Origin of the sequence: Exiguobacterium sp. TDN 0502, from assembly GCF_050846835.1 — a bacterium.
Taxonomy (GTDB): Bacteria; Bacillota; Bacilli; order Exiguobacteriales; family Exiguobacteriaceae; genus Exiguobacterium_A.
The window spans coordinates 1-57,671 of sequence record NZ_JBOZGJ010000009.1; the positions used below are offsets into that span (position 1 = coordinate 1).

54 protein-coding genes and 1 riboswitch (1 of these 55 running past the window's edge) are annotated in these 57,671 nt (G+C 50.8%); of the genes, 13 read left to right on the forward strand and 41 right to left on the reverse strand.

Going from position 1 to position 57,671, the window contains the following annotated elements; translation table 11 throughout:
* From ACRPK8_RS10440 to ACRPK8_RS10450, 3 genes are all read right to left on the reverse strand, one after another.
* Positions 1-1,964 (reverse strand): adhesive domain-containing protein (locus tag ACRPK8_RS10440; protein WP_432238168.1); only part of this gene is annotated, 1,964 nt, incomplete at its 3' end.
* 318 nt (positions 1,965-2,282) lie between these two features.
* Positions 2,283-2,606, reverse strand: a complete 324-nt coding sequence (locus ACRPK8_RS10445; protein WP_432238169.1) for a winged helix-turn-helix transcriptional regulator — start codon at positions 2,604-2,606, stop codon at positions 2,283-2,285.
* Positions 2,607-2,673: 67 nt separating this feature from the next.
* A complete protein-coding gene (locus ACRPK8_RS10450; protein ID WP_432238170.1) occupies positions 2,674-3,831 on the reverse strand; it encodes an AI-2E family transporter in 1,158 nt (385 codons plus the stop codon).
* Positions 3,832-4,080: 249 nt separating this feature from the next.
* Between ACRPK8_RS10450 and ACRPK8_RS10455 the strand changes: the two genes are divergently transcribed.
* Both ACRPK8_RS10455 and ACRPK8_RS10460 read left to right on the forward strand, forming a co-directional pair.
* Positions 4,081-6,621, forward strand: a complete 2,541-nt coding sequence (locus tag ACRPK8_RS10455) for a HAMP domain-containing sensor histidine kinase (RefSeq protein ID WP_432238171.1) — start codon at positions 4,081-4,083, stop codon at positions 6,619-6,621.
* Between the two features lie 105 nt (positions 6,622-6,726).
* A complete protein-coding gene (locus tag ACRPK8_RS10460) occupies positions 6,727-7,584 on the forward strand; it encodes an NAD(P)-dependent oxidoreductase (protein ID WP_432238172.1) in 858 nt (285 codons plus the stop codon).
* Positions 7,585-7,824: 240 nt separating this feature from the next.
* Here ACRPK8_RS10460 and ACRPK8_RS10465 read toward each other — a convergent pair whose 3' ends face one another.
* Both ACRPK8_RS10465 and ACRPK8_RS10470 read right to left on the reverse strand, forming a co-directional pair.
* A complete protein-coding gene (locus tag ACRPK8_RS10465) occupies positions 7,825-8,607 on the reverse strand; it encodes a flagellar hook-basal body protein (RefSeq protein ID WP_432238173.1) in 783 nt (260 codons plus the stop codon).
* A 14-nt stretch (positions 8,608-8,621) separates the two neighbouring features.
* Positions 8,622-9,410 carry a flagellar hook-basal body protein gene (locus ACRPK8_RS10470; protein WP_432238174.1) on the reverse strand — a complete coding sequence of 263 codons (789 nt, stop codon included), beginning with the start codon at positions 9,408-9,410 and terminating at the stop codon, positions 8,622-8,624.
* Positions 9,411-9,683: 273 nt separating this feature from the next.
* On the opposite strand from ACRPK8_RS10470, the gene ACRPK8_RS10475 reads away from it, so the two are divergent.
* On the forward strand, positions 9,684-12,494 hold the full coding sequence (locus tag ACRPK8_RS10475; protein ID WP_432238175.1) for a sensor domain-containing protein: 2,811 nt from the start codon (positions 9,684-9,686) through the stop codon (positions 12,492-12,494).
* A 55-nt stretch (positions 12,495-12,549) separates the two neighbouring features.
* Here the strand turns inward: ACRPK8_RS10475 and ACRPK8_RS10480 are convergent, their stop codons facing one another.
* On the reverse strand, positions 12,550-13,749 hold the full coding sequence (locus ACRPK8_RS10480) for a multidrug efflux MFS transporter (RefSeq protein ID WP_432238176.1): 1,200 nt from the start codon (positions 13,747-13,749) through the stop codon (positions 12,550-12,552).
* Between the two features lie 180 nt (positions 13,750-13,929).
* Here ACRPK8_RS10480 and ACRPK8_RS10485 point away from each other — a divergent pair, with 180 nt between their 5' ends.
* Positions 13,930-14,799 carry a hypothetical protein gene (locus ACRPK8_RS10485; RefSeq protein ID WP_432238177.1) on the forward strand — a complete coding sequence of 290 codons (870 nt, stop codon included), beginning with the start codon at positions 13,930-13,932 and terminating at the stop codon, positions 14,797-14,799.
* 266 nt (positions 14,800-15,065) lie between these two features.
* Here the strand turns inward: ACRPK8_RS10485 and mreB are convergent, their stop codons facing one another.
* The 27 genes from mreB to prfA all read right to left on the reverse strand — a co-directional run bounded on the left by mreB (position 15,066) and on the right by prfA (position 39,243).
* Positions 15,066-16,046, reverse strand: coding sequence for a rod shape-determining protein MreB (gene mreB, locus ACRPK8_RS10490; protein WP_432238178.1), 981 nt, complete (start codon positions 16,044-16,046; stop codon positions 15,066-15,068).
* Between the two features lie 218 nt (positions 16,047-16,264).
* The gene (murA, locus tag ACRPK8_RS10495) at positions 16,265-17,569 is read right to left on the reverse strand and encodes a UDP-N-acetylglucosamine 1-carboxyvinyltransferase (RefSeq protein WP_432238179.1); all 1,305 of its coding nucleotides are present in this window, start codon (positions 17,567-17,569) and stop codon (positions 16,265-16,267) included.
* 250 nt (positions 17,570-17,819) lie between these two features.
* Positions 17,820-18,020, reverse strand: a complete 201-nt coding sequence (locus ACRPK8_RS10500) for a DUF1146 family protein (RefSeq protein ID WP_230088486.1) — start codon at positions 18,018-18,020, stop codon at positions 17,820-17,822.
* A 349-nt stretch (positions 18,021-18,369) separates the two neighbouring features.
* Complete coding sequence (locus ACRPK8_RS10505; RefSeq protein WP_053454400.1) at positions 18,370-18,783, reverse strand: F0F1 ATP synthase subunit epsilon; 414 nt, start codon at positions 18,781-18,783, stop codon at positions 18,370-18,372.
* A 26-nt stretch (positions 18,784-18,809) separates the two neighbouring features.
* On the reverse strand, positions 18,810-20,228 hold the full coding sequence (gene atpD / locus ACRPK8_RS10510; RefSeq protein ID WP_023469494.1) for a F0F1 ATP synthase subunit beta: 1,419 nt from the start codon (positions 20,226-20,228) through the stop codon (positions 18,810-18,812).
* A gap of 36 nt (positions 20,229-20,264) precedes the next feature.
* Entirely contained in the window at positions 20,265-21,116 is an 852-nt protein-coding gene (gene atpG / locus ACRPK8_RS10515; RefSeq protein WP_058704130.1) for an ATP synthase F1 subunit gamma, read from the reverse strand.
* A gap of 42 nt (positions 21,117-21,158) precedes the next feature.
* Positions 21,159-22,667: a F0F1 ATP synthase subunit alpha gene (gene atpA, locus ACRPK8_RS10520; RefSeq protein WP_035395863.1), complete on the reverse strand. Its 1,509-nt coding sequence runs from the start codon at positions 22,665-22,667 to the stop codon at positions 21,159-21,161.
* A 19-nt stretch (positions 22,668-22,686) separates the two neighbouring features.
* The gene (locus tag ACRPK8_RS10525) at positions 22,687-23,220 is read right to left on the reverse strand and encodes a F0F1 ATP synthase subunit delta (protein ID WP_023469497.1); all 534 of its coding nucleotides are present in this window, start codon (positions 23,218-23,220) and stop codon (positions 22,687-22,689) included.
* The gene (gene atpF / locus ACRPK8_RS10530) at positions 23,220-23,756 is read right to left on the reverse strand and encodes a F0F1 ATP synthase subunit B (protein WP_432238180.1); all 537 of its coding nucleotides are present in this window, start codon (positions 23,754-23,756) and stop codon (positions 23,220-23,222) included. The genes ACRPK8_RS10525 and atpF overlap by 1 nt, the downstream gene beginning before the upstream one ends.
* Positions 23,757-23,883: 127 nt before the next feature.
* On the reverse strand, positions 23,884-24,096 hold the full coding sequence (gene atpE, locus ACRPK8_RS10535) for a F0F1 ATP synthase subunit C (RefSeq protein ID WP_023469499.1): 213 nt from the start codon (positions 24,094-24,096) through the stop codon (positions 23,884-23,886).
* Between the two features lie 76 nt (positions 24,097-24,172).
* The gene (gene atpB / locus ACRPK8_RS10540; protein WP_432238181.1) at positions 24,173-24,916 is read right to left on the reverse strand and encodes a F0F1 ATP synthase subunit A; all 744 of its coding nucleotides are present in this window, start codon (positions 24,914-24,916) and stop codon (positions 24,173-24,175) included.
* An 8-nt stretch (positions 24,917-24,924) separates the two neighbouring features.
* A complete protein-coding gene (locus tag ACRPK8_RS10545; protein WP_432238182.1) occupies positions 24,925-25,311 on the reverse strand; it encodes an ATP synthase subunit I in 387 nt (128 codons plus the stop codon).
* A complete protein-coding gene (locus ACRPK8_RS10550; RefSeq protein ID WP_023469502.1) occupies positions 25,308-25,526 on the reverse strand; it encodes an AtpZ/AtpI family protein in 219 nt (72 codons plus the stop codon). Before ACRPK8_RS10550 ends, ACRPK8_RS10545 begins: the two co-directional genes overlap by 4 nt.
* A 765-nt stretch (positions 25,527-26,291) precedes the next feature.
* Positions 26,292-27,425: a non-hydrolyzing UDP-N-acetylglucosamine 2-epimerase gene (wecB, locus tag ACRPK8_RS10555; RefSeq protein WP_432238183.1), complete on the reverse strand. Its 1,134-nt coding sequence runs from the start codon at positions 27,423-27,425 to the stop codon at positions 26,292-26,294.
* 345 nt (positions 27,426-27,770) lie between these two features.
* Positions 27,771-28,400 (reverse strand): uracil phosphoribosyltransferase, encoded by a 630-nt coding sequence (gene upp / locus ACRPK8_RS10560; RefSeq protein WP_023469504.1) that lies wholly within the window; start codon positions 28,398-28,400, stop codon positions 27,771-27,773.
* A 72-nt stretch (positions 28,401-28,472) separates the two neighbouring features.
* Positions 28,473-29,432, reverse strand: a complete 960-nt coding sequence (locus ACRPK8_RS10565; RefSeq protein WP_432238184.1) for a hypothetical protein — start codon at positions 29,430-29,432, stop codon at positions 28,473-28,475.
* A gap of 151 nt (positions 29,433-29,583) precedes the next feature.
* Positions 29,584-30,252, reverse strand: coding sequence for an ABC transporter ATP-binding protein (locus tag ACRPK8_RS10570; RefSeq protein ID WP_432238185.1), 669 nt, complete (start codon positions 30,250-30,252; stop codon positions 29,584-29,586).
* Positions 30,249-31,277, reverse strand: a complete 1,029-nt coding sequence (locus tag ACRPK8_RS10575; protein ID WP_432238186.1) for an ABC transporter permease — start codon at positions 31,275-31,277, stop codon at positions 30,249-30,251. Before ACRPK8_RS10575 ends, ACRPK8_RS10570 begins: the two co-directional genes overlap by 4 nt.
* A gap of 75 nt (positions 31,278-31,352) precedes the next feature.
* Positions 31,353-32,708 carry a sensor histidine kinase gene (locus tag ACRPK8_RS10580; RefSeq protein ID WP_432238187.1) on the reverse strand — a complete coding sequence of 452 codons (1,356 nt, stop codon included), beginning with the start codon at positions 32,706-32,708 and terminating at the stop codon, positions 31,353-31,355.
* Positions 32,705-33,373 (reverse strand): response regulator transcription factor, encoded by a 669-nt coding sequence (locus tag ACRPK8_RS10585; RefSeq protein ID WP_432238188.1) that lies wholly within the window; start codon positions 33,371-33,373, stop codon positions 32,705-32,707. Before ACRPK8_RS10585 ends, ACRPK8_RS10580 begins: the two co-directional genes overlap by 4 nt.
* Positions 33,374-33,452: 79 nt before the next feature.
* On the reverse strand, positions 33,453-34,712 hold the full coding sequence (gene glyA, locus ACRPK8_RS10590) for a serine hydroxymethyltransferase (protein WP_432238189.1): 1,260 nt from the start codon (positions 34,710-34,712) through the stop codon (positions 33,453-33,455).
* A 111-nt stretch (positions 34,713-34,823) separates the two neighbouring features.
* Entirely contained in the window at positions 34,824-35,363 is a 540-nt protein-coding gene (locus ACRPK8_RS10595; protein WP_432238190.1) for a TIGR01440 family protein, read from the reverse strand.
* Positions 35,363-35,803: a ribose 5-phosphate isomerase B gene (gene rpiB / locus ACRPK8_RS10600; RefSeq protein WP_432238191.1), complete on the reverse strand. Its 441-nt coding sequence runs from the start codon at positions 35,801-35,803 to the stop codon at positions 35,363-35,365. Before rpiB ends, ACRPK8_RS10595 begins: the two co-directional genes overlap by 1 nt.
* Positions 35,804-35,808: 5 nt before the next feature.
* Positions 35,809-36,324, reverse strand: coding sequence for a low molecular weight protein arginine phosphatase (locus ACRPK8_RS10605; RefSeq protein ID WP_023469513.1), 516 nt, complete (start codon positions 36,322-36,324; stop codon positions 35,809-35,811).
* Positions 36,325-36,341: 17 nt separating this feature from the next.
* Positions 36,342-37,340: an L-threonylcarbamoyladenylate synthase gene (locus tag ACRPK8_RS10610; RefSeq protein WP_432238192.1), complete on the reverse strand. Its 999-nt coding sequence runs from the start codon at positions 37,338-37,340 to the stop codon at positions 36,342-36,344.
* Positions 37,337-38,185, reverse strand: a complete 849-nt coding sequence (gene prmC / locus ACRPK8_RS10615; RefSeq protein ID WP_432238193.1) for a peptide chain release factor N(5)-glutamine methyltransferase — start codon at positions 38,183-38,185, stop codon at positions 37,337-37,339. The genes ACRPK8_RS10610 and prmC overlap by 4 nt, the downstream gene beginning before the upstream one ends.
* Positions 38,185-39,243: a peptide chain release factor 1 gene (gene prfA / locus ACRPK8_RS10620; protein ID WP_432238194.1), complete on the reverse strand. Its 1,059-nt coding sequence runs from the start codon at positions 39,241-39,243 to the stop codon at positions 38,185-38,187. The genes prmC and prfA overlap by 1 nt, the downstream gene beginning before the upstream one ends.
* 156 nt (positions 39,244-39,399) lie before the next feature.
* On the opposite strand from prfA, the gene ACRPK8_RS10625 reads away from it, so the two are divergent.
* The 8 genes from ACRPK8_RS10625 to treC all read left to right on the forward strand — a co-directional run bounded on the left by ACRPK8_RS10625 (position 39,400) and on the right by treC (position 47,905).
* Positions 39,400-39,768 carry a GntR family transcriptional regulator gene (locus tag ACRPK8_RS10625; protein ID WP_432238195.1) on the forward strand — a complete coding sequence of 123 codons (369 nt, stop codon included), beginning with the start codon at positions 39,400-39,402 and terminating at the stop codon, positions 39,766-39,768.
* Positions 39,762-40,628, forward strand: coding sequence for an ATP-binding cassette domain-containing protein (locus ACRPK8_RS10630; RefSeq protein WP_432238196.1), 867 nt, complete (start codon positions 39,762-39,764; stop codon positions 40,626-40,628). Before ACRPK8_RS10625 ends, ACRPK8_RS10630 begins: the two co-directional genes overlap by 7 nt.
* A complete protein-coding gene (locus ACRPK8_RS10635; RefSeq protein WP_432238197.1) occupies positions 40,621-41,586 on the forward strand; it encodes an ABC transporter permease subunit in 966 nt (321 codons plus the stop codon). The genes ACRPK8_RS10630 and ACRPK8_RS10635 overlap by 8 nt, the downstream gene beginning before the upstream one ends.
* Before the next feature lie 172 nt (positions 41,587-41,758).
* On the forward strand, positions 41,759-43,117 hold the full coding sequence (locus tag ACRPK8_RS10640; RefSeq protein ID WP_432238198.1) for an alkaline phosphatase: 1,359 nt from the start codon (positions 41,759-41,761) through the stop codon (positions 43,115-43,117).
* An 11-nt stretch (positions 43,118-43,128) separates the two neighbouring features.
* On the forward strand, positions 43,129-43,776 hold the full coding sequence (locus ACRPK8_RS10645; protein ID WP_432238199.1) for a DUF4352 domain-containing protein: 648 nt from the start codon (positions 43,129-43,131) through the stop codon (positions 43,774-43,776).
* Positions 43,777-43,918: 142 nt separating this feature from the next.
* Positions 43,919-44,626, forward strand: a complete 708-nt coding sequence (gene treR, locus ACRPK8_RS10650) for a trehalose operon repressor (protein ID WP_432238200.1) — start codon at positions 43,919-43,921, stop codon at positions 44,624-44,626.
* Between the two features lie 177 nt (positions 44,627-44,803).
* On the forward strand, positions 44,804-46,243 hold the full coding sequence (treP, locus tag ACRPK8_RS10655; RefSeq protein ID WP_432238201.1) for a PTS system trehalose-specific EIIBC component: 1,440 nt from the start codon (positions 44,804-44,806) through the stop codon (positions 46,241-46,243).
* 21 nt (positions 46,244-46,264) lie between these two features.
* Positions 46,265-47,905: an alpha,alpha-phosphotrehalase gene (gene treC / locus ACRPK8_RS10660; RefSeq protein ID WP_432238202.1), complete on the forward strand. Its 1,641-nt coding sequence runs from the start codon at positions 46,265-46,267 to the stop codon at positions 47,903-47,905.
* Between the two features lie 124 nt (positions 47,906-48,029).
* On the opposite strand, the gene ACRPK8_RS10665 is transcribed toward treC, so the two are convergent.
* A complete protein-coding gene (locus tag ACRPK8_RS10665; RefSeq protein ID WP_432238203.1) occupies positions 48,030-49,388 on the reverse strand; it encodes an alanine/glycine:cation symporter family protein in 1,359 nt (452 codons plus the stop codon).
* A gap of 189 nt (positions 49,389-49,577) precedes the next feature.
* Between ACRPK8_RS10665 and ACRPK8_RS10670 the strand changes: the two genes are divergently transcribed.
* Positions 49,578-51,281, forward strand: coding sequence for a methyl-accepting chemotaxis protein (locus ACRPK8_RS10670; protein WP_432238204.1), 1,704 nt, complete (start codon positions 49,578-49,580; stop codon positions 51,279-51,281).
* A gap of 47 nt (positions 51,282-51,328) precedes the next feature.
* Here ACRPK8_RS10670 and ACRPK8_RS10675 read toward each other — a convergent pair whose 3' ends face one another.
* The 7 genes from ACRPK8_RS10675 to ACRPK8_RS10705 form a co-directional block, all read right to left on the reverse strand.
* On the reverse strand, positions 51,329-52,156 hold the full coding sequence (locus ACRPK8_RS10675; RefSeq protein ID WP_432238205.1) for a DUF6612 family protein: 828 nt from the start codon (positions 52,154-52,156) through the stop codon (positions 51,329-51,331).
* A 428-nt stretch (positions 52,157-52,584) separates the two neighbouring features.
* Positions 52,585-53,043, reverse strand: coding sequence for a 6,7-dimethyl-8-ribityllumazine synthase (gene ribH / locus ACRPK8_RS10680; protein WP_035395821.1), 459 nt, complete (start codon positions 53,041-53,043; stop codon positions 52,585-52,587).
* Positions 53,040-54,230 carry a 3,4-dihydroxy-2-butanone-4-phosphate synthase gene (gene ribB, locus ACRPK8_RS10685; protein WP_432238206.1) on the reverse strand — a complete coding sequence of 397 codons (1,191 nt, stop codon included), beginning with the start codon at positions 54,228-54,230 and terminating at the stop codon, positions 53,040-53,042. Before ribB ends, ribH begins: the two co-directional genes overlap by 4 nt.
* Positions 54,230-54,856, reverse strand: coding sequence for a riboflavin synthase (gene ribE / locus ACRPK8_RS10690; protein ID WP_432238207.1), 627 nt, complete (start codon positions 54,854-54,856; stop codon positions 54,230-54,232). The genes ribB and ribE overlap by 1 nt, the downstream gene beginning before the upstream one ends.
* The gene (ribD, locus tag ACRPK8_RS10695) at positions 54,841-55,881 is read right to left on the reverse strand and encodes a bifunctional diaminohydroxyphosphoribosylaminopyrimidine deaminase/5-amino-6-(5-phosphoribosylamino)uracil reductase RibD (RefSeq protein WP_432238208.1); all 1,041 of its coding nucleotides are present in this window, start codon (positions 55,879-55,881) and stop codon (positions 54,841-54,843) included. The genes ribE and ribD overlap by 16 nt, the downstream gene beginning before the upstream one ends.
* A gap of 159 nt (positions 55,882-56,040) precedes the next feature.
* Positions 56,041-56,185: riboswitch (FMN riboswitch) on the reverse strand.
* Between the two features lie 183 nt (positions 56,186-56,368).
* Entirely contained in the window at positions 56,369-57,574 is a 1,206-nt protein-coding gene (locus tag ACRPK8_RS10700; RefSeq protein ID WP_432238209.1) for a M20 family metallopeptidase, read from the reverse strand.
* A gap of 22 nt (positions 57,575-57,596) precedes the next feature.
* Positions 57,597-57,671, reverse strand: partial view of a MetQ/NlpA family ABC transporter substrate-binding protein gene (locus ACRPK8_RS10705; RefSeq protein ID WP_432238210.1) — the end only. It continues 744 nt past the right edge of the window; only the last 75 of its 819 coding nucleotides appear in the window; its start codon lies off the right edge, out of view; the stop codon is at positions 57,597-57,599.

Here is a 57,671-nt window from a genome sequence, read left to right on the forward strand (position 1 = left end):
TCAGCGTCAGCGTCAGCGTCAGCGTCAGCGTCAGCGTCAGCGTCAGCGTCAGCGTCAGCGTCAGCGTCAGCGTCAGCATCGGCATCGGCGTCAGCATCCGCGTCGGCATCAGCGTCCGCATCGGCATCAGCATCAGCATCAGCATCCGCGTCGGCGTCCGCATCCGCGTCGGCATCAGCATCGGCATCAGCGTCAGCATCCGCATCGGCATCGGCATCCGCATCAGCATCCGCATCAGCATCGGCGTCCGCATCCGCGTCAGCGTCAGCGTCAGCATCGGCGTCGGCGTCCGCATCGGCATCAGCGTCCGCATCGGCATCGGCGTCAGCATCCGCGTCGGCATCGGCATCCGCATCGGCATCCGCGTCGGCATCCGCGTCGGCATCCGCGTCAGCATCCGCATCCGCATCGGCATCCGCATCGGCATCCGCATCGGCGTCAGCATCCGCATCAGCATCCGCATCCGCATCGGCATCCGCATCGGCATCCGCATCGGCATCCGCATCGGCATCCGCATCGGCGTCGGCATCGGCGTCGGCATCAGCATCGGCGTCAGCGTCGGCATCGGCGTCCGCATCCGCATCGGCATCGGCGTCGGCATCCGCATCCGCATCAGCATCCGCATCGGCATCTGCATCAGCATCCGCATCCGCATCGGCGTCAGCATCGGCGTCAGCATCGGCGTCAGCATCGGCATCCGCATCAGCATCCGCGTCAGCGTCGGCATCGGCGTCAGCATCCGCATCGGCATCTGCATCGGCGTCCGCGTCGGCATCAGCATCCGCATCCGCATCCGCGTCGGCATCCGCATCCGCGTCAGCGTCCGCGTCGGCATCAGCATCCGCATCACCATCCGCCTCTTCATTGAAGATAATCGTATCTTGACCATCTAAATCCGCTAGCAGTTGCGCATCGATTGCGGACGTATTCACTACGGATCCTCTCACGACGACTTCGTCTTGAGCGACTCCGGCAGGCTTATCAACAATGATATTGGCACTGACCGATGTTGGTCCCAGTACCTGAACACCTGCCAGTTCATTCGACAGGTTCACTGTATCGTTGGTCACGGCAGTCAACACACCGTTGACTTCCGGCAATAAGTCCTTCACCGGATCCAGTACAGGATCAATTAAATTTCCAGCTAATCCTGTGAGTTCCAAATTCGTAATCGCATCGACTACATCCTGGAGCGCTTCCTGAACGACCTGTTTCGTTACGGTATCCAAGTGATTGCCAAGACCATCACTGAAATCGATGACGATGGATCCATCCGGATTGATGACGATCGGAATCGACTCCTGGTAATCCAACAGGTTGGATAACGCCGTATCGAGGTTTTGTAAATTATCAAGTGCCGTCGTCAATTCGGTTAACCCATTCACCTGCAGCAATCTACCGACTACCGGAAGATTTTGCAGGTTATCGATTCCCGTCAACAAGTTGTTGACGATGGTCGTCACGTCCGCTGTCAACGGATCAAGTTGTGCTTTTAATGTCGGTAAGTCTTCCAGTGTAATCGGCAGCAGTTCGACGCTGACATTCGCATCTCCGTTTGCCGTCATCTTACCGGCCAAGTCTTCGATATTGAAGACGGCTACCCGGTCCGGGTTCAAAACTTCTGCATCGGCTAATCCGACACCGGTCAAATTAAGGGCTAAATCATAGTTATCCGGCTGTTCCGTCAGATTTGCACTGACCGCGACATCTGTCAGCAACTGCACTTCTGCCAGGCTGATCCGGTTCGGTCCTTGCACAAGCGAATTACGGACCGAGTTCGCAAATTGACTTTGCTGCGTTTGAAATTTCTTTTCAGAATTATCAGCCGCTTCGGTTTTCGTATAGGTGAATGAGATTGGAGAGAGGGCGAGGGAGGACGCTGCCAGCAATTTCACTAGTCGTCGTGTGTGGTTTCTGTGGTGTCGATTCATCTTCTTTCGAAAATCCGGTGTCTTTTTCTTCATTTCAACACTCCTTTTCTACGGAAAAAATAATCGTACACCTATTATTATGCCCAAAATACCTATAAAAATATACAATTTTTTACAAAATTAATAGTTATATAGTTCTTATTAACTAGTATTTCAATTGTTAATTTTAGGGAACAATATATTTTAATGATTTTTTATAAATTTACCATTTAATATATATTAAAATTTTATTTCGTTCTATTTTCATCCATTTTGTGTAAAAATGCGATATTTTAGTTTTATATGACCATAATGTTCAAAAACAAAAAAACACCTACGAGCTTCTGCTCGTAGGTGGATGAACCTGCTGATTTAATACTTGATGTGTTGTTTACTCCAGCGAATCGACTCTTTGAACTGACGGACGAGATCTTCTGCCGGTGCGGTTAAATAATAAGCAAGACCATGTACTTTTTCGGACATCTGCTGAATGACGAGCCCATCTTCAATCAATTCCTGCAACTGTTCCAGAATTTGACCGTGCGACTGATCAATCCGTTGCTCAAGTTCGCCGATCGTCAATGCGCCATCTCGCAACAAATAAATGATACTCGACTTGAGGCTGTTCTCGAAGTTGTGCTGAAACTTCTGCAGTGCCAGTAAATCGGCCTGTTCTTCGGTATGACGTGAATCCATCTGATTCCTGCCCCCTTTTTCTTAGCTACTTTTTCAGTATGACGCACTTTTGACCGAATTTCAAAACTCAATCACGATCCGTGACAATCGTATCGAATGTCTTCTCTTCTTGTGTGACGACCATCTTTTTCTGTGTTCGTAAATGATAGAGACGACGAATATTCAAGATGACGACCTTCATGACGGCATAGAACGGAACACCAAGCAAGACACCGAAGAATCCGGCAATGTTTCCGGCAACGAGCAGGACGATGATGATCGTCAACGGATGGACGTCGAGTGTCTTTCCTTGAACGAGCGGTGACATGATATGCGAATCAATCTGCTGCGCAACGGTCATGACGATGATGGCGTAGATGGCGAGGATCGGATCCTGGATGAACCCGACGATCAACGCCGGAATGACACCGAGCACCGGACCGAGGAACGGAATGATGTTCGTCAGTGTCGCAAACAAGGCGAGCAGTAACGCATAATCGATTCCGATGATCAAGTATCCGATATAGGCGATGATGCCGACCCCGATACTGACGATGACCTGTCCCCGGATGTAACTCATGATCGTCAAATGAACATCCCCGAGGATTTTTTTCGTTTCCGTATGGTACTCGTAAGGCATCATCTTAACGAGATTCCCTTTGAGCTTATCGCCGTCAAGCAACATATAGATCAGCATGATCGGGATGATGATGATCGTGACGACCGTCGTCGTCAATACACTGACGAACCCACCGACTCCCGTGCCGATGTTCTTCAGGAACGTCGAAGCGTACTCCGAGATATTACCGGAGAACTTATTGAAGAGATTGTCTTGTCCCGTCATGAAACGAGAGAAGAACGCACTGTTTTCGAGCTGGTCCCGCACATCGATCAATTGACGCTGGAACTGTGCTGCAAGTGTTGGAATCGAATTGACGAATTGCGTGATTTGATCTGACAACATGGGACCAAAAACAAATCCAAGTAGTGTCAGGATCCCGACGAGTCCAAGCAACACAAGAACCACGGCCGGACGCCGTTTCATCTTTTTCTCGAGCAACTCGACGATCGGCAGCAGGACATAATATAGAATCCCGGCGATCGCGAGCGGCGGTGCGACCATCTGAAGCAAAATCGCGACCGGTCGGAACAGGAACGTCACATGATTGCCGATCCAGACGATGATCAGTAGCGTCATGATCCACCAGGCGAACCGGTACCATTTGTTTTCAAACATCTTTTGCATCTGACCACTTCCCTATTTATATGATAAAGTGCAATATCCATTATTGTTTTCCTTAAAACGACGTACTTTAATCCTTATTCTCAAAAAATATATCATTCACTATGAGTTAAGCAATATATGATATATTTGTTTTAGTCATTTTTGCAGATTCAAATTTGCTGGTGTGCGCGTTTCTGCGTAAGATGAATATATTCGGCATTTAAGAAAACTTTTTTATACATGTACAAATAGAATATGGAGGATACCCCAGTGAAATGGATCAATCATACTATCGGTCGCCAATTGATGTTCGCCTTCTATATGGTGTTCGTCGCCCTCAGCATCACGTCTGGGATTGTTTACTTCTATACGGAACAAAAGATTGATCAGGCGAATGCGACCTTCGATGATTTACGCGAACGGCGAACGAACGCGAACGCCCTCGCAAACGAATGGACGATTGCTCAAAGTAATGTCAAATCCTACTTGCTGACCGGCTCAGCTGACTCGCTCGATGCCGTCAAGACGAACCAGCAGGAAATCAACCGACTGACGACATGGTTCGAGACCTATGCGATCTACGAGCAGGGCGAGGAATACGCGACAGCCACCCGTCAGATGTACGATGATTATTTCGGCACATCACTACCGCTCCTGACGGAATACGTCGACGGCAAGAAGGACGGAAAAATCAACGAAGACTTCGTCGATCCGGATACGTTAGCCGCTCTCTCGAACGGTAAAGATCTGTTTACGGCCAATGGCACGTTACGCGGTTCCGTCAGTTTGTCAGACGCCGATGTCGATATGACACGGATCGATACGCTGCTTGCCGATTACCTGACGTTGATTCAAGGCAAGGAAATCGATGCGAAGAATGATCTTTTAAGCGAGATGCGAATTGCCCAGTTCATCTGGCTATCGAACCTCGTCGTCCTGATCCTTGTACTCCTGTCGCTCGTCCGTCCGTTCATCAGCCGGATCACGAAGCAAGTCAATGCCTTGTCTCGAGACAGTGCGATGCTTGCGAGTGGCGAAGACATTCACGAGATCCCGTTACCGAAACGCAAGGACGAGCTGCATACACTGACGGCATCGTTCAATCAGATGGCTGCTTCGATTGCCGACAACAAGGTCCATATGCTCGCGAAGAATGAAGAACTTCAGGCACAACAGGAAGAACTCGTCGCGCAGCAAGAGGAACTGCAAGCGCAGCAGGAAGAACTCGAAGAGGCACTCGATATTACACTGCGGAGTGAGCAGCACCTGAAGTACCGCAATGAATTGACGGAAACGCTCGCTTCGCGCGAAACGTTGACGGCGTACCCGGAAATCATCGAAAAGCTCGTCTCGATCACGAACTCGGAAATCGGAGCATTGCTGTTCCTTGATCAACAGGAAGTCCGCTCGACGATCGATTACGGAATGACAGAAGAGATGGTCGAGCGCGTCGTCTCGGACGATCAATCGCTCTTCCACCGCGCGCGCCTCCTGAAGCGTCCGGTCCATTCCTCGAAGCAGGTGGCACACGAGAGTCCGCTTCCGTACCCGTACTATATGTATGAAGTTGCCGTACCGGTGCTTGATCCTTCGAAGAAACATATGATCGCCTGTATCTATCTCGTCCGTTATCGGGATGCCTTCACGACAGAACAGATGAACGACATCCTGTCCTTCTCGCATCAGCTTTCGCTCTCACTCCTACGGATGGGCGTCTACGAAGAGATGATCCATGAGAAGAACAAAACGACACAGCTGCTGAACTCAATCCGTGAAGCTGTCGTCTATATCGAACATGAAACAGATGAGCTCCTCGTCAATGAACCATTGATGACGCTGTTCCCCGAGGTTCCGACGCAGTTCGAAGATGAGGAACGGACAGCATTCGAACAAACGATGCAGGCCCTCGCTGACATCATCGATGAACCGGCGCCATTCGAGCGTTATATCGAACAAATCGTCGAGCTCGAACTGCCAAAGGATAGTCTGATCGTCTCGATCCGCCGTCAGAGTACGTATATCCAAATCTATGCGGAAAAGATTGAAGTCGACGGCATGTGGGTCGGTACGATGCTCGTCTTGCGTGATGTCACGAAGGAAACGGAAGCAGAGCGGATGAAGGAAGAATTCGTCTCGACGGTTTCGCATGAACTCCGGACTCCTCTTTCTTCGATCTATGGTTTTACGGAACTGATGCTCAACAAACGGTTCGAGGAAGAGCGCCAACGGAAGTATCTCCAGACGATTCACTCGGAGACCGGTCGCCTGACGACACTCGTCAATGACTTCCTTGACGTCCAGCGCATGGAGTCAAGTGAGCACCGTTATGAAAGAAAGACATTCGACGTCGTCGAGCTTGCAAAGGATCTGATTGAGTTCTATGATGTCTCGCATGAGACACATCAGATTGATTTTGAGGCATTGGAACCGATCATGATTGACGGAGATGCGGAAAAAATGAAGCAGCTGCTCAACAACCTGCTCAGCAACGCCGTCAAGTACTCCCCGAGCGGTGGTACTGTCTTGATCCGGATTACGAACGAACTCGGCTTCGCCCAAATCCGGATTCAAGACGAAGGCATCGGGATTCCGCAAGACGCCCTCCCGAAACTGTTCGATAAGTTCTACCGGGTCGATAACTCCGAAACGCGGAAGATCGGCGGCACCGGTCTCGGACTGTCCATCTGTAAGGAGATCGTCAAGCACCACAACGGTACGATCGATGTCGAATCCGTCGTCGGTGTCGGCTCGACCTTTACGATTCGTTTCCCGATCGCTGTCATCTCGACCATCTTGACGTATGAAGACTAAGACTGATCCGACAGACCGTCCACTCCACGTGGGCGGTTTTTTATGCGGTTATCTTCGTTTTCCTACGGGTATAGTCAAAAGCGTATCATCAAAGGAGGAATCAGCATGCAGCTTGGATGGATTGGATTAGGTCATATGGGCGCACCGATGGCAACACGTATGCTCGACGGGGGACATGACTTGATCGTCTACAACTGGACCTATGAAAAAACGAAGCCGTTGACGGATTCAGGAGCAACAGCTGTCAAAAAAGCACAAGACGTAGTACATCAAAGCGATCTCATCTTCGTCATGCTTGCGGACGGACCTGCTGTCGCATCCGTCGTCGAAGACATCAAACCGGATCTTAGCGGTAAAACGATCGTCAACCTCAGTACGATTTCACCAGACGAAACAAAGGAGATGGTCCGTCTCGTCGAAGACAGTGGCGGTACGTATCTTGAATCACCCGTCTCGGGATCCGTTCCGGTCGCAAAAAACGGACAGCTCGTCCTGCTTGCCGGCGGAGACGCCGACGTCGTCTCGACCTGTCAGCCGTATCTTGATCTCTTAGGGAAGGAAACGATCCACTTCGGACCACACGGAACAGGGAGCGCAGCAAAGCTTGCCATCAATCTGCTGCTCGCCGTCGTCGGACAAGGGGTCGCAGAGACGTTACTGCTCGGTGAAGGCGCCGGACTCGATAAAGAGAAACTGATCCAGATGATCAGTGCTTCCGGGATGAATACACCACTCTTTCACGGAAAGCGGGACATGTACCGTAATGATGACTTCCCCTCCGCCTTCCCGCTCCGTCTGATGGCGAAGGATCTTGGTCTCATCACGGAGGAGGCGAAACGACAACGCCTTGACTTGCCGCTCGCAGATGCAGCGAACGCGAGCTATACGGAAGCTAAACCGGCATATGGCGATGCTGATATGGCAGCAATCTATCTCGCGCTGCAAAAATCAGCTTCCAAATGACGACTAAAAAAAAGAATGACGCGTCTTTTCACGCCCTTTCCTCAGGCGAGACTCAAGCCAGTTTTCCCGCTTCATTGAAGCAGGAGCGGGTCTTGTTCGTCTCTGACAGCGCAATGCGCTTTTCCTGTAGGAGTGGCGTGTGACGCGCCATTCTTTTTTACGAGATAAGGGTGGCAGATCATCATTCTGCCACCCTCATCTTTGTAGAGGCCGACATTTGAGTCAGCCCCTTTTCATGTCTTATTTTAATGACGTGACGATTCCCATCATCTGGTCGCTCGTCATCAACGCCTTCGAGTTGAACTGATAGGCCCGTTGAAGTTGCGTCAAGTTCGTCATCTCAAGCGCCATGTCGACGTTTGATGTCTCGAGTCGCCCGACCGTCAACGGGTTTCCGGCGGCATTCTGATATTGTCCGGTCGCTGTGAATAATCCGCCACCGACTTCCGTCAATTCCCCGTAGTTCGGAATGTCCGCGACACCGATCCGGGCGAGGACACGCCGGTCTCCATTGATGATCCCGGTGATGTTCCCGTCTTTGTTCAATTCGATTTCTGTTGCATTCGCTGGTAAGACGATCGGATCATTTGCCTGATTGATGACGGAACGTCCGACATCATCCGTCAGCAGGACTTGTCCGTTCGCTTGCGGCGACAACTGGAAGTTTCCGTCCCGCGTGAACTTCGTGACCCCGTCCGTATCGATGACGCCAAAGAAATGATGCGGGTTACCGAGTGCCGCATCAAGCTTCCGGTCCGTCGTCTTGAACGTTCCGACGCCAAAACGGGTCGCTTCGTTCGCGACATATCCACCGACACCGAGTCGTAATCCGATGGGCGTCGTCAGTGGTCCCGGTGTAAAACCGGTCGCTTGATTGTTGATATTGCGGACGAGTAGTTCGTTGAACTGGGCATCACGTCGTTTATAGCCGTTCGTGTCGACATTGGCAAGATTTTGACCGGTCGTATCCAGTTGTTTTTGCAACTGTCCCATCGTACTTGCGGATGTATAGATTGATTGCATCAGATCCTCCTCATTTAGCGAACGCGTCCGATTTCGGAAACCGCTTTTTCGGCTGTCCGGTCGTACGCTTGGATGACTTTTTGATTGGCTTCGAATTGGCGGAGACCAGCATTCATCTCTGCCATCGTCTGTTCGATTTCGACGTTCCCCAGTTCGAGGACACCCTGATCGACCCGGACGTTTCCGCCATTCAACGGATTCTCAGAACGGAACAATCCGTTGCCCGTCCGTTCGAGCGTCTCCGGCTGATCCGTTACGACAAGACCGAGATTCCCGATCGCCTGTCCGTTACCGTCCGTGACGGCACCGTCCGCATCGACTAGGAAATCTTCATTGACGACGTTAAGCGGTTGACCGTTCGTATCGAGCACGAGGTCGTTTTCCGTCGTCCGGAGTAAACCGTCCTGTCCGACCGCGAATTGTCCGTTTGCCGTATAGAGTGTTTCTTCGTCTCCCGTCAACGGGTCCCGATGACGAATCGTAAAGAGTGGTGTTCCTTCAAGCGAACTGATTTGCATATCCGTCGCATTGCCCGTCTCCGTGATCGAGCCTTGCGCGAAGTTCGGTGTCGCCGCCTGCATGAAGACACCGGTCGCAAGTTTACCGATGGTTGCGACTCCACGCACACCGGTCCGTTCATTGTTTGCCGTCTGCTGGATCAGCATCTCTGGAAACGTCCGGAGTGATGCCTGATCGGCGCGGAAGCCCGGCGTCCGCGCATTCGCCAAGTTGTTGCTGAGCATCTCCTGTTGGCGTTGTAATGCCTGCATCGCATTTGACGCCGTGTACATTCCTCGTAACATCTATTCATCTCCTCATTGACTTCATGTTCAATTCTTTCCTTTTAGTATATCGGTCGGTTTGCCGTGAATTATGAGTTTTTTTGAACAAAAAGGGAATGTCAGGCAGAGATGCATCAAAAGACCTAATAAATTTCATTATCCTCTTTTATAACGATTTACATATTAAAAATTGACAAATATTGCTATGATGTTGATAACAAAAACATGATCCTCGAGGTGAATCCTATGAGCTTCTTTAAAAAACGTGCCACTGAACGAACTGTGCCTGGATCTTTGGATTTACACTCACTGTCCGACGTCACCTATTTTTTAGAACATCATCCGGATGCCGTCTATACGATGGACACGAAGGGGCATTTCATCTCCTTCAATAATAAATTTCCTCTCCTTCTCGGCTATAACCGGGAAGAACTTCGACGGCTCCATTTCGAAAAATTGCTTAAAATAGATGAGATTGCATCCGTCAAACAATACAAGAAACGCGTCTATTCCGGTGAAACCGTCCATTTTACGGCACCGGTCCGTCACAAGGACGGGCATTTCCTGACACTGAACGTCGCGAACATCCCGATTTACGATCAAGGTGTCATCATCGGTCTATACGGGATTGCCCGTGACGTGACACATCAACAGGAACTGCGGACTGATTACCAGCGCTTGTTGACAAAAGAACGCTTGACGAATTCGATCGAAGGCGTCAGTTTCCTCGAGTACTTTCCTGTCTCAAAAGAAATCGTCACGTCCCCCTCACTCGCCGCACTACTCGAACTCTCCAAAAAACACATCGCGAAGATGGATACGTATGATTTCCTAGAGGAGTTGCATCCTGAGGATCGTCCGGTTTTCCGTGAACAAAGCCGCGCCTTACACGCAGGAGAAATTCCGTCCTTCGCGATGACATTACGGATGGGACGTCGCGATCGGTTCCAAAAAATCATTCACTGCGAAGGCTTGATTCAGACGGATACTGTTCCAAGTTCGATCCTGTTCATCCTCAAGGATACGACACCACTCCTCCAACTCGAGCAGGAACGCGATCTCGCGATTGCCTCTCTCAAAAAATTCTTTACGTCTTTGCATACGACGGCTTATGAGCACCGTTACAGCGACAATACCGTGACATTCCTGGCTTCCGGTTTTCTCGAACCGTACAGCGAACACCTCCGACGTATCGAACAGGATCACCAACTGTGGACGAAACTCGTCTCTTCAGAAGATCTCGTCGTCATGAAGGAAGCCTATCCGAAGATTCGCCAAGGTGAAATCGTCCGTCTCGTGTACCGACTCAATTTCCCGAATCGTCAATTTTGGGTAGAGGAGACCTGTATCCCGATCATGGATCCGAGCGGCGATGTCCTCGGTCACTATGGTGTTTCGACCGACATCACCCGACTGAAAGAACAGCAACATGAGATTTGGCACCTATCGATGCATGATCCGATCACTGACCTCCCGAATCATGCCTTTACGCTTGAACAGATCCGGGAGTTACTGAAGCAACGTGCTCCCTTTACGATACTCACCGTCACCTTCAACCAGCACAGCCGGCTTGCTGAGCGTTTCGGTCACGAGATCGGTGAGGAGTGGATGCGACAGACAAGTGCTGCCGTAAAAAGACTGATCAAAAAAGAGGTTTTCATCGGTCATCTATTCGGTGATAAGTTCCTGATCATCCTGAAAGGAAAGATCGATGAGACCCGTGCCATCGGACTTGCAAATCAATTGATCGAACTGACCTATCACCGGTTCGACGTCCTGTCCTATGAATTGTTCTCAAAAGTTTTCGTCGGGATCACCTATTCCGTGCATCACGATCATACGGCAGAGGAACTGATCAAACAGACGTATACCGCGTTGCGTCGGGCAAAATCAATTTCTAAAAGTAATTTTCAATTCTACTCATCGAAACTGGATATCACGATGTATCGCCGTTATCAGCTTGAACGCGATCTCCGTCATGTCATCAGTCGCAATCAGCTGTTTCTCGAGTATCAACCGAAAGTCGACAGTTGGAGCGGTCGTATCGTCGGTGCCGAGGCCTTGATCCGCTGGAACCATCCGGAGTGGGGACGGCTTGCACCAAAGGATTTCTTATCTCTGTCAGAAGAAAGTGATCTCTATATCCACATCGGAGACTGGGTTCTCGATCAAGCCTGTTGCCTGATCCGGGAAGTGATGGATGAACAGCCGGAGGAGGTCGTACCGCTATCAATCAATCTTTCCCCGAAGCGACTGTTCTATGGCGATTTCGCCCAAATCGTCGAACAACATCTGAAAAAGCATGCTGTACCCGGTCACCTGTTAGAAATCGAGCTGCTTGAATCCGATGTCCTGCTCGAAGGCGGTCAGGTACTCGAGACACTCGACCGTCTCGTTGATCTCGGTATCAAACTGTCACTCGACGATTTCGGTACCGCCTATTCCTCGATTTCCTATGTCCAGCGTTATCCGGTGCATTGCCTGAAAATCGATCGTTCATTTGCGATTCACGCCGAACACGACAAGAAGAGCCTCTCGGTCATTAAAAGCGTCATCTATATGGCGAAGGAGTTCGGTCTGACCGTCGTCGCCGAGGGAATCGAAAACATGCAACAGCTACAGCTGTACCGGGAACTAGAATGCGACATGATCCAAGGGTACCTCTTCAGCAAACCGGTCGATATCGAGACCTTTAAGCAGTTATTGGCTCAAGGGACGCTTTATCCGCAAGATACAGGAACGGCTCCCCCGAAAGAACCGATTCTCAGTCTCCATGCGCACGTCACGATTTCCAAATTAAACGGCAAGACGATTCAAGTCGGCTCTTCGCCGATCCTGATCAATCGCTGTACGAACCGGACGATCTCTTTCTATTCATCGATTCGTCTACCCGTCGAGCACGAGTTGGAGCTGTCGCTTCAATTGCACCAGTTAACACATCCAGACATCCTCATCACACCGACATCGATTTCCGAGCTCGATAACGGACTTTTCTATTACGTCGCTGACTTCCATGTCCGTGCCCTGTCCCTCATCGTCCAAGAACAGTTGAACCATTCCCATCATTCCCGTGTCGACGACTTCTTCGAACAGTCGTCTGTATGAAAAAAGGGACTAATTCAAAAAATAAGGGTGGCAGATCATTCTGCCACCCTCAACTTTAGTTATTCGGATTTTTATTCAAGACAGCGGTCTGTGAACGTTCCAGTACCGCATTCGTGATGACGATCAAACCGGTGAAGAGGAACAACGCTTCAAAGCCGAAATGACCGGCAATCTGACCACCTGCGAGTGGTCCGAGGAAGTTCCCCATGAATTGCGCCGATTGGTTGTAACCGAAAATCCGACCAGACGAATTCGCTGGCGTGTGTTTACGGAGCAACGCTTGGACCGATGGCATCAATGCGGCCGTCGCAAATCCGATGCCCATTCGCAAGACGATCAACTGACTTGTATCCGTGACGAACGCCTGCGGAATCAGGAATGCCGCAAAGACGAGTAAGGCAAAGAATAAGACGCGTTCAGCACCGATCTTATCAGACAGCCGACCGAGCCGTTGCGCTGCAATCAAGGCGGCAATCCCGGGTGCAGAGGCCACGATTCCGGATAGCAAAGCGAGTCGTTCCGTGCCCGGACTGAGTTCCCGAACATACAGCGACAGGATCGGACTGATCGATTGTGCCGCGAACTGAATCAGGAACGTCGTTAAGAAGAGACTTAAAATCAATTCCGGATGACGGAGTGATTGAATGACTTCTTTGGCAGACGCCATCTTTTTGACTTCCAGTGGTACGAACTCTTCTTTGACGAAGAAATAAGTAACGAGGAACGTGATGAAGAGCGGCACGCTCGTAAAGAGAAAAACGGGTCGAAGCCCAACTACGTCGGCGAGGAATCCTCCAATCAGAGGTCCTAGCAATCCACCGGCAATCCCACCGGTCGACAAGGTGCCGAGCGCCCAGCCACTTTTCTCTTTCGGGGTTTGAGAAGCAATGAGTGTGATACCGGCTGAGATGAATCCGGATACGGCACCCATGACAAGACGAAGGAATACGAGTTGATAGACGTCTTGGACGAAACTAATCAAGAACATGACGATCGACATACCGAGACTTGCGCGAAGCAACATCAGCTTACGCCCTTTTCGATCGGCGAGCCGTCCCCAGATAGGTGAGACGATCGCAGCGACGAGGAAGGTCGCACCAAAGGCGATCCCGGACCATGTCGTAATATCCTGACGGCTGTCGACACCGAGTTCTTCAATGAATAAAGGCAAAAACGGTAAAACAAGACTGAGGGCAGCGGCGGTCAAAAAGCTACCGAACCAGACGACGACTAAATTTCTTTTCCACAATGGCATTGTGGCATCACTTCCTTTTATTTGACAGTTCGTTTCAATGCAACAACTTTTAATATACACTTCACAATGTGAAATGTCTAGGATTTGAACTGTCAAAGTGTAGAACAGGACCTTTGATGGATATAAGCTATCGTACTTCAACCGATAGTAAGGTAATCCACACGAAGGAGTGAAATTGAAATGAAACGCTTTTTGATTGGCGTAGTCTGTCTGTCGTTGCTTCAATTCGGACTACCACTCAAGAGTTCAGCTGCCGTTTCCGTCACTCGTCACACGGTCATCTGGTCCATCCCGGAGGCCAAATCCATTTCAACGAAGATCAATCAGCTGGCAAACAGACAGATGAAACGTGTCTATCTGCATGTCGCTGTCGAGGGTGACCGTACTCTCTACCGAACGTTCGTTGAAAAAGCGCATGCTGTCGGCATCGAGGTCTACTTCCTCTTCGGGCAGCCGCGCTGGATCACAAACGAAGGAACGACAGCTCGACCGAACGTCGAGGACCCGTTAGCCTGGATTTCGACCTATCAACAAGAAACGATTAGTCACCCGGATGGCATCAGTGTCGATCTCGAACCGTATGCCTTACCGGAATGGGAGACGGACCGGACTCGTGTCATCGCCTCCTATGAGCGGATGCTGCTTGCTTTCCGTGAGAAAGCATCTGCTGAAGAGTTACCGCTCCAACTGTTCCTACCGTTCTGGTTCCATACGATTCAGGATGCGAGCGGTCGTCCGCTCAGCGAATGGGCGATGGAACTCGCTGACGAAGTCACGTTGATGAGTTACCGGACCGTCTATGGTGGTGGGAACGGACTCGGTGCCATCACGCTGACGGACGCCCTTTATGCGGTGAGTCACGGGTATCGCCTCTCGTACGCGATCGAGTTCACGGAACTTCCGGAGACACCAGACATTACGTTCTACGGCAAGACACGGACGCAGCTGAATCAGCTCGTCAATCAGACGATGGCAAGTTCCCTGCCACCAACCGCGATCGTCTATCACGATTTTGAGGCGTACCAGGCTTTCATGCGTAGTACGCAGTGAGAACACAAAGATTCGAAACGAAGGCATAGGAAAAGACTTGCTATCATTGATCCGACTCCTACAGGAAAAAGCGCAAATTTTTGCGCTGTCAGAGACGAACAAGACCCGGGTTCACTGTTATACGAACAGTGAAGACTGGCTTGTGTCTCGCCTGAGGAAAGCGGGTCAAATGGAGCAAGTCTTTCTTTTCTTCAACATCGCCCAAAAATAAAAAGCGGTTCTTCCCATTACTGAGAAGAACCCTCTTTTAATCTATCTCGATGTTCTTACTTTCCGAGGTTATCAAGCATGATCCCTGTACCGCGTGCGACACATAACATCGGATCTTCTGCAATCAGAACCGGTAGACCAAGCTCTTTTGCAAGCAGTTGATCGATTCCGTCCAGCAACGCGCCCCCACCCGTCAGGATGATCCCGCGATCGATGATGTCCGCTGCAAGCTCCGGCGGTGTCTTCTCAAGGACACGTTTCGTCGCTTCGACGATCTCCATCGCTGCTTCTTCAAGCGCCTCGTGCATCTCTTCCGATGTCACCGTGATGTTGTGTGGTAAACCCGTCACGAGATTGCGTCCACGGATATCCATCTGCTCGCGACGTCCGTCTTCCGAGACCGTCGCGACCGTCGTCTTGACAGCTTGTGCCGTCCGTTCTCCGATGATCAACTTATGCGTCTCTTTGATCGCACGGATGATATCGTGATCAAATCGGTCACCTGCGACCTTAATCGTTTCGCCACATACGATATCCCCCATCGAGAGGACGGCGACGTCCGTTGTTCCACCACCGATATCAATGACCATGTGCCCTGCTGGCATCCAAATGTCCATACCGGCACCCACTGCTGCGACCTTCGGCTCGACTTCGAGGAAGACCGTTTTTGCGCCTGACTTTTCACCGGCTTGACGAATCGCTTTCGCCTCGACCGTCGTGATGCTTGCTGGTGTACAGATCAACATCCGGACTCCACCGAACATCTTCCGGACTTCAATCTTATCGATGAAATGACGGAGCATCGCTTCCGTCATTTCGAAGTCGGCGATGACACCGTCTTGAAGCGGACGAATGGCAACGATATTCCCTGGTGTCCGACCCACCATCAAATGGGCTTCTGTTCCCACTGCATGAATCTTTCCTGTTGCCTTATCAATTGCAACGACCGATGGCTCATCGAGGACGATTCCTCTTCCTTTTACATGAATGACGACATTCGCCGTCCCTAAGTCGATTCCGATATCTTTTGAAAACATCTCGTGTGCTCTCCTTTACCCACTGGCTATTCTTCCAAAATATAGAACGTCGTTTGGACGTCTAACCCATTTATGTATACATACCTTTCAATTCTAGCACACGCCCCATCGTGAAACGACTTTCTTTTTCGGCTTTTCTCATTTCATTGTCATCATTTTAAAAAGACACTAAAAAAGAGCATCTTCCCGCAATTGGGATGATGCTCTTGAATGAGTGCTTACAGTTTTGTTGCAGCTGATTCTTCAACGACTGTTGCTTCTTCAGTTACACGTTCTACGTCTGCACCAAGTGCCTGTAACTTCAAGTGGAAGTCGACGTATCCGCGGTCGATGTGGTGAAGTGCACCAACGCGTGTTTCACCTTCAGCAATCAAGCCTGCTGTGACGAGTGCTGCACCTGAGCGAAGGTCTGTCGAGAGAACTTCTGCCCCTTGCAACTGTACGCCGCCATTGATGATCGATGAACGACCCTCGATTTTGATGTCAGCGTTCATGCGACGGAACTCCTCGACGTGCATGAAGCGGTTTTCGAAGACTGTTTCCGTGATGACCGATGTGCCGCCTGCTTTGAGGACAAGTGCCATCATTTGAGCTTGAACGTCTGTCGGGAAGCCTGGGTGCGGCATCGTTTTGACGTCGACTGCTTCAAGCTTCGCTGGACCGACGACACGGAGACCTTCTTCTGTATCCGTGATCTTAACGCCCATTTCTTCCATCTTCGAGATGAGAGGGCGAAGGTGTTCGCGCTCTGCCCCAATGACTTCGACGTCACCTTCTGTGATCGCTGCTGCGATCATGAACGTACCCGCTTCGATCCGGTCTGGAATGACGTAGTGTGTCGCACCGCGTAATGTCTCAACGCCTTCGATGCGGATTGTTTCCGTACCTGCACCGCGGACTTTTGCGCCCATTGCGTTCAAGAAGTTCGCGAGGTCGACGATTTCTGGTTCTTTTGCGACGTTCTCGATGACTGTCGTGCCTTCAGCGAGTGTCGCTGCCATCATGATGTTTTCTGTCGCACCGACAGATGGGAAATCGAGGTAGATTTTTGCACCTTGGAGACGACCGTCTACATGTGCTTCTACGAATCCGTTTCCGATGATTGTTTTCGCACCCATCGCTTCGAACCCTTTCAGGTGAAGATCAATTGGACGTGAGCCGATCGCACAACCGCCCGGCATCGCGACACGTGCGCGACCGAGACGCGCGAGTAATGGTCCCATGACGAGAATCGATGCCCGCATCTTACGAACGTATTCAAGTGGTGCCTCATCCTTGAGATTCGGCTCAGCGTTTACCGTTACCGTATTTGCGTCAGCGTCGAACTCGACTTCTGCATTCAAGTTGCGCAAGACGTTATTGATTGTATAGACGTCTGCTAGACGTGGTACGTTTTGAAGGACTGATTGACCCTCTGATGCAAGTAATGTCGCGACGAGTGTTTTTAAAACCGCGTTTTTTGCACCTTCTACTTTGACTGTTCCAGCTAATTTACGTCCGCCACGGACAACGATTTTTTCCATTCTCCCTACTCCTCTGCTTCGTTTCTGTTCTAGTATGTTCAATTCGTGATTGGTGAGGATCATAGTTGGAATTCAACGAATGTTAGAAAAGAAACTTCCCTATAGTTGATCTCTTGCTCCAAAGCCAATACGACGTTCGATTGTAGTGTTAGATGATTGCTAATTGACCGTGTTCCTTCATTAAAAGAACAGTGTCCTGTTCCATGTTAAAACAAATTACCATTTCAGGGTTTACAATGCAGTTACAAGTTCACCCGATTAAAAATTGAAGACGCTGTGCAAAACCGGCATAGTCCAATAAGAAGCGTGCGACGATCGATCCGAGCGCTATTGCGAGTATCGTACGTAAGGCAACCGCATGCGGTCCTTTAGGATGTTGCAGGATTTTCTCCCATTTGACTGGTAATAGCGACCACCAAGCGAGTAGAATCGCCACGATATAAACCAACATACTCACTAACGCACTTACACCAATAGACGTCACGTTCGTTGCACCTCTTCTTCATAGTTTCTCCAACTTTACTATGATTTCATAAAATGAATGATTGCGCAAACAAAAAAGAACACGCTGAATTAATTTTAGCGTATAAAATATATTTATTGAAGATAAAAATCACATACCTATTAAAAAATGTTGAAGATTCCGTGAAGACGAGGCATATAATGTACTTTTACTCTTTTCCGGCATTTTAAACCTATATCATTTAGACACTAGTGAAATCGGTTGTCTTTTGAAAAATCATTGATGCATCGTACAAAAAAGACCCGATTCCACAAAGGGAACCGGGTCTTTCATCAAATCAATCGCGACCGTAGTCTTTCAGGCTGAGACGGTTGATTGCCCGTTTCAACGAAAGCTCTGCGCGTTTGAATTCGAGTTCTGATAGTTTCGTGTCCTGGAGACGACGTTCTGCACGAACCTTCGCAGCTGCAGCACGGTCGTAGTCGACCTTGTCTGCTTGCTCCGCAGTTTCCGCAAGAACCGTTACAGTATCCTGGCGCACTTCCATAAAGCCACCGCTGATAGCGATCAACGTGCGTCCGCCATCTTCGTGGCGCAACTTCAAGATGCTGATATCGAGTGGTGTCACGAGTGGGACGTGGTGCGGGAGAACCCCGATCTCACCAGAAATCGTCTTCGCAACGACCATACGGATATCGCCATCATACACTTCGCCATCCGGGGTGACGATATTGACATGAAGTGTGTTCATCTCAAGTCCCCCTTATGCTTTGTCACTTAGACAAGCGCCTTCGCTTTTTCAATCGCATCTTCGATCGGACCGACGAGACGGAATGCTTCTTCCGTTAAGTCATCGTGTTTACCTTCGAGGATTTCTTTGAAGCCGCGGATCGTGTCCTTAACTGGGACGTACGATCCTTTTTGTCCTGTGAACTGCTCAGCTACGTGGAAGTTCTGCGACAAGAAGAACTGGATACGACGCGCACGGTGTACAGTCAATTTGTCGTCTTCTGACAACTCGTCCATACCGAGGATCGCGATGATATCTTGAAGTTCTTTATAACGCTGAAGTGTTTCCTGAACTTGACGTGCAACACCATAGTGCTCTTCGCCGACGATTTCCGGTGAAAGGGCGCGTGATGTCGAAGCAAGTGGATCCACGGCAGGATAGATCCCCATCTCAGAGAGACGGCGCTCAAGGTTCGTCGTTGCATCTAAGTGAGCAAACGTCGTCGCAGGAGCCGGGTCAGTATAGTCATCGGCTGGTACATAAACCGCTTGGATCGATGTAACCGAACCTTTGTTTGTTGATGTGATCCGCTCTTGGAGCATACCCATCTCTGTTGCGAGTGTCGGCTGGTAACCAACGGCAGATGGCATACGACCGAGAAGGGCCGATACCTCAGAACCCGCTTGTGTGTAACGGAAGATGTTATCGACGAAGAGAAGAACGTCTTGTCCTTGCTCATCACGGAAGTATTCTGCCATCGTCAAACCAGTCAAGGCAACACGAAGACGTGCACCCGGTGGTTCGTTCATCTGACCGAAGACCATCGCTGTTTGTTTGATAACGCCTGAATCCGTCATCTCGTGGAACAAGTCATTTCCTTCACGTGTCCGCTCACCAACACCTGCGAATACCGAGATACCGCTGTGCTCTTGGGCGATGTTGTTGATCAATTCCTGGATGAGGACGGTCTTACCTACACCGGCACCACCGAAGAGACCGATCTTACCACCCTTGATGTAAGGAGCGAGCAAGTCGACGACTTTGATTCCAGTCTCGAGGATTTCAACTTTCGTTGAAAGGTTATCGAAAGTCGGTGCTTTTTTGTGGATCGGAAGACGTTCCACGTCAGCAGCGATTTCTTTTTCATCAATTGGGTTACCGAGTACGTTGAAGACGCGACCAAGTGTCGCTTCTCCGACGGGTACCGAGATTGGAGCATTCGTATCGAGTACTTCCATTCCACGGCGTACTCCATCCGTAGAGTCCATCGCAATGGTACGGACGACGTCGTCACCAAGGTGCAGGGCGACCTCAAGCGTCAAGTCGATAGCCACTTCTTCTACAGTTTGCGGCGTATATTGAATACGGAGCGCGTTGTAGATGTTCGGTAAGTGTCCTTCGAACTTAACGTCGATGACAGGTCCCATGACCGCGACGACGCGGCCTTTTAAACCGAGTTCGTTCATCGTGTTTCCTCCTACCTATCGTTACGCCAGTCGGGATTACTGCTGCGCAGCAGCCCCACTGACGATCTCTGTGATTTCTTGCGTGATCGCAGCTTGTCGAGCTCGGTTGTAGACGAGAGTCAATCGACCGATCAAGTCATCTGCGTTATCTGTCGCACTTTGCATTGCTGTCATACGTGACGCATGTTCTGCTACTTTCGCGTCAAGAAGCGCACCGAAGATCAAGCTCTCCGCATAACGCGGGAGGAGTTCTGCAAGGATTTGTTCCTCGCTTGGCTCGTACTCATAAGTCGTCGAAGACGAAGCTTCGATTTCTCCGAGTGGGAGAAGGGTTTCGACTTTCACTTCCTGGCTGATGACAGACAAGAAGTGGTTGTAGCACAGCTTGAGCTCGTCGATTTCGCCGATCGTGAACGCACTCACTGTGCGCTTCACGATCTCAGCGACGTCGACATACGAAGGAGAATCGTTCAAACCTGTGATCGCATCCGTGACCGTGATTCCGCGTGAACGGAAGAACTGGACACCGACTTTACCGACCACGAAGAGAACGTAACTGTCCGTAGTATGCTTTTCTTTGATTTCCCGGTAGACTTCACGCAGCACGTTGGCGTTATATGCACCAGCTAAGCCGCGATCCGATGTGATGACGATGTAGCCCGTCTTTTTGACGGGACGTTTCTCGAGCATCGGATGGCTCGCACCTGTCGTGCCATTCGCAATGGTTCCGAGTACCTCTTGCATTTTCAGCATGTAAGGTTGGAACTTCGCGCTATGTGCTTGAGCGCGGTTCAGTTTCGACGCCGAAACCATGTTCATCGCTTTCGTGATCTGTTTCGTACTTTTCGTCGAGTTGATCCGCGTTTGTATCTCGCGCAACGATGCCATTTCGATTCACCACCTTGTTAGTTTCAAGAGCGTTCCGCCGGATTAGACCGTCGCTTGGAACGTTTTCTTAAATTCTGAGATTGCTGCTACGAGCTCTTCGTCTGCTGGAAGGTTACCTGTCTTACGGATCTCATCGCAAAGTTGTTTGCGGTTTTGATCGAGCCAGAGGTTGAGTTCCTTTTCAAAACGACGAATATCCGTTACAGCAACATCATCAAGGTGACCACGAGTCAAGGCATAGATGATGATGACTTGCTTATCGACAGTAAGTGGTTGGTTCAAGTCTTGTTTCAAGACTTCAACTGTCCGCTCACCACGGTTAAGCTTCGATTGAGTCGCTTTATCAAGGTCAGATCCGAACTGTGCGAATGCTTCAAGCTCACGGTAAGATGCGAGGTCAAGACGGAGCGTACCCGCTACCTTCTTCATCGCTTTTACTTGAGCCGAACCACCTACACGCGATACCGAGAGACCCGGGTTGATCGCGGGACGGACACCTGAGAAGAAGAGATCCGATTGAAGGAAGATTTGGCCATCCGTGATCGAGATAACGTTCGTCGGGATGTAAGCTGAGATATCCGACGCTTGTGTTTCGATGAACGGAAGGGCAGTCAAGCTACCTGCGCCAAGCTCGTCGTTCAACTTCGCTGCACGCTCAAGAAGGCGTGAGTGGAGGTAGAAGACATCCCCTGGGTAAGCTTCGCGGCCTGGTGGGCGTTTTAAGAGAAGTGAAAGCTCACGGTAAGCAGCTGCTTGTTTTGAAAGATCATCATAGATGACAAGAACGTGTTTGCCTTGGTCCATGAAGTGTTCACCCATCGCGACACCTGCGAATGGTGCGAGGTAAAGAAGTGGAGCTGGCTGTGAAGCCGCTGCCGAAACGACGATCGTGTAATCGAGGGCACCGTTTTTACGGAGCGTCTCGACGACGCCACGGACTGTTGATTCTTTTTGTCCGATTGCGACGTAGATACAGATCATGTTTTCTTCTTTTTGGTTGATGATCGTATCGATTGCGATCGACGTCTTACCCGTCTGACGGTCACCGATGATCAACTCACGCTGTCCACGACCGATCGGAACGAGGGCATCGATCGCCTTGATTCCTGTCTGAAGTGGCTCGTGTACCGATTTACGCGCCATGACGCCAGACGCCTTACGCTCGATCGGGTTGTAGTGTTCTGTTTCGATTGGACCAAGACCATCGATTGGCATACCGAGTGGGTTGACGACACGTCCGAGGAGTGCGTCTCCTGTTGGTACTTCCATGATGCGGCCCGTACGGCGAACAGAGTCGCCTTCTTTGATTTCAAGGTAGTCACCGAGGATGATGATACCGACGTTGCCTTCTTCTAAGTTTTGCGCCAAGCCCATTGTGCCGTTAGCGAATTCTACGAGCTCTCCCGACATGACGTTGTCGAGTCCGTGTGCACGAGCGATACCATCACCGATTTGGATGACCGTACCTGTCTCGTTCACTTCCATCGTAGAACCGTACTGCGCGATACGCGCTTTAAGCAGGGCGCTGATTTCTTCAGCTCTAATGCTCATGCGTTTCACCCCTATTTTCTTACGCTTTTAACAGCTCACGCTCAAGGCGCGTTAGTTTAGTTTCGATCGTACCGTCATATGTCGTGTAACCGATTTGAACGCGAAGTCCTCCGATGACACTCGTGTCGACGACGTTCTCGACTTCAAGCGTTTTACCTGATTTTTGGCCAAACGTCTCTTTCACTTTCGTGAGTTCCTCGTCCGACAATTTGTATGCACTCGTGACGATTGCCGTCGCGACATTGCGGTGTTCATTCAACAATGCAATGAAGTGTTCCGGTAACGTGACGATTTCTGCTGCCCGGTCGTTTTCGACCATGACGAGCAATGTGTTCAAGACGATCGAGTTGAAGCCAGTGAAGCTTGTTTGAAGAACTTGCTTGAGCTCTTCAGCAGAAATCGATGGGTTATCTAAAACCGAAGCGAGCTCTGGTGTTGCGTGGAGCACTTCGCCGAGCGTCCGCACATCAGCTTCTGCTTGCTCGAGCACATGGTGCTCAAGCGCAAGATCGAAGAGCGCTTTTGCGTAGCGTCCCGCTACGTGATCACGCATTAGTTCGTGCCCTTAGTATCAGCAAGGAATTGATCGACGAGTGCTTTTTGAGCGACTTCGTCTGTCGCAAGCTGTGTTTTCATGACGTGGCGTGCTGCAGCGATGGCTTGAAGAGCGACATCGTTCTTCAAAGCAGCTTGTGCTTCAGCGCGTTCACGTTCGATCGCACGGCGAGCTTCTTCCTTACTCATTTCGGATTCAAGACGTGCCTGCTCCATCGCACGTGCTTGCTCTGCTTCTGCCTGACGGCGTGATGCTTCTAAAAGGTCGCGTGCTTCCGTACGCGCCTTGTTTAATTCTTCGCGTTGTTGTTCTACGTAGACTTCAGCGTCTTTACGGCTCTTTTCAGCCGAGTTGATCTCGCTAGCCACATGCTCTTCCCGCGCTTTCATCATGTTGACGAGCGGGCCCCATGCGAATTTCTTCAAGAGGATGAGGAGCAAGAGGAAAACGACGATCGTGACGATCATATTGCCGAGTAGCAGTTGACCTGCTTCTGCAGTTTCTGTCTCAGCAGCAAGATACGTTAGATTCATTCGATTACACTCCCCTCGTGGTTGGTTCAACTTCAATATCTACATAAGGGAGCCTAAGCTCCCGTGACGGTTCACTCAAACGTTGAACGAATAGCGCCCTATGTAGTCCGTTCTCGTTAATCGTGGATTAAGAGTTGAGAAGAAGGAAACCGACCGCTACACCGATGATTGGAAGTGCCTCGACGAGACCGATACCGATGAACATTGTTTGACGAAGTTCGTTTTTGAGTTCTGGCTGACGTGCTTGACCTAATACTGTACCGTTTACGATAAGACCGTTACCGATACCTGCGCCGAGTGCGCCGAGTCCGATGATGATCGCTGTTGCAATAAGATTCATGATAAATTGCCTCCCTAGAGTGTGTTCATTGATTTGGTCGTGCTGTTATCGGAAAAGCAGATGCTTTACCTTCGAATTAATGGTCGTGCGCTGCCTTATGCCCGATGTAAACCATCGTCAGGATAAGGAAGATGTACGCTTGGATACCACCGATGAAGAGTGAGAATCCTTGCCAGATCAACATCGGGATACCCGAGATGATCGCGCCTAGTGGTCCGGCGAATTGGAAATCGTTCGTACCAGAGACGATACCGATCGAAAGGATGATTCCGATCATGATTTCACCAGCGAAGATGTTTCCGTAAAGACGAAGACCGAGCGTCAACGTGTTTGCAAACTCCTCGATGATGGTAATGATAAACATCGGCGTCATGAATGTTTTCGCATAAGCACCGAAGCCTCGCATTTTCACACCGTAATAATGGCTCATGACCACTACCATAGATGAAAGTGCCAGTGTCACGTAAGGATCTGCAGTTGGTGAGTTGAACCAAATGTAGTGTCCCGTCACGACGTTGAATGGGAGACCCATGATGTTGGACACAAGGATGAACAGGAATAATGTCATTCCGAACGTCAGGAAGCGACCCCCTGTTTTCCAGTCCATCGTGCTGCTGATGATACCGCGAACGAATTCGAGGAACATCTCCATCACGTTTTGAGCACCGGTCGGCTTCATCGCTAGACGTCGCGTACCGGCCACGGCAATCAAGAAGACGAGAGCAGCAGCAATCAATACTGTGATCACGTTCGTCCAGCTACCGTACAGAACGAAGTCACCCCAGAGTGGGATTTCGTAAAGTGGCATTTCGTGGTTCATTTGACTATTCACCTCTTTTCCCGCTTAAGTTCGTGAGTCAAGAACTCACAAAATTGTATGACGTGGCCGGCGAGAAGGCCTATTACCACCGCAGTTAATGACAATTCAGTTTGATATTTCAAACCGATCATCACACAGAGTACCGCGACCGCCATGCGTGAAACGGTCCCTCGAGACATCGGCTTACGCCCCGTCTCGATTACACGATACATCCGATCGACGCTTAATCGTTGGAGCGTCAAGATCAGAAAGCTACCCGTTCCGCCGAGTGCCAGTCCATAGATGACCGGTTCACCGGGGCGTCCGATGAGCAGCAGGACAGCCAGGATCCCGTAAAAGAGCCCGAACCATCGTAAGTACGCACGATACAACGCATCTTGAAGGATGATGTTCATGTCTTCTCCCCTAACAAGTGCCTGATCATGGCGATCATGCAAAGAATGCCGATGAAAATCCCGATGAACACGGCGAATGTCGCACCCATTTTTTCCCACCATTGTTGTTGTTCCCCATAGTTCCCAACCAAAAAGCCAATGACGATCGGTGCAGCCAGTGCCGTCGAAATTTGCGAGGCCATGACCATACTCTTCGCGAGCCCACTTTGGCGCACTAGAGTCGACCCCCTTTTTTCCCAATTGTGAGTTCTTTTTCTTTCCCACAATTTGCGGATTTTCATACTAGTCAAGAATACAATGAAGCAGCTTTCATAGTCAAATGAATTCACAATAAAAACAGAGCCGAAAAACCTATACATATCAACGATTGATAAGGTTTTCACAGATGTCATCCATGCAAGTCATTTCACGAAGATGTGAAGAAAATATGTAGTGCTATCAACGGTTAATGAGATTGTTCATATGGTGAACAAAACCGTTGAATAGTAACGTTATATCGTGTCTCTTAAACCGAAACAAGACCACTAAAATTGATTTGTGTCGATTTTGTGAAAAAACAATTTTCGTTCACAATTGAAAACGCTTCCGAATCGGGACGAAAAAACGCCGCTGACATCTGTTTGTAACAATCGATTTCAGCGATTTCCAGTTTTTCAATCGTGCGGTACGTCACAGCTTGAATCGTCACTGTTTCCTTTCCAGTTTCAAGGTCATCTGGTTTTACATTTTCTAAACAAATGGGCTGATTTTAGCGGAAATGACAAAAATAATATAGCTCCTTCATTTAGGAAGCTACATATACTAGTATTTTATCTTGCTTTGAATTCCCCACGCTTTCTTCACCCACTTTCCTCAGGCGAGACACAAGCCAGGATTCACGTTCCGTCCGGTCCGTGAATTCGGGTCTTGTTCGTCTCTGACAGCGCGACTTGTCGCGCTTTTTCCTGTAGGAGTCGGATGATGACGCGTGTTGTCCTACTTCATTGCGTGAGTAACGGTGCCGGAGCTTCCCCTTGATTGAAATGATGCAGGATTGCTTGAACGATTCGTTCGGACGCATGACCATCTCCATACGGGTTCGAGGCATGCGCCATCTCGTGATAAAGCGTTTCGTTCGTCAAGAGTTCCGTTGCCATCTGATAGATTGTCTCCTCTTCCGTTCCGGCAAGCTTCAGCGTCCCGGCCGCAATCCCTTCCGGACGCTCCGTCGTATCACGTAAGACGAGCACCGGTACACCAAGTGACGGTGCCTCTTCCTGTACACCACCCGAGTCGGTCAAAATCAAATGCGCACGGCTCGCGAAGTTATGGAAATCGAACACATCGAGCGGTGCAATCAATGAGATCCGGTCATGTCCTTCAAAGACTGTCTTCGCCGCCTCTTGAACGACCGGGTTGAGGTGGACTGGATAGACGACGTGCGTATCAGGAAACGCATCGACAAGACGACGTATCGCTCGGAACATTTGATGCATTTTCTCGCCTTGGTTCTCACGACGGTGCGCCGTCATCAAGATCAGCTTCCGGTTCCCGACCGTTTCAAGCATCGGATGGACGTAATCGGTTTGGACGGTCGTCTGCAAGGCATCGATTGCTGTATTCCCCGTGATATAGACACCCGCGTGGCGGTTCTCGGATGCGAGATTCGCTGCCGCCTGTGCTGTCGGAGCGAAATGTAAGTCCGCAAGCGTCGACGTCAACTGACGATTGACCTCTTCCGGGAACGGCGAGTATTTGTTGTATGTCCGCAGTCCCGCCTCGACGTGACCGACCGCGATTTGATTGTAGTAAGCTGCAAGGCTTCCGACGAACGTCGTCGTCGTGTCGCCATGGACGAGCACGAGGTCCGGCTTAATCTTCTTCATGATCGCATCGAGTCCTTCGAGACCACGCGTCGTAATATCGATGAGTGTCTGACGTTGCTTCATGATATTCAAATCATGATCCGGTTCGATTTCGAACAGCTCGAGCACTTGATCAAGCATCTCGCGGTGCTGGGCTGTGATTGTGACATGAACATCAAAAGCGGGATGTTGCTTCAGGGCGTTGACGAGCGGTGCCATCTTGATGGCTTCCGGTCGTGTCCCGAAAATCGGCATGACTGTAATCGGCATGGTGACTTCCTCCTTTTTTCCTTTTCTCATTAAAGCATATTTCAGCAGTCTTGCGCAGTTTACGAAACAGCAACGAAAAGAGGCTGACTCAAAAAAAGAATGACGCGTCTTTTCACGCCCTTTCCTCAGGCGAGACACAAGACCTGCTTTCCTACTTCATTGAAGCAAGAAAGCGGGTCTTGTTTGCCTCGGGCAGCGCAAAGATGCGCTTTTCCCTGTAGGAGTGGCGTGTGACGCGTCATTCTTTTTGTTACGAGATAAGGGTGGCAGATCATCATCCTGCCACCCTTATCTTTGTAGAGGCCGACATGTGAGTCGGTCCATTTTCGTGTATCTTACTGTTTTTTACTTCGTTCCGAAGAGACGGTCTCCTGCATCACCGAGTCCTGGGACGATGTATCCGTGGTCGTTCAACTTCTCGTCAAGTGCTGCGAGATAGATATCGACGTCCGGGTGTTCTTCTTGAACGCGTTTAACGCCTTCAGGTGCTGCACAGAGACATGCGAGCTTGATGCTCTTCGCCCCTTGTTTCTTTAAGGAGGAGATGGCGTCTGCCGCCGAACCACCTGTCGCAAGCATCGGATCAACGACGACGAAATCACGTTCTGCGACGTCTGTCGGGAGCTTGAGGTAGTATTCCGTTGGCTCGAGTGTCTCCGGATCACGGTACAAACCGATGTGACCGACTTTGACGTTCGGCATCATGCGGAGCATGCCGTCGACCATACCGAGACCGGCGCGGAGAATCGGGACGATCCCGAGTTTCTTGCCTTCGATCATCTTCTGCGTCGTCTTCGTGACCGGTGTCTCGATCGCGACATCTGTGAGTGGAAGGTCACGCGTGATTTCATATGCCATCAATGAAGCCACCTCGTCGACAAGTTCCCGGAATTGTTTCGTTCCTGTTTCGACCTTACGCATGATCGTCATCTTGTGCTGAATCAATGGGTGATCAAATACATGTACTTTACTCATTGTTTGCATCTCCTCTCCATTCTCTTTTCGCATTGTACTCTAAAAGCGTACTGCTTGGGAACTGTTTTTTCGTCAGTTCCCGAGCGTACTCTTTCCTGACAGAATCGCTTTTGCGGCGTAGGACCATTCATTGTCCGGCTGTTTCGCGAGTTCTTGTAGGGTCGCACGATAGTCACCCTTTTTATATTTTTGTTCGTAGACGGCTTGCATCCAAAGGACATCACTCATGTATCCTGACTTCGGAAAATCTTCCCGGTAAGCGAGGTAGTCCGCCTGCGTCGTCTTTTTCAATTTGCCGGCAGCAATCAACTTATAAAAGCGTGCCATCCCGGCGGTTCCCTGATCCGTCAGCACGGATCCGGTCAACAGGCGGTCTGCCTCTTTGTAGTCTTTATCCTGGACGGCAGCCACCGCTTGTTCGAGCGATTCCTTCGCGGATCGCTTCGGTTCCGTATCGGTCTTTGGCTTCGTTTCCTTCGTTTCCGGCTTGACCGCCTTTGCTTTCTCTTGCTCACTTGCCAACTGTTCGTTTTTTTCTTTTAGTTGCTCCACTTCCGATTGCAACGCCGCTAACTGTTGCTCGACTTCCGTCTGTTTCGTTGCGACCGGTGTCGCCGGTTCACTGTCCAACTGGGTCCAGATGAGACCCACACAGGCGACGGCAACTATTCCACCGATCCACCACGGATTCATTTTTAAGAACCGTTTCCAGTCTTTCAGCTGCGGATGATTCTGGACCGTCACAGGGAAGGACGCAAATCGCTTTTGAGCAAGCCGTTTCCCGCCCGCCTTTGCAGCGATGGCGAGACGGTACCGGTAGACCTCTGCCGGCATCGGCAGTGTCTTCCATTGCTCGAACCGGGCATCTGCCTGTTCATGGAATCCTGCCTGCTGCATGATGATGATTGCTTTAAAATCCTCGAGCATCCGCTGGTACTCGCGGCGTTCATGACTTTTATGGAGAAACCATTCTGTCAGGCGTTCCGTTTGAATGGCTTGAAGTTCTGATTGGATCAAGGCTGATAGATTCACATTTATTTCCACCTTTATCTTTTTTTACTACGGTTAAGTATAGCAAAGATAACGTTTCCGCAAATGGTCCGTTTCCCCTATCTTCTTGTCGAATCCGTTAAAAAACCTGCTGTCTCGATCCGTGTTCACGGAAAAAACAGCAGGTTGATCGTTACTGGTGAGAGACGGCTCGTGCTACACCGTCTTCTGTGATACGGCCATCCTCGATTCGCCAAATCCGGTCACAGACGTCAAGCATCCGCTCGTCATGTGTGATGACGATGACGGTCTTATGCGCGACATGTGCCTGCTGTTGCAATACCTCCATCACCCGCCGTCCGTTCGGATAATCCAGACTCGCCGTCGGTTCATCCGCCAGTACAAGGCGTGGATCGTTGACGAACGCTCGAGCGATTGCAATCCGTTGCCGTTCTCCCCCGGACAAGGCATGCGGTAAATGATCCTTCCGGTGCTCAAGACCGAATGTCGCGAGTGCCGCAGCAGCATCGACCGATCGTCCTGCTTCCTTCGCCACAAGCTCCAGTTGCTCCCCTGCCGTTAAAAACGGTACGAGATGCGACTCTTGGAAGATGAATCCGACTTCTTCTAGCCGTAAACGGCGACGTGCTTCGTCCGACGCCTCACTGACACATGTCTGATCAAAATAGACGGCACCTTTCGTTGGCGTCTGCAATAAGCCAAGCAATTGTAAAAGTGTACTTTTCCCACTGCCGCTCGGTCCGACAAGCGCAATCAGTTCGCCTGCTTCTGCCTGCAGGTTGATGTTATGCAGGACCGTCATCTCACCATAGCTTTGCGCAATCTGTTCTAATCGAATCATCCGTTCATTCCTCCCATCGCATCTGCCGCCTCTAATTTCTTGACCATCCGTAACGGAACGAGCGCACCCACGATCGCCGTTACGAGCAGGATCCCGCCGTACATCAGACTCGTCGTCCACTCAAAACGGAACGGAAGCTCTGTTGGTAGAAAACGACTTGTCACATACGTGATGGCAACACTGACCGTAAAGGCAAGCAGCGTCAAGAGGATGACCTGTACGAGCAGACTCGCCCCCATCGTCCGTGTCCGGATGCCGATTGCTTTTAGGATACCGAGCTGTTTCATCTTCTGCATCGTCAAGATATAGAAGAATGCCGTCAGAATCAACGCCCCGATGACGACGAGTGCGACCCGCATCATCTGGAAGGAGTTTTGTTCCGCTGCGTATCCGGGAACGTTTTGAACAATTTCTTGTTTGGAAAAGACCGATTTGTCTGTTTGTAGTGATGACCCGATATAGGCTGAGACATAGGATGTCCCCATCTCTGATTGCCATGTTTTCCAGGATTCATCCGTCATCCAAAGGACGGGCGCGTGGCTATACCGACCGTCCGCGACCGTACCGGCAATCCGAAACGTCTGCTTCGTCCGAAAATCGGTGATCGTATCGCCGACATGCGTTCCGCGTTGTTCCGCATACGCAGCATCAACGAGAACCTCGCCTTTTCGTAACGATCGCAACTGTTTTGGACCGTACTTTGTCGCCTGCGGTAAAGCAAAGACCGTGACATCATCCTTCGTTCCGTTCTTCTTCTCAAGCACCATGTTCTGGACACCGAGTGCTTCCGCACCCTTTGGTGTCTCGTCTGCCGGTAAGAATGAACGCGTCAGTTGTTCTTCTGCGTCTTTGCTGAGCGCAAACTGCTCGACTGGCAGATTACGAACGGCGGCTCCGTTATCATAGGCAAGACCATCCGCAAGACCGGTGATCATTAAAATCAATAAGACAATCAACATTGTCACGATCGTCATCCAACTGAATCGTCCTTTCATCCGGACAAGTTCTTTCCATCCTAGCTTCATCGTGTGATCCCTCCTGTATGTTCGCTACAGGATTGATGATACAGCGGCAATATGAACGGAACATGAACGGACACGTCACGCCTGTAAAAAAGTCAGCGTGACGTTCAAGCCAGACGGAGTAGACGATAATACGGCGTCTCCGCCGAGCTGTTGTATCGTTTCCTTGACGATCGCAAGACCAAGACCTGTTCCGCGTGACGCCCGGGACACGTCTGCTTGATAGAAGCGTTCGAAGGCATGCTTCATCTGCTCTGCCGTCATACCCGGTCCCTCATCCGTAATCCGGACGATGACCTGTTCAAGTTGTTCTTCTGCTTGGATGTGAATCGTCGCCCCTTCCGCCGAGACTGAGACGGCGTTTCGGATGACGTTTTGGAAAATGTGTTCCAGAGCACTGGCATCCGCTTGAATCTGCACCGCCGCCGGAACATCAAGTGCGACAGCGATTCCTTGCTCATCCAGTTGGAAGGCAAGTGTCGCGAGTGTCGTCTCTAAACTCGTTCGCAGATCGAGTGTTTGGCGTTTGAAGCGCCGTCCTTCATCAAGTTTCGCTAAGATCAACAGTTGACGCGTCAGCTCCGACATCCGCTCTGCCTCCTGCTGAATGATCGTCCGTTTCGCGATGTCTTCCCCGGTCACATTGAGTTGTCCCACGTAACCAGCAATCGTCGTCAATGGCGACCGGAATTCATGTGAGACGTTTGCGACGAACCGTCGCCGCTCCGTATCAGAGGCTTCGATGGCTTTTGCCATCTCGTCAAACCGCCGTGACAGTTCTCCGATTTCATCGCGTGATTTCGTCCCGACCCGGATTCCGTAGTCTCCCTCCGCCATCTGTTCCGTCGCTTTTGTCAGGCGCCGGATCGGACGAACGAGGTACCGAATTGAGAAGACGAGTAAGAGAAAACTGATGACGACGAGTAAGCCGAGAAACAGACCGACGAACAGGTGCAACTCACGAATTTGCCGGCTTAAGTCGGGACGGACGAAGACCGCGTCCGTTCCTTGCGCCGTCTTGACCGACGTACCATACGTATTGATGACTTCGTTATCAAACAGACCAAGCAGGAAAAGATGGAACGGGTATTCACGCATCCCGTAGTACGGTTGGCCCCTCTTCACTTGCTCGACGACCTGATTCGAAAGTGACTCATCCCGAAACGTGTTTCCGTAACGCTCAATCCCGTTTCCGGTTTGCACGTAGAGCTGAAAACCCGTCGCTTGCAACATCTTGTAGAAGGAGTCGGCATTTCCGTCACCATGTGTCTCGTAATAATCAATCGCTGTCTCGACCGCTTCCTCGACTTTTTGGCTATAGCTGTCCTGCCAAAACGAGTAGTAGGCGATGTTACTAATTAAAAGCGCAAGTAGTGCGGACACGAGTAAGACGACACAGACAAGTCCGACGATTTTCGGATAGAGTGATTTCATGCGTCGACCTCCAACCGGTAGCCGAGCCCCCGGACCGTCTCGATTTTCACTTGCTCCGTCGCCTTCAAACGCCCACGGAGGCGCTTGATATGGACATCAATCGTCCGGTCATCTCCCATGAAATCGAGTCCCCAGACGTGTTCGATCAATTCCTCGCGGCTGAAGACCCGTCCCGGAAAACTTGCCAATTGATGCAACAACTCGAATTCGCGCCGTGGTAATGTCCACTCTATTGACTGAATCGTGACGAGCTGACTGCGCTTATCGATCGTGACGTCTCCGAGATGTAAGACCGGCTGCGCTGCTTTTTGATAACGCCGGGCCACGGCGTGGAGCCGAAACAGCAGTTCTTCCGGATCAAATGGTTTCGTGATGTAATCATCGGCACCGGCTGCAAAACCGTCGCGCTTATCCGTCAGTTCGCCGAGTGCCGTCAGCATCAAAATCGGGATGTCCCCGTTTTGCCGCAAATTCTCGCACAGCACGAGACCGGTCTGTCCGGGAATCAGGACGTCGAGCACAGCTGCTTCAAATGTCATCGTATCAATCCACATAAGCGCCTCATTTCCGTCTGCCGTCGCCTGCACGGAATGCCCATCGGCTTGTAAGGTCGATACGACGAGATCCTGGATATGCGGATCATCTTCGACGACTAAAATATGCATCGTGCTTCTCCTTTCTTTTTAGACAAATAAAAAATCCCCTTCCCCCTTCTCATAATGAAAAGGACGAAGGGGATGACGATCATCCGCGCTCTGGGTAGAGTGGGAAACGACCTGTCAAGGCAACGACACGCTCACGTGCTTGTGCGAGTACGTCTGCTTCTTCTGGGTGGTTCAAGACGAGTTCGATCAACTCGGCGATTTCTTTCATCTCCGCTTCCTTGAAGCCGCGTGATGTCATCGCAGCCGTCCCGATCCGGATACCGCTCGTGACGAACGGGCTTGCTGGGTCGAACGGAATCGTGTTCTTGTTGACCGTAATACCCGCTTCGTCAAGCGCGTGCTCAGCGAGTTTCCCTGTGATACCGAGCGGTTGCAAGTCAACGAGGAGCAAGTGATTGTCCGTTCCGCCTGAGACGATCCGGAGTCCACGATTCGTCAATTCCTCACCGAGGACTTTCGCGTTCGTGACGACTTGACCGATGTAGTCCTTGAACTCCGGTGCAAGAGCTTCACCGAACGCGACAGCTTTCGCGGCGATGACGTGCATGAGTGGACCACCTTGGATCCCTGGGAAGATGGCTTTGTCGATTGCTTTCGCATGCTCTTCTTTACAGAGGATCATCCCACCACGTGGACCACGCAACGTCTTATGCGTCGTCGTCGTGACGAAGTGTGCATGCTCGACCGGGTTCGGATGCAGACCTGCTGCGACGAGTCCCGCGATGTGTGCCATGTCGACCATCAAATAAGCACCGACGCTGTCTGCGATTTCACGGAAACGTTTGAAGTCGATGACGCGCGGATACGCCGATGCGCCCGCAACGATTAATTTTGGCTTGTGTTCTTCTGCTAATTTCGCGACGACATCGTAATCAATCATTTCTGTCTCTTGATCGACACCGTATTCCACGAAGTTGTACTGGACACCGGAGAAATTGACGGGACTACCGTGCGTCAGATGGCCACCGTGTGAGAGGTTCATCCCGAGGACCGTATCGCCCTGCTCGAGAATCGTGAAGTAAACCGCCATGTTCGCTTGTGCACCGGAGTGCGGTTGCACGTTCGCGTGCTCTGCACCGAAAATTTCCTTCGCGCGGTCACGTGCGAGATTCTCAGCGAGATCGACATACTCACAGCCACCATAATAACGACGACCTGGGTAACCTTCTGCGTACTTGTTCGTCAAGACGCTGCCTTGAGCTTCCATGACAGCTTGCGAGACGAAGTTCTCGGATGCGATCAATTCGATGTTATCCCGTTGACGACCTAGTTCCTGGCGCATTGCCGAAAAGAGTGCCTCATCTTGTTGTTTCAGATACGTAAGCGGTGTTTGTTCCATCTGAATTCCCCCATTTCATTTCGATAGACCTATCTTAACACGAATGTTCCATTCCCGGCATCCCCCAAAACAACATCAAAAAAGCAAGGGGTGCGCAACCCCTTGCATGGATCATTCGTATTTAGCACGTGCTCCTCCGATTAATTTCGGTCGTGTCACGGCTGCCGTCACGTGTGCCTCACCAATTTCCTGATGCGGCAAGCGCACCGGAATCGCGACAGCTTTCAAATGCATCCCGATGAACGTATCACCGATATCGATTCCGGCATCTGCCTGAATCGCTTCGACGACGACCGGTGCCGAGAAGTGCTGATAGGCAGCACTCGCCATCGATCCACCGGCTTCTGGAACAGGAACGACCGTTACCGGATCGAGTCCGAGTCGTTCCGCCGTTTGCCGCTCAAGCGTCAGCGCCCGGTTGATGTGCTCACAGCCTTGGAAGGCAAGATCAACTTGGTGCGACCGACGAAAAGCATCGAAGACGTCAAACAACGCGTCCGCGACTTCCGGTGAACCGGCCTTGCCGATTTGTTTACCGATGACCTCACTCGTCGAGCAACCGATCACGAGCAATTTTCCTTTTAAGGAAAATCGTTCATCCAGAGCGTTCAGTGCTTCTTCTAAATCGTGCTGGATGCGTGTCAAATCCATTACTTCACCTCATAATCCGAGATTTTGCAAACGCGGTTCTCATGACGTCCGCCTTCGAATTCCGTCTCAAGCCAAAGCTGTGCGATCTCACGCGCTAGTCCTGGACCGATGACGCGTTCGCCCATCGTCAAGATGTTCGAATCGTTGTGCTGACGCGTCGCTTTCGCGCTGAACGTATCATGGACGAGTGCTGCTCGGATGCCCTTGACTTTGTTCGCTGCGATCCCGATCCCGATGCCTGTGCCACAAATCAAGATGCCACGATCAAACTCACCGTTCGCGACTGCCTCTGCGACAGGAATCGCGACATCCGGATAATCGATTGAGTCGGACGAATACGTACCGAAGTCCGTATACTCGATGCCGAGTTCTTGTAAGAGATCGTTGATTTCTGCCTTTAACTTAAAACCGCCATGATCCGCGCCGATTGCTACTTTCATCTTTACTATTCCCCCGTTTGTTTAGGTTGTTTTTTCGGAAGTTTCCGTGTATCCGGAGCTTTTCTTCCGTTTCCGTTCTGCGTCAATTTTAACACAAGCCGGTTGACGAGGGGTTCGAGTTCATTGCGTACTTGGCGGTAGACGTTCATCGATCCGCCGTACGGATCGTTGATATCCCGTTCAAGCCCTGTCACGTATTCATATAGGGTAAACGTCCGTTCCTTCAGTTCCGGGTACCGTTCACCAACTTCTTGCTTGTGCTGACGCGTCATCGTCAAGATGATGTCAGACCAACGTCCGAGTACATCATCAAAGACTTGCGTATAGTGCTCGAGTTCGATGCCGCGTTCGCGTAACACTTGCAGTGCGTTCTCGGACGCATCGAATCCTTGCATCGAACGTAGTCCTGCCGACCGGACATCGAATTCCTGATCAGCGACTTTCGAGCGTAGTAACGCCATCGCCATCGGGCTACGGCATGTATTTCCTGTACAGATGAATAAAACGCGACGTGTGCTCATCTCCGTATCCTCCTTCTTCAAGGGCGAATGACCCGACCACCTGCTGCTTTATGGAGGCGGTTGCGGACCGCAAGCCCCACCCCTTCTTCTGATAGGTCTCGTACAAAAATCTGATCCACCGTCGTCTGATCAAATCGCCGTAAACAATCGTAAAGACGTTGTGCCGCCGTCTCCATTGAATTCCCAAGGGAACAGCAGACATCTGCGTCGACGTCCTCCCCGTCAAACAGAAGAACGCCCGTCTTGTGTCCGGTTCGTCGTGCATCATCGATGAGTTGCTGTAAGAATGAGAGATCTCCCTCAACGACGGTAAGCGCTGCTTCCGGCGCATAGTGAGTATATTTCATTCCGGGTGCCTTCGGTGTAGCATCTTTCATCGATAACGCAGGATCGAGTGTAACAGGACCGATGACGGTCTCGATTTGTTCGCGTGTCACGCCACCCGGTCGTAAAATCGCCGGTGGCGTCATCGTACAATCGATGACAGTCGATTCGACCCCGATGCCCGTTTCGCCTCCATCGACGATCGCAGCGATGCGTCCCGAGAGGTCATATGCGACGTGCGCAGATGACGTCGGTGAAGGTTTACCGGAACGGTTGGCACTCGGTGCTGCGAGACCCAGCCCTGTCGCTTCAATCAACCGAAGCGCGAGCGGATGGTCCGGCATCCGTAATCCGATCGTATCTAGCCCTGCTGTGACGAGTGTGGATGCGGTGCCGTTCGATTCGAGGATGATCGTCAAGGCTCCTGGCCAGAACGCCTCCATCAAACGTGCCGCGACATCTGGAATGTGCGTGACGAACTGATGTGCCTGTTCTACGGATGCGACATGGACAATCAGCGGATTGTCGGAAGGTCGACCCTTCGCGGCGAAGATTCGCCGAACAGCCGCTTCGTTCGTTGCGTCCCCTGCGAGACCATAGACGGTCTCGGTCGGCATCGCTACGACCTCTCCTTCCTGCAACAACCTTACTGCTTCATCCATCGTCTGTAAGTCAATCATTTCCGTCTTCACGCTGTACAATCCTTTCGTTCCGCATACACGATACGGTCTTTACCGTTTATATCTTTTAAAATACCCGTTTCCGCATTTGGATAACGTTCTTTTAACATCATTTGCACTTCCGGTCCTTGATTGTGTCCAATTTCAAACACAATCAACCGAAAATCGTCGCGTAGGACCCGTCCGCTCTCCTCGACGAGACGCCGGTAAAAGACAAGACCGTCTTTTCCGCCGAACAGGGCGAGATGCGGTTCATGGTCGAAGACGACCTCACTCAGTAATTCTGCTTCCTCGATATAAGGTGGGTTCGAGACGAGTACCCGGACGGAATCGTCCGCAAGCGGTGCCAGCAAGTCGCCTTCAAGGAACGTCACGTCTCCACCCAGCGCTGCTTGATTTTGCTTCGCGACCGCGATCGCAGCTGGTGAAATATCGACGGTCGTGACCGGTTGCTCGAGTTCAAGCGCGAGCGTGATTCCGATCGCACCACTGCCGGTACCGATATCGACGATCTGTCCCGCCGCGAACGTCTCGTGTTTGAGGCGCTCCGTCACGAAGACGATCAACTCTTCCGTTTCCGGACGGGGAATCAAGACATCCGGTGTGACACGGAAATCCCGTCCATAAAACGGTTGATAACCGATGAGATGTTGAACCGGTACACCATGAACGTGGGCGAGCAAGTATTCACTGAACCGTAAATCCTGCTCTGGCGTCAATTCATCGGATAAACGGACGAGCAGTCCTGTCCGGTCGACTTCTAAGACGTGCATGAGTAACCATTCGGCACTCGAACCCTCGCGTCCTGCTTGTTCCATCATCGTTTTTGCCTCATTTAAACGTTTCGCGATCCGCATCAGTTCGCCGCCTCCGATGCCCGTGCTTGATGCTCCATGACGAGCGTATCGATCACTTCATCCATCTCACCTTGGAGGATTCGGTCAAGCTTTTGAATCGTCAAGCCGATCCGGTGATCGGTCACCCGGTTTTGTGCGAAATTATACGTCCGGATTCGTTCCGAACGGTCGCCCGTCCCGACCGCTGACTTTCGTTTTTCATCGTACTCCGCCTGCTGCTCACGCTGAATCTTATCGTAGACACGCGCACGTAGGACCTTCATTGCCTTTTCCTTGTTCTTGATTTGCGACTTCTCGTCCTGACAGCTGGCGACGATTCCCGTCGGCACGTGCGTGACACGGACGGCGGACTGCGTCGTATTGACAGACTGCCCACCCGGACCACTCGACGTGAACGTGTCAACCCGGACATCCTTATCATGGATTTCGACCTCGACGTCTTCTGCTTCCGGCAACACAGCAACGGTTGCGGTCGACGTATGAATCCGTCCACCGGACTCCGTTGATGGAACACGCTGGACGCGGTGTGCCCCGTTCTCGTATTTCAACTTCGAATAAGCACCCGTTCCTTTGACGATGAAGATGATCTCTTTGTAGCCACCGAGCTCCGTGTAGCTCGCATCGATAATCTCGATCTTCCAGTTCTGTTTCTCTGCGAACTTCGAATACATCTTAAACAGATCACCCGCGAACAACGCCGCTTCGTCCCCGCCTGCCGCGCCACGGATCTCGACGATGACGTTCTTGTCATCATTTGGATCCTTCGGTAACAGTAGGGCTTTTAGTTTGGCCTCGAGTTCTTTGATTTCCGGTTCAAGCACTGCGACTTCTTCCTTCGCAAGGTCGCGCATCTCCGGATCCGTCAACATCTGGCGTGCCTCTTGGTAGGCTTCCATCTTCTCGCGATAGACGCGGTATGTCTCAACAGTCGGTGCAAGTTGTGACTGCTCCTTTGAGACCTCACGCAATTGATTCGTATCATTAATGATGGCCGGATCAGCCAACATATCATTCAGTTTTTCATAACGGTCCTCTAGGGCACTCAATCGATCCAACATCTCGGTCATCCTTCCTGGCGGTTCTTCTGTCGTCAGTATAGCAAATATTACGAAAGAAGGCGTACCTGTCTTCTTGAAAAGAGTCGTTGACAGATTGATTCCCACTTCCTATAATTGGTGTATTAATTGAATTAGTACACTTAAGGAGGTGAAGAGATGTTCACCGTCGATCCGAAAAGCCCGTTGCCGATTTACGAACAGTTAGTCACGCAAATCATCCGCTCGATTGCCCGTGGTCTCCTTCGCTCCGGCGAACAGATGCCGTCCGTCCGTGAACTTGCCAGTACACTCCTCGTCAATCCGAACACCGTCTCCCGCGCCTATCAGGAACTCGAGAGCCGCAACTTCATCGTCACGATGCGCGGGAAGGGCTCCTTCATCTCAGACATCCCCCTCAGTGAAGTCAAACAAGTCGCCATCCAGGATCCACTCATCCGCCTTTGCTCCGTCGCCGACGAACTCTCTATTTCAAACGAAGAACTCTATCAACTCATCCAACACATAAGGGAGGATTCCTCATGTTGACCGTTTCTCATTTAACGAAACAAATCGACCGTACGATGATTTATGAAAATGCATCCTTCACTCTACCAGCAGGAACGATTACTGCCCTGATTGGTCGTAATGGTGCCGGAAAAACGACGTTGTTGAAAACACTCGTCGGTTCCCTTGAGCCGACACGCGGGAAGGTCGAATGGAACGGCGAATCGATTCATCACGTTCCGAAGACGCGGGAACATCTCTTCCTCGTCCCGGACTCTGTCTCCGTCTATCGCCAGATGACGCTCGGTGAATTAATCAACTTCTATCACGCGTTCTATCCGAACTTCGAGAAAACGTATATCGAAAACTACTGTCGTTCGTCGAACCTCGATCGCGGACGTCGCGTCACTTCTTTATCAAAGGGCCAAGCCCAGTTGTTCCTTCTTCAGCTTGCGTTCGCGACGAATGCCCCGGTTCTCTTACTTGACGAACCGACGGACGGACTTGACCGGATCAATAAACGTGATTACTTAAAACAACTCGTCTCGTTACTTGCCGAGCGCCAGACCGCCGTTCTGATTGCATCCCATCAGCTCGAAGAACTCGATTCGCTCGCTGACCGTGTCATGACGATTGAAAAACACCTTGTCCGCGAACCGAAGGCACTCGATGATGCCAAAGCCAGCATGCAGAAATGGCAAGTCGTCTATGAAGATGTTCCTGAACTCAATCATGCCGATCTCCATGTCTTATCACAAACCGGTCGGGTCGTGACGCTGCTCGTCTTGTCGGATGCAGGCGCGCAGTATCTCGAAACGACGCGTCCTCTATTAAAGGATGCCTTACCGGTGCAGATGGAAGACTACTTCTTAGGAACATTTGGAGGGAAACGACATGGTTAAGCAATTGATCCGCTATCACATCAAACAAGGCATCTGGCCGCTCGCCTGTTTCATTCTGCTTGCGATCTTCAGTTATGGATTTGGCAGTTATACGGTCATCAATGAGTTCGAGAACTACGATCCGTCTCAGCAACCTGATTTACTGCAAACCGTGCTCGTCAGTCCATTTTTTGCTGGATTCGCTGCAATTCTGATCGCCGTCTTTGCGATCCTGATGCTCGGTTCGGAGCGCGGAAGTGGTCGCAGTCTGATTTTACATGCCTTACCATTCCCGAAGGTCTGGCTGTTCTGGATCAAGTGGACGATCGGCGTCGCGACATTGATCGTCTTCCCGTTGATTGGTTTTTTCGCCAGTTGGTTATTACTACAAGCATTCGGTATCAATCCCTTTGATTACGTCACCCTCTTGGCACTCTCAAAAGATTTTGGTCTTTACCTTCTATTTGATGTGACGATTTTGACGATTTTCCTATTCGCCGGAACGATTGCCGGTGATATCATCGGACAATTGTTACTCGGGACGTTCTTCTTGTTCTTGAACTATTTCACGTATTTCAGTGTCTATGCCGTCGCCTTGCTTGGTTTCGGGACCCAGGAGACCGATTTATCGAAACCACTCGATTTCCTAATGACGATTACGGCACCGTTCGCCTTACTGTTCCAATATGAGAACCTTCTTTATCCTGTCTTATTCAATTTCGCTTTGACGATTATCTTACTTCTCTTCGGCAGTCGCCTCTACGTCAAAGGTGAAAACGAACGACTCGGTCGGTTTACGATTTTCCCGAAGTTACACCCGGCACTCATCATCACGTTCTCGATCTATACGACGATCCTGCTTGCAGGAATCATTGGTCTGATTTCGTCCGAGAATCAGTTCCTGTACTGGCTCGCAATCGCGATTCTCGCCTGGCCGACGTTCAGCTCTTACCGTCGGATGATCGGGTGGAGTCGTTAATCCATACACAGGTAGCCCTTCTGAGATGATTTTCAGAAGGGCTATTCGTTTGTCATCGTTTCTTCATAAACCTTTACAAACGGTCCATATGGATTTCACATTTTCTCCGTAAGGTTGTGTTTGTAGGTCGTATCGATCGTCACATCCCACCATCTTCCGAGGAGGAACTCTCATGAAATTAAAACGCCTAATCCCGATTTTTGCCTTATCAACCCTTTCCCTGAGCACGATGATCTCGATGCCGGAAGCAGAAGCGAAAGCCAAACATACTCACTCACCCGAAATCCGGAACGTCATTTTCCTGATTGGTGACGGCATGGGCGTCTCGTACACGTCGGCCTATCGTTACTTAAAAAATGATCCGTCGACGACGGTCGCTGAACGAACAGCATTTGATCAATACCTTGTCGGCCAACAGATGACTTACCCGGAAGATGCGAAAGAAAACATCACTGATTCCGCATCGGCTGCGACAGCGATGTCGTCCGGTGTGAAGACGTACAATGCGGCGATTGCGGTCGATAATGATAAATCAGAAGTCAAGACGGTTCTTGAAGCAGCAAAAGAACGCGGTAAGTCAACCGGTCTCGTTGCGACATCGGAGATCACGCATGCGACGCCTGCATCATTCGGTGCTCATGATGAAAGCCGGAAAAACATGAACGCGATCGCAGATGACTACTTCAAGGAACGCATCAATGGGAAACACAAGATCGACGTCATGCTCGGTGGCGGAAAATCAAACTTCGTCCGTCCGGACGTCGATTTGACGAAAGCATTCAAGAAAGACGGTTACAGCTACGTCACGGATCTGGATCAATTGCAAGGCGACAAAAACAAACAGGTCCTCGGTCTGTTCGCAGATGGCGGACTTCCAAAACGGATCGACCGCGAAAACTCAGTTCCGTCACTTGAACAAATGACGAACGCTGCCATCAAGCGACTCGATTCGAATAAAAAAGGATTCTTCCTGATGGTCGAAGGCAGTCAGATCGACTGGGCGGGTCACGACAATGATATCGTCGGTGCGATGAGCGAGATGGAAGACTTCGAGCGGGCATTCAAAGCCGCGATTGATTTCGCGAAGAAAGATAAGCACACACTCGTCGTCGCGACAGCCGACCACTCGACAGGCGGCTATTCGATTGGAGCGGACGGCATCTATAACTGGTTCGCCGAGCCAATCAAAGCGGCGAAGAAAACACCTGACTTCATGGCGCAACGAATCGTCGACGGTGCGGACGTCCGTAAGACATTGACGACGTACATCGACCAGAACAAACTCGCCTTGACGGACAAAGAAATCGAGAGCATTTCTCGTGCTGCGGAATCGAAGAAACTGCTTGAAATCGATAATGCGATCGAAGACATCTTCAACGAACGCTCACACACTGGCTGGACGACAGGTGGACATACAGGTGAAGACGTTCCTGTTTACGCATTTGGTCCGGCAAAAGAACGCTTCGCGGGACAAGTCGATAATACGGATCACGCGAAAATCATCTTCGATCTCTTGAAATCGAAAAAATAAGGAGACTTTTCATGAAACGGATACTTGCTACTTTGATGCTCGGGACGGTGCTCGCCGGTTGTGGGCATTCCGCATCACAGGATACGCCAACAGAACCATCGTCTGCGAAACAGAAGCAGTCGGTATCGCTTGAAAAGACGAACGCTTATGTTCCGAACCCTCAAATTCCAGACGACCGCAAGTTGACGAAAGTCAATCAGACCGTCACGGACGACAAGGGAGAACTGACGCTGAAAGACATCAAACGAGTCAATGAAACACGGAAAATCGGTCCGATCGAAATGACGATCGAGGAAATCAAAGTGTTTCATGACCGTCCCAGTTACGGTATGATCGATTTCTTCCACGGCTTCACACACGAAGAGTCATTTGATGTGGTAAAGACGCGGGTGACGATCACGAATACGAGTGATGAGCCCGTCACGTTCAATCCGGTCGCCCACTTCAAACTCGATGACGCAACTGAAAAGACACTCGAGGATGATGTCTATCTCGAGTCGCTCGCTAAAACGTATGCGCCGTCAGAATCACGGAGCGGGAACTTCGGCTTCATAACGGAAAAACCTGTTCAATCCATCGAACTGTTGACGAGTGATGTTCTCGATGAAAAACAGGATGTCTTAAAAAAAGGAATCCGGTTCTCAACTTCTCTTCGTTAATGCCGCATACTTCCGCTCCATTCTCGTTCCGGTCGCTCCTCCGGATCCAGAATGGGGCGTTTTTTGGTTCTGACCCGAATGGATGCGCTGAATCGTTCCGTGCTACACTAGAAATACCATTTGAGTGCAAAGGACGGATTTTATGCCGAAATACTTAACCATTTATCATCATCTCGTACAACGGATCCAAGACGGGACGCTTTCGGCTGAGACGAAACTGCCTTCGGAAACCGAACTAATGCAAGAATTCGAGGCGAGTCGTGGAACGGTCCGAAAAGCGATCGACGCCCTTCAGGAAAAAGGATTCGTCCGCAAACACCAAGGAAAGGGTGTCTTCGTCCTATCGCAGGAAGCCATCGAGTTCCAATTCAATGGCATCGTCAGTTTCTCGGAAGCACACCGCCGGATGGGACGACATGCCGTCGAGACGGATGTGTTATCGTGCGAAGTCCATTCCGCTTCCGCTGAGCTCGCTTCGTTATTACATGTGGCACAAGGAACGGACGTGACACGCATCGAACGGATTCGTCGTATCGACGGTGAGCGTGTCATCCGTGATATCAATTATTTCGTGACGGAACTCGTACCAGGACTGACAGCCGACATTGCTAAAGGTTCGATCTACCAGTACGTCGAGGAGACGCTCGGCCGGCAAATCAGCTATGCGAAACGCAAGATCGAGGCACGCCCCGCGACTACGGAAGATCGCGAACGACTCGACCTCCATGATATGTCGCATGTCATCGTCGTCACGAACGACACGTACTATTATGAGGGGCAGCACTTCGAGCGAACGGAATCGCGTCATCGGCTCGATAAATTTCAATTTACCGATATTGCCCGTCGTTGACCGCGCATGAAAGGAGGAAAACCGTTTGTCGGTTCCCTCCTTTTTTTACATTCTTAACTTATCTATATAAGTACTTGACCGACTTATATAGATAAGTTAAGATAAGTGTGCGCAGATAAGAAAACGTTTTCATTTCAAAAGTGGTCGAGTATGTCACTTCTAAAAAGGAGCATCGAGATGAAACCAAACTATCGTCAGATTGCAGAACAAATCATTGAGAACATCGGGGGCAAGGAGAACATTGAGCAGGCAGCCCACTGTGTCACCCGTCTTCGTTTAACCTTAAAAAACCAGGAGCTGGTCGACCAGGATGCCTTACTTGAAGTCCCGCTCGTCAAAGGGGCATTCTTAAACGCCGGCGTCTATCAAATCGTCATCGGTGCCGGCGACGTCGACCGGGTCTATGCTGAGTTCATTCAATTAACCGGCTTACAGGCAACGACGATCGCAGACGTCAAATCGTCTGGTGCCGCAAAGATGAACCCGTTCCAAAAGTTGATTAAAGTCTTTTCCGATGTTTTCATGCCCATCATCCCAGCGATCATCGTCGCCGGTCTCTTAATGGGAATCAATAATCTGTTCGGCATCGAGTTCGGCGGCAAGACGATGATTGACCGGTACCAGAATCTACAAGGGTTATGGGACCTGATTAATATGATGGCAAATACCGCTTTCGTCTTCCTCCCGGCACTCGTCGGCTGGTCGGCAACAAAACGTTTCGGCGGTAGTGAGATTCTCGGGATCGTCATGGGGCTGATGCTCGTACACCCGGACCTTCTGAATGCTTGGAACTACGGACAAAGTGCCTTAAAGGGTGAAATCCAGACGTTCAACATTCTCGGTCTCTTTGAAATTGAAAAAGTCGGCTATCAGGGACAAATTTTACCGGTACTTGCCGCAGCTTATGTCCTCAGTACGATTGAACGTTGGCTCAAACAACGGGTCCCGAATGCGATTCAATTACTCGTCGTACCGATTACGACGATCACGTTGACTGGATTCCTTGCCCTTGCCGTCATCGGACCGGTCACGCGTCAAGTCGGTGACTGGATTACGATTGGTGTCGTCAATACGTTCGAAGCTGTTCCGTTACTTGGTGCCCTACTCTTTGGCGCACTCTACGCGCCACTCGTCATCACCGGCATGCACCACATGTTCATCGCCGTTGACCTACAGTTGATCGGACAAAGTGGAACGACGTTCATCTGGCCGATGATTGCGCTTTCGAACATCGCCCAAGGTTCAGCGACACTTGCGATGCTCTTCCTTGCGAAAAACGCCAACGATAAGAACATGGCGTCGACGTCTGCACTCTCCGCCTACTTCGGGATTACGGAACCCGCCATGTTCGGGGTCAATCTCCGGTTCAAGTATCCGTTTTACGCGGCACTCGTCGGTTCAGCCATCGCATCTGCCTTCATCGCCGTCAGCGGTGTCCTCGCTCCTGCGATTGGTGTCGGTGGACTACCGGCTTTCATCTCGATCGTACCGGGCTCGATCCTGTCCTTCATCGTCGGCATGGTCATCGCAATCGTCATTCCGGTCGCCTGTACGTTCCTGTTCCACTACGTCTCAACGAAACGCGCAAAAAAAGCCGCACTGAACAAAGCGGCGTAATTTTAGAAAGGTGTGTATCTGATGATCACGACAACCGATTGGCGCAAATCCGCCGTTTATCAAATCTACCCGAAGAGTTTTTACAGCCCGGAAGGCAAAGCAACCGGCACGTTACGCGGTGTCACTGCCAAACTCGATTATCTGGCGGATCTTGGTGTCGATTACCTCTGGTTGACGCCGGTCTATGCCTCACCGCAAAACGATAACGGCTATGATGTCAGCGATTATTATGCGATCGACCCCTCGTATGGCACGATGGCTGATTTTGAGACGTTACTGTCAGAAGCGAAACGACGCGGTCTGTCCGTCATGATGGACATCGTCGTCAATCACTGCTCGACGTCGCACGCCTGGTTCGAAGAAGGACGTCATCCGGATAGTCCATACCATGACTACTTCATCTGGCGTGAGACACCGAACGACTGGATCTCAAAATTCGGTGGTCCGGCATGGTCCTTCGATGAAGTCGCCGGCAAGTACTATCTGCATCTGTTTGATCAAACGCAAGCGGACCTGAACTGGGAAAACCCGCGTCTTCGGGAAGAAGTTTACGCCATGATGCGTTTTTGGCGGGATAAAGGCGTCGGCGGTTTCCGACTTGACGTCATCAATCTGATCTCAAAGACACCTGGATTACCAAACGACCCGACTGGAGACGGACGCGTCTATTACACAGATGGTCCGAACGTCCATGACTACTTGCAGGAGATGAATGAACAGGTCTTTGCCGGATACGATCTCCTGACGGTCGGCGAGATGTCGTCGACGTCGCTCGACCACTGCCTCCGTTACGCAGCACTCGACGAACAAGAGCTGAAGATGACGTTCAACTTTCACCATTTAAAGGTCGATTATCCGAACGGGGAGAAATGGACGGCAGCCCCGTTTGATTTCACGCAACTGAAACAGATCTTCTCCGACTGGCAATCCGGCATGAACGGACAAGCCTGGAACGCGATCTTTTGGTGTAACCATGACCAGCCACGCGTCGTCAGCCGTTTCGGTGATGATGTCACGTATCGTGTCGAAAGTGCAAAGATGCTTGCGACGACACTTCACGGTCTACAGGGCACGCCGTATATCTATCAAGGGGAAGAAATCGGGATGCCGAACCCGGACTTCACGGACTTATCCGACTACCGTGATGTCGAGACGTTGAACGCTTATCAGGAAGCACGGGACAACGGTATACCGGAAGAAGCGATTCTCGCTGCCATCCGTCAAAAATCGCGCGATAATGCGCGGACGCCGATGCCGTGGTCGGACGCTCCGAACGGCGGATTTAGCATGCGTGAACCGTGGATTCCCGTTTCGCCGACGTATGACCGGATCAATGTCGAAACCGCTGTCGCTGATCCGGACTCGGTCTATCACCATTACAAACGATTGATTCAGCTCCGTAAACAGTATGACGTTCTGACGGACGGAACATATCGTCTGTTGACCCAGGACGACCCGTCACTCTGGGCGTACGAACGTGCAACGAGCGAAGAAGAATTGCTCGTCATCTCGAACTTCTACGGAACGGATGCGACGTTCACGTTACCTCGTGACGGATCGGACTATACGGTGCTTATTCATAACTATCAGCAGATGCAGACAACAGATCACATGCTGACGTTACGTCCTTACGAATCACTGATGATTTATCGTAAAAAGTGATGCAGATTCGCAATTCCTTTCGACCAAATAAAAAGGGAGATCACCATCCGAGTACATGACCCGGAACGTGATCTCCCTTTTTTCATACTTCATCATATGCGGGCTCGTTTTCAGAGCATGTATCCTACGAAACCTTCCGATTCGCTCCTTCCTTTCTCAACTGTTCGCGGAACAGTCGTGTCTCGGCAATGACGACGCCGGACAATCCAATTAAACCGATTAAGTTCGGAATGGCCATCAATCCGTTGAAGACGTCGGAAATTGCCCAAACCATGTTCAGGTTCGTCGTCATCGCACCTGCTCCGGCAACTAAAACAAACAAGATCCGGTATGGCAGGATCGATTTTTGACCAAATAGGTAATAAATCGACTTTTCACCATAGTACGACCAGCCGAGAACAGTCGAGTAGGCGAACATGACGAGACCGATCGTGACGATATATTTCCCCGTCGGTCCAAGGAAGACCTCAAAACTTGCTGTCGTTAATTCAACGCCCTGCAAGTCCGTATCGAGCTGACCACCCATGACGAGTGTCAGACCTGTCATCGAACAGACGACCAGTGTATCGAGGAAGACCTGTGTCATCGAAACGAGTGCCTGACGTCCCGGAAAATCCGTCTTCGCTGCCGCTGCTGCAATCGGTGCTGAACCAAGACCTGCTTCGTTCGAGAAGACACCACGTGCAACACCATAGCGAATCGCAGCCCCGATCGCTCCACCGGCGATTGCTTCGTTTGAGAACGTACTGCTGAAGATCGTTGAGACGGCACCTGGAATCAAGTCATAGTTCATAATCAAAATGAGCAGTCCGCTTCCGACATAGAAGAAAATCATGAACGGAACAAACAGACTGACGACCTTACCGATTGATTTGACTCCACCGAGGATGACGACACCCGTCAGGACCATCAAAGCGATTCCCGTCACGTAGAGCGGGACATCAAATGTTGATTTCATTGCTAAGGCGACCGAGTTCGTCTGAACCCCGTTTCCGATTCCGAACGCGGCGATCGAAGCGAATGCGGCGAACAAGACACCGAGCCATTTCTGCTTCAGTCCACGCTCGAGGTAATACATCGGTCCCCCTGCCATTTGCCCTTTCTCGTCCACGACACGGTATTTGACGGCAAGAATCGCCTCTGCGTACTTTGTCGCCATCCCGAATAATCCGGATAACCACATCCAGACGATGGCACCCGGTCCCCCAAGAACGACAGCCGTTGCAACACCGACGATATTCCCCGTACCGACGGTTGCAGCGAGTGCTGTCATCAACGCTTGGAAGTGACTAATGTCCCCTTCCGATTTGTCATCCTGTTGTTTCGAGAAGGCGAGCTTCAACGCATACGGTAATTTGGTAATTTGAATGAAGCCTAAGCGAATCGTCAAGTAAATCCCCGTACCGACTAAGAGAATGAGCAACGGTGGTCCCCAGACGAAATCGGACGCCGTACTAATCCAGTCACTAACTGTTTTCCCCATTCGAGTTACCTCCCTTAAAAAGTATGTAGTTCCTTACCATCTTTTCAGAATTTACTGATAATTGTCAAACCCTTTTTTCGAAAAACTATTCTGACTATTAATTTTTTCAATAATAAGTAAATTTTTTACTCGTGCAGGTATAATCAAGAAAACGAATCGTTCATCTCGCAAAACAAAGGAGCGAATCACATGAAGATTAAAACGAAGCTTATCTTATTGTCCTCCATCCTTTTGCTTAGCTTGATTGGTGTCGGATTGTACGGTGGATTCTCTCTGAGTCAGGTCGACCAAGAGAGTCAAACGATCACCTCCTCCTGGATTCCCGGTCTGAACCTGTCTCATGAAACGAACACGGCATTATCTGACCTGCGACGTGTTGAATTACTGCATATTCAAGAAAACGATCCCGAGGTCAAGGCGGGCTATGATCAGCGCGTCAAGGATGGACTAGCGAACATCGATGCCAATCTCGCTAAATATGAGAAAACGATCTATTTGAAATCGGACCGCCTGCTGTTTAACGATCTTGCGAAAAAATGGCAGACATTCAAGGAAACAACGGATCGCCTGCTTGTGCTGAGTACCCCGCAAACGCAGGAAGAAGCGGTCACCTATTATGAAGGCGAAAGCCGCGACTCTTATTTCGCGGTTTCCGATCAACTGACGAAAATCGTTACCTTCAACAATCAGCAGGCCGAGAAAAATGGTGCCGCCATCACGCATGCCGCGAATACGGCTCACCTCATCCTATTCAGCATCATCGGTCTAGTCAGTCTGCTCGCTGTGATCTTCACCGTCCTGATTTTACGATCCATCTTCGGACCCCTCCGGCAACTGCAGGCGAAGACTCATGAACTGGCGACGCAGGGCGGCGACTTGACCGCCCAGCTCGACGTCGTACGCAACGATGAAATCGGTCAGATTGCCCGGTCGATGAACCAGTTCATCGCTAGTTTACGGACCATCATCGTGCAGGTCGATGACACCGCGACACATGTCGTATCGACTTCCCGTCACGTCTCCGGGCGAATCGGCGAACTCGATCAGGATATGGCCTCAACGTCACATACGATCGAAAACTTATCCGCTGGCATGCAGGAGACCGCTGCTTCAGCCGAAGAGATGAACTCGTCTGCCGTCGACATGGAAGCAACGATCCATGAGATCGTCTCGAGTGCTGAAGCCAATGGCAGCCGGGCAAAAGAAGTCGATCGTCGGGCAACGTCGCTGCAAGCCGTTGCTACAGATGCTAAACTGACCGCTACTCAAATCCTTGCCGAGACCAAAACACGACTCGAAGAGGCGATGGTCCGGGCGAAAGCCGTCAAGGAAATTTCCGTCTTATCTGATGCCATCCTGTCGATTGCAGCACAAACGAATCTATTATCCCTCAACGCATCGATTGAAGCGGCACGAGCCGGGGACGTCGGTCGCGGGTTCGCCGTCGTCGCAGATGAGATCCGTAAACTTGCCGAAAGCAGTCGCGATACCGTCGAACAAATTCAAGACGTTTCCCTCTCCGTCATCGAATCCGTCGAACAGTTGAATACCGCTTCGGGTGAGATGCTGTCCTTCATTGATACGAAGGTCGTCAAGGACTACGATTTGTTCGAAGATGCCTCTGTCCAGTACCGGGATGATGCCAAGTTATTCGGCGATGCGGCGGAACACTTCGCCACTCAGGCCGGTCAGCTCCAGGAACTGACGGCAAACATGCTCGGCGTCATCCACGACGTTGCGGTCACCGTCAATGACGGGGCACAGGGAACACAGTCGATGTCCGAGCAAATCAACCACTCCGTCCAGGCATTCCGGGATGTCCATGAACAAACGTCCGTCAGTCAACAGCAAGCAGAGTCACTCAAAGAGGTCCTCCGCCAATTCCAGGTCTAAAACAAATCAGCCCCTCCGCTTCTGATTGGAAGAGAGGGGCTGATCGCTTATTGGCCGGCGCCCGTAAGCGGTTGAGCATCTTTTGCTTCTGCCGGTAGTTTGATTTCATTGATCTCATTGAATTTCGAGAACGTCGATTGATTGGTCATCGTGAAATCTGTCTCTTTTTCGACTGCGAAGACCATCTCCATATCCAGGGATTTCGGATAGAATGTCTTGGCATCGTAGGTCATCTTATAGTTCATCTTCTTATAATCGATGCTGTCCATCGCATCTTTCATCTGCGCCATTTGTCCCGTCTGTTCGAGTGAATCTTTCATGAAGGACTTCAGATCGTCACCACTCAGTTTGACGTCGATCTGATAGACGTCGCCATCTTTTTTCGCAGTCCAGTTATCCTTGTATTTTTTGAGAAGCTGCAGGTTTTGTTCAGTTGACGCTGATGATTCCATCGTCTCGACCATTTCTCCGAGTTCTGAAACATCCTGAACGAGCCATTGTCCGTTTTGCGACAGATACATCTTGTCGTCGACGATATAACTTTCAAGCGACATATCTTTTCCGTCCTGCGGATTTTTCATCGTCATCGTCTGATGCATCGCGAGCGGTTTCTGAATGATGTCTGCTGAGACTTTCTGATCCATCGCCATCTCGCCCGCTTTCGAATTGACCATTCCTTCCATGTGGAACGACTTGATATCTTCTTGTGCCGCCGTCGCTTTTTTCAACAGTTCCGTGTTCGAGAGTTCCCCCGACTTCGCCGAACCGGATCCATCACTACTGCCACTGCTTGAATCAGTCTGTCCATCTTGGCATCCGGCGAGACCGATCGATGCCGCAACGATCCCCGTTGCCAGCCACCTTGTTTTCTTCATGTTCATTTCCTCCTTTATACGTATTACCCTGATTTACGAAAATGATTGGAAAATGTTTCAAAGTTTCTTTATTAGACCATTACCGTTCTCCTTAAAATTGAACCCTTAAATTTCAAATCTACTATCCTTTTTTTGAAATTTGGTTCAGTGTTCGCGAGATTTCTGCAAAAAAACGGGCTGACTCAAAAAAAGAATGATGCGTCTTTTCACGCCCTTTCCTCAGGCGAGACACAAGCCAGTTTTCCTGCTTCATTCAAGCAGGAAAGCGGGTCTTGTTCGTCTCTGACAGCGCATAAATGCGCTTGTCCCTGTAGGAGTGGCGTGTGACGCGTCATTCTTTTTGTTACGAGATAAGGATGGCAGATCATCATTCTGCCACCCTTATCTTTGTAGAGACTGACTTTTGAGTCAGTCCCGTCTCTGTTTCGTCAGATCGTCCGTAAAAGATTCGCCATCTCGATCGCGGAAACTGCTGCTTCGTAGCCTTTATTCCCAGCTTTCGTACCGGCACGTTCGACTGCTTGCTCGATTGAATCCGTCGTCAGGACACCGAAGATGATCGGAACGCCGGTATCGCGCGACGCACTCGCGACCCCTTTCGCGACCTCGTTACAGACGTAATCATAGTGTGACGTCGCCCCGCGGATGACGGCGCCAAGCGTGATGACAGCATCATACTTACCGCTTTTCGCTAACTTTTCCGCGACGAGCGGAATTTCGAATGCTCCCGGAACCCACGCTGTATCGACAGCATCTGCTGCAACACCATGGCGACGGAAAGCATCGTTCGCTCCTCCGACGAGTTTTGATGTGATCAGTTCATTGAATCGTGCAGCGACGATTGCGACGCGTAGTCCTTCTCCTGTTAAGAAACCTTCGTAAATCATGATGTGTGTCCTCCTTGGATATCGAGCCAGTGCCCGAGTTTTGATTGTTTTGTTTGCAGGTAACGCTGATTTTCCGGCTCAGCCGGTATTTGATGGGGAACACGTTCGATGATTTCGATTCCCTCTTGTTCGAGCACCCGTTGTTTGTCCGGATTGTTCGTCATCAAGCGAATCTTCGTCACGCCGAGATCGCGCAACATGTTGGCTGCGACCGTGTAGTCACGCATGTCTGTCGGATAACCGAGTGCATGGTTCGCTTCGACCGTGTCGAGTCCTTGTTCCTGCAATTCATACGCTTTTAGCTTCGCCATCAAACCGATGCCGCGTCCTTCCTGACGTAAATAGAGGACTGCGCCGCCTTCTCGTTCGATCCGTTCGAGTGCCGCATCGAGTTGTGGACCACAATCGCAACGTTTTGAACCGAAGACGTCTCCCGTCAGGCATTCCGAGTGCAGACGGACGAGCATCCCATCGTGCGCTTCACCGGATAAGACGGCGACATGTTCTTTTTTATCTTGTGTCGTATAGCCGATCATCCGAAAAGCTCCGAACGTCGTCGGAAGCAACACCTCCGCTTCTCGCGTCAATGGTCGCTCGAGATACGCGACGAGCGCTTCGATCGTGATCAGCTTCAAGCCATGTTCTTCCTTATAGAGAAGTAAATCATCGACCCGTGCCATCGTGCCGTCTTCCTTGATGATTTCACAGATGACAGCGATCTCTTCACTGCCAGCAAGACGGGCAAGATCGACGCCTGCTTCCGTATGTCCGCGTCGTTCCCGGACTCCACCCTCTTTTGCGATCAACGGGAAGATATGACCCGGTCGCTTAAAACGTTCCGGTCCATCCGTCAGCATCCGCTGGATCGTGAGCGATCGTTCTTCGGCACTGATGCCGGTCTTCGCCTCTTCATGATCGATGCTGAGCGTAAATGCCGTACCGTGCGGATCGGTATTATTCGCTGTCATCGGAGCAAGATCGAGTCGCTGTGCGATCCGCGGACTGACCGGTACACAGACGAGTCCTTTTCCGTGCGTGATCATGAAGTTGATGTTTTCCGGTGTCGCATGTTCTGCGAGCATGACGAGATCGCCTTCATTCTCCCGGTCCTCATCATCACAGACGATGATCGGTCGTCCGTTCTTCAAATCTTCTATCGCCTCTTCAATCAAGTCGAATCCGTTCATTACATGTCGCCTCCTAAGAATGCTGCCCAGTCCGTTTGCTTCTCCTGCTGCGTGAAATGATAGAGATGTTTCGCCATCATGTCACACTCGATATTAACGACTGCACCGCTTGCCAATCGATCAAACGTCGTCACTTGACGTGAGTGCGGAATCAATGAAATCGAGATCGTTTCCGGCGTGACCCGTTGCAACGTCAGGCTCGTACCGTTGATCGCGATCGACCCTTTCGGAATGCAATACTTTTGCCACGATCCGACATCAAACGTATAGACCATCGCTTCTCCATCCGGTCGCCGACTGATCAGCCGTGCCGTTCCGTCGATGTGCCCACTGACGAAATGTCCACCGAAGCGACCGTCTGCCGGCATCGCTCGTTCGAGTTGCAACGGGCTTCCGACCCGGTATGTGCCGAGTGCTGTCGAGCGAATCGTGTCATGGACGGCATCCGCCGTGAAACCAGTCGGGCTCATCGACGTGACCGTCAAACAAATCCCGTCGACGGCGATGCTGTCACCAATCTTCGTTCCTTCAAGCACCCGGCGCGCTTCGATTTCAAGTGCTAATCCGTTCGGACGCGGAATCTTTCGTTTTAATGTCCCGACTTCTTCAATCAATCCGGTGAACATGTCGTCTCCTCCTTTCGGATATACGTTAGATGGAGATCCGGTCCGACCGTTTCAATCTGGTCGATTTGAAAACGATCTTCGATATCGTGTTGACCGTTCCAGGCAGTTCCTTCAAAAATCGATGGTGCCTGATAAACTTCGATTCGGTCGACGAGATCGGCTTCAAAGAATGCGGCTTGAATCGTCGGTCCACCCTCAATCAAGATACTGCGAATGTCTTGTTCATATAAGCGTTTCAAAATTGCTTCCGGCGTCTCATACTCACCAACGAGTACTGTCACCTGATCATGACTGATCCGTGGAACACTCGTCAGCCAGTAGGTTGGATTTTTACCATCGCGGAAGACCTGCGCCGTCTCCGGTACCCGACCACGACGGTCGACGATCACCCGAATCGGCTCGATGCCTGACGCTGCGCGTAAGGTCAGTGCCGGATCATCGACGAGGACCGTCTCACTGCCGACGAGGATCGCATCATGACGAGCTCGCAGGGCGCGACCATTTGCGCGTGCTTCTTCCGACGTGATCCAGCGTTGTTCACCTGTCGCTGCGATCCCGTTCATCGTCTGCGCGATTTTGACGGTCACGGTCGGACGTTTCCGTTCGATCGTTTTCCAAAACGTATCGTAGAGGGCTTCCGCTTCGCGTCGTAATAATCCGACCTCGACTTCGATTCCTGCGTCCCGTAGCCGCTTGATGCCGGAACCGGCGACAATCGCATGTTTGTCCTCCGTTGCGACGAAGACCCGTTTGATCCCAGCTTCTAAAATCGCTTCCGTGCATGGTGGCGTCTTACCGTGATGGTTGCATGGTTCGAGCGTCACGTAGAGATCAGCACCACGGGCGGCTTCTCCTGCCATCCGTAAGGCTTCGACCTCTGCATGCGGCCCACCAGCAAACCGGTGCGCACCAAAGCCGATGATCCTCCCTTGTTTGACGATGACACAGCCAACACTTGGATTCGGACTTGTTTGTCCGTTTAACATATGTGCTAATTGCATGGCATAACTCATCATCTGTGACATCGCGTTCACTCCTTTCAATTAAAAAAAGACGCCCCTTGAGAAAGGGGCGTCTTTATAGAAGGGTTCACGAAATACACGTTTCGCTCACTGCATTTTTTCATGCAGAAAGAGACCGTCTCCTGAAAACATTTTTTCAGAAAACAGCTTGAATCGCGTCGTTTCGTTCTTCTCCCATCCGGACTTTACCGTCGGCCTTGGAATCTCACCAAGTCAGCCATGATGCGTACATCATGGGTCGCGGGCTCGTCGATCGATCGATCGCATCACCGCCGGTTGGGATTTTCACCCTACCCCGAAGAACTGGATTATTGAGTTATACAGCTTTAGCCTAGCATATCTTTTTCAAGAAAACAAAGCGCAAATGCTTCTGTCTTGTCTCTTTTTTGATTTCTCTCCAGTTCTGTCATCCATCACCAATTTGTTATTTACCGGATACGAAAAACGACTGGAGCACCTGATAGCAGTACGTCCAGTCGTTGTGTTCTTCTTACAAATAGCCGTTCTTCCGGTCGTGGAATTCTTGCGCGATCGCTCCGCGCGTCCGTTCATCCGCGAGGACACGAAGTGCTGTCCGCGCGAGGATTTTAGCGCCAGTGATCAACGCTTCATCTCCAGCTTCTGAACGAGCTGCTTCTTTAAACGCTTCCGTATGGGCGACGAGATCGTCCGGCCCGATCTTGATATACGGATGAATCGTCGGGATGACTTGACTGATGTTACCGGCATCCGTCGAGCCAAGCCCCGGACGTTCGTCCAAGTGGACCGTTTCGCCGAGCGCTTCTGCTTCTTCTTGGAACAGACGATCAAACGCCCGGTTGAAGACGAGGTTATCGACTTCATTTTGGAAGGCGATGACGTCAAGCGTCGCCCCGGTTGCGAGTGCCGCGCCTTCGGCAACAGCTTTGACTTTTTCCGTGACGGCATTCAATCGTTCCCGTGTCGTCGCTCGGATGAAGAAACGTGCTTTTGCGTATTCCGGAATGATGTTCGGAGCATCGCCACCATGGGTGATGATCCCATGGATCCGGACATCATCCGGTAACTGCTGGCGTAACGCGTTGATGCCGTTAAAGAGTTGAATGACCGCGTCGAGGGCGTTGATCCCTTCTTCCGGCGACGCTGCTGCGTGTGCCGGACGACCCGTAAAGGCAAAGTCGAGCGGGTCGACCGCAAGGGAAGAACCCGTGATCCGCGTTTGTCCCGAAGGATGGACCATCAAGGCAGCATCGATTCCTTCGAGTAACTGATGTTTGACGAAACTACCTTTTGCACTACCGTTCGGTCCACCTTCTTCAGCCGGTGTTCCAAGCACGACGACACTCCCGCCGACTTCATCGAGGACTTTACTGAGCGCGATCGCTGCCGCGACACTCGTCGTTCCGATGATGTTATGTCCGCACGCGTGACCGATGCCCGGCAACGCATCATACTCAGCAAGAAAGGCAATCGTCGCACCTGGTCGGTCGCTCGTCTTCTTCGCAAAGAACGCGGTCTCGTGTCCTGCGATACCAAGTTCTACTGTAAAGCCTTCTGCCGTCAGACGCTCCGCATGGAGCCGCGAAGCAAAGAATTCCTCGTTCCCGATTTCCGGCGTCGCATGAATCCGGTGACTCGTCTCAAGGTACGATTCCCGTTTTTGTTCGATATCCTGTTCAATCGTCTCTACCCATGTCGTGCGTACTGGTGTCGTCATACTGTCCACTCCCCTTTTGAAGTTATTCGCCGATGTCGCTCAGTGGAACGAACGTTGGAATTGAGCTGCCTTTGTATTCTTTTTTGATGAAGGCCGC

Coding starts and splice junctions, on each gene's coding strand:
- ACRPK8_RS10445 (WP_432238169.1), bottom strand. CDS start 2,606: ATGGATTCACGTCATACCGAAGAACAGGCCGATTTACTGGCACTGCAG.
- ACRPK8_RS10450 (WP_432238170.1), bottom strand. CDS start 3,831: ATGCAAAAGATGTTTGAAAACAAATGGTACCGGTTCGCCTGGTGGATC.
- ACRPK8_RS10460 (WP_432238172.1), top strand. CDS start 6,727: ATGCAGCTTGGATGGATTGGATTAGGTCATATGGGCGCACCGATGGCA.
- ACRPK8_RS10465 (WP_432238173.1), bottom strand. CDS start 8,607: ATGCAATCAATCTATACATCCGCAAGTACGATGGGACAGTTGCAAAAA.
- ACRPK8_RS10470 (WP_432238174.1), bottom strand. CDS start 9,410: ATGTTACGAGGAATGTACACGGCGTCAAATGCGATGCAGGCATTACAA.
- ACRPK8_RS10480 (WP_432238176.1), bottom strand. CDS start 13,749: ATGCCATTGTGGAAAAGAAATTTAGTCGTCGTCTGGTTCGGTAGCTTT.
- ACRPK8_RS10485 (WP_432238177.1), top strand. CDS start 13,930: ATGAAACGCTTTTTGATTGGCGTAGTCTGTCTGTCGTTGCTTCAATTC.
- mreB (WP_432238178.1), bottom strand. CDS start 16,046: ATGTTTTCAAAAGATATCGGAATCGACTTAGGGACGGCGAATGTCGTC.
- murA (WP_432238179.1), bottom strand. CDS start 17,569: ATGGAAAAAATCGTTGTCCGTGGCGGACGTAAATTAGCTGGAACAGTC.
- ACRPK8_RS10500 (WP_230088486.1), bottom strand. CDS start 18,020: ATGTTGGTTTATATCGTGGCGATTCTACTCGCTTGGTGGTCGCTATTA.
- ACRPK8_RS10505 (WP_053454400.1), bottom strand. CDS start 18,783: ATGAACACACTTCATGTCAATATCGTCACCCCGGATGGCGAAGTGTAT.
- atpD (WP_023469494.1), bottom strand. CDS start 20,228: ATGAACGAACTCGGTTTAAAAGGCCGCGTCGTCGCGGTCATGGGACCT.
- atpG (WP_058704130.1), bottom strand. CDS start 21,116: ATGGCATCGTTGCGCGAGATACAAACGCGGATCAACTCGACGAAAAGT.
- atpA (WP_035395863.1), bottom strand. CDS start 22,667: ATGAGCATTAGAGCTGAAGAAATCAGCGCCCTGCTTAAAGCGCGTATC.
- ACRPK8_RS10525 (WP_023469497.1), bottom strand. CDS start 23,220: ATGCGTGATCACGTAGCGGGACGCTACGCAAAAGCGCTCTTCGATCTT.
- atpF (WP_432238180.1), bottom strand. CDS start 23,756: ATGAATCTAACGTATCTTGCTGCTGAGACAGAAACTGCAGAAGCAGGT.
- atpE (WP_023469499.1), bottom strand. CDS start 24,096: ATGAATCTTATTGCAACAGCGATCATCATCGGACTCGGCGCACTCGGC.
- atpB (WP_432238181.1), bottom strand. CDS start 24,916: ATGAACCACGAAATGCCACTTTACGAAATCCCACTCTGGGGTGACTTC.
- ACRPK8_RS10545 (WP_432238182.1), bottom strand. CDS start 25,311: ATGAACATCATCCTTCAAGATGCGTTGTATCGTGCGTACTTACGATGG.
- wecB (WP_432238183.1), bottom strand. CDS start 27,425: ATGCCGATTACAGTCATGCCGATTTTCGGGACACGACCGGAAGCCATC.
- upp (WP_023469504.1), bottom strand. CDS start 28,400: ATGAGTAAAGTACATGTATTTGATCACCCATTGATTCAGCACAAGATG.
- ACRPK8_RS10570 (WP_432238185.1), bottom strand. CDS start 30,252: ATGATTCGATTAGAACAGATTGCGCAAAGCTATGGTGAGATGACGGTC.
- ACRPK8_RS10575 (WP_432238186.1), bottom strand. CDS start 31,277: ATGAAGCTAGGATGGAAAGAACTTGTCCGGATGAAAGGACGATTCAGT.
- ACRPK8_RS10580 (WP_432238187.1), bottom strand. CDS start 32,708: ATGAAATCACTCTATCCGAAAATCGTCGGACTTGTCTGTGTCGTCTTA.
- ACRPK8_RS10585 (WP_432238188.1), bottom strand. CDS start 33,373: ATGCATATTTTAGTCGTCGAAGATGATCCGCATATCCAGGATCTCGTC.
- glyA (WP_432238189.1), bottom strand. CDS start 34,712: ATGGAACAAACACCGCTTACGTATCTGAAACAACAAGATGAGGCACTC.
- ACRPK8_RS10595 (WP_432238190.1), bottom strand. CDS start 35,363: ATGGATTTGACACGCATCCAGCACGATTTAGAAGAAGCACTGAACGCT.
- rpiB (WP_432238191.1), bottom strand. CDS start 35,803: ATGAAAGTAGCAATCGGCGCGGATCATGGCGGTTTTAAGTTAAAGGCA.
- ACRPK8_RS10605 (WP_023469513.1), bottom strand. CDS start 36,324: ATGAGCACACGTCGCGTTTTATTCATCTGTACAGGAAATACATGCCGT.
- prmC (WP_432238193.1), bottom strand. CDS start 38,185: ATGCGGATCGCGAAACGTTTAAATGAGGCAAAAACGATGATGGAACAA.
- prfA (WP_432238194.1), bottom strand. CDS start 39,243: ATGTTGGATCGATTGAGTGCCCTAGAGGACCGTTATGAAAAACTGAAT.
- ACRPK8_RS10625 (WP_432238195.1), top strand. CDS start 39,400: ATGTTCACCGTCGATCCGAAAAGCCCGTTGCCGATTTACGAACAGTTA.
- ACRPK8_RS10630 (WP_432238196.1), top strand. CDS start 39,762: ATGTTGACCGTTTCTCATTTAACGAAACAAATCGACCGTACGATGATT.
- ACRPK8_RS10635 (WP_432238197.1), top strand. CDS start 40,621: ATGGTTAAGCAATTGATCCGCTATCACATCAAACAAGGCATCTGGCCG.
- ACRPK8_RS10640 (WP_432238198.1), top strand. CDS start 41,759: ATGAAATTAAAACGCCTAATCCCGATTTTTGCCTTATCAACCCTTTCC.
- ACRPK8_RS10645 (WP_432238199.1), top strand. CDS start 43,129: ATGAAACGGATACTTGCTACTTTGATGCTCGGGACGGTGCTCGCCGGT.
- treR (WP_432238200.1), top strand. CDS start 43,919: ATGCCGAAATACTTAACCATTTATCATCATCTCGTACAACGGATCCAA.
- treP (WP_432238201.1), top strand. CDS start 44,804: ATGAAACCAAACTATCGTCAGATTGCAGAACAAATCATTGAGAACATC.
- treC (WP_432238202.1), top strand. CDS start 46,265: ATGATCACGACAACCGATTGGCGCAAATCCGCCGTTTATCAAATCTAC.
- ACRPK8_RS10665 (WP_432238203.1), bottom strand. CDS start 49,388: ATGGGGAAAACAGTTAGTGACTGGATTAGTACGGCGTCCGATTTCGTC.
- ACRPK8_RS10670 (WP_432238204.1), top strand. CDS start 49,578: ATGAAGATTAAAACGAAGCTTATCTTATTGTCCTCCATCCTTTTGCTT.
- ACRPK8_RS10675 (WP_432238205.1), bottom strand. CDS start 52,156: ATGAAGAAAACAAGGTGGCTGGCAACGGGGATCGTTGCGGCATCGATC.
- ribH (WP_035395821.1), bottom strand. CDS start 53,043: ATGATTTACGAAGGTTTCTTAACAGGAGAAGGACTACGCGTCGCAATC.
- ribB (WP_432238206.1), bottom strand. CDS start 54,230: ATGAACGGATTCGACTTGATTGAAGAGGCGATAGAAGATTTGAAGAAC.
- ribE (WP_432238207.1), bottom strand. CDS start 54,856: ATGTTCACCGGATTGATTGAAGAAGTCGGGACATTAAAACGAAAGATT.
- ribD (WP_432238208.1), bottom strand. CDS start 55,881: ATGTCACAGATGATGAGTTATGCCATGCAATTAGCACATATGTTAAAC.
- ACRPK8_RS10700 (WP_432238209.1), bottom strand. CDS start 57,574: ATGACGACACCAGTACGCACGACATGGGTAGAGACGATTGAACAGGAT.